This is a genomic window from uncultured Jatrophihabitans sp. (assembly GCF_964244045.1).
Taxonomy (GTDB): Bacteria; Actinomycetota; Actinomycetes; order Mycobacteriales; family Jatrophihabitantaceae; genus Jatrophihabitans.
This window is the reverse complement of sequence record NZ_CAXTHK010000025.1, coordinates 7919-63812: the sequence shown is the minus strand read 5'-3', so window position 1 is coordinate 63812 and position 55894 is coordinate 7919. Positions and strand designations below refer to the sequence as shown.

Sequence of the window (55894 nt, the reverse complement as noted above, 5' to 3'; positions counted from 1 at the left end):
CGTCCGTGGTGCGGAAGTAGAACTGCGGGCGGTAGTTGTTGAAGAACGGCGTGTGCCGGCCACCCTCGTCCTTGGACAGGATGTAGACGTTCGCGTCGAACTTCGTGTGCGGGGTCGTCGTGCCCGGCTTGATGATGACCTGGCCGCGCTCGACGTCCTCGCGCTTGATGCCACGCAGCAGCAGGCCCACGTTCTCGCCGGCCTGGCCCTCGTCGAGCAGCTTGCGGAACATCTCGATGCCGGTGACCGTCGTGGTCTGCTTGTCGGGACGGATACCGACGATGTCGACGGTCTCGTTGACCTTGAGGATGCCGCGCTCGATGCGGCCGGTGACGACCGTGCCGCGACCGGTGATCGTGAAGACGTCCTCGATGGGCATGAGGAAGGGCTTCTCGGTCTCGCGCTCGGGCTGCGGGATGGAATCGTCGACGGCCTGCATCAGCTCGAGAACCGACTCGCCCCACTTGGCGTCACCCTCGAGCGCCTTGAGCGCCGAGACCTTGACGATCGGAGCGTCGTCGCCGTCGAACTCGTACTGGGTCAGCAGCTCGCGGACCTCGAGCTCGACGAGCTCCATGATCTCCTCGTCGTCAACCATGTCGGCCTTGTTCAGCGCGACGACGATGTAGGGGACGCCGACCTGGCGGGCCAGGAGCACGTGCTCCTTGGTCTGCGGCATCGGACCGTCGGTGGCTGCGACCACGAGGATCGCGCCGTCCATCTGGGCCGCGCCGGTGATCATGTTCTTGATGTAGTCGGCGTGCCCGGGGCAATCGACGTGCGCGTAGTGGCGCTGCTCGGTCTGGTACTCGATGTGCGCGATCGAGATCGTGATGCCGCGCTGCCGCTCCTCAGGCGCCTTGTCGATCTGGTCGAACGCCTCGGTGTTCGGGTTCAGCGCCGGGTACTTGTCGTGCAGCACGCGGGAGATGGCAGCGGTCAGCGTCGTCTTGCCATGGTCGATGTGACCGATGGTCCCGATGTTGACGTGCGGCTTCGTCCGCTCGAACTTGGCCTTCGCCACGATGGATCCCTAACCCTTCGGTTGTTGCGGTGAAGCTTGCTTCGCCGCGCTGTGTTTGTTGCCTTCAGTCAATGCATGTGAAATTGGGGGGCGTTGGGGGCGAAGCCCCCAACTGGCTACTCGCCGGTCGCCTTCGCGATGATGTCCTTCGCGACGTTCGCCGGCACCTCGGCGTAGCTGTCGAACTGCATGGAGTAGCTGGCCCGCCCCTGGGTCTTGGACCGCAGGTCGCCGACGTAGCCGAACATCTCCGACAGCGGCACGAGCGCCTTGACGACGCGAGCACCGCCGCGCTCCTCCATGGCCTGGATCTGGCCGCGGCGGGAGTTGATGTCGCCGATGACATCGCCCATGTTGTCCTCGGGCGTGATGACCTCGACGGCCATCATCGGCTCGAGCAGCACCGGTTGCGCCTTGCGGGCAGCGGCCTTGAACACCATCGAGCCGGCGATCTTGAACGCCATCTCGGAGGAGTCGACATCGTGGTAGCCACCGTCGAGCAGCGTGAACTTCACGCCGACCAGCGGGTACCCGGCGAGGATGCCGTACTGCATGGCCTCCTGCGCGCCGGCATCCACCGAGGGGATGAACTCCTTGGGGATGCGGCCACCCGTGACCTTGTTCTCGAACTCGTACGTCGGGCCGTCGGGCGTCATCTCCAGCGGTGCCAGAGCGACCTGGACCTTCGCGTACTGCCCGGAACCACCGGTCTGCTTCTTGTAGGTGAGGTCCTCGCGCTCGACGGTGCGACGGATGGTCTCGCGGTAGGCCACCTGCGGCTTGCCGACGTTGGCCTCGACCTCGAACTCGCGACGCATGCGGTCGACGAGGATCTCGAGGTGCAGCTCGCCCATGCCGGAGATGACGGTCTGGCCGGTCTCCTCGTCGTTCTGGACGCGGAACGTCGGGTCCTCTTCGGCCAGCTTCTGGATCGCGGTGCCCAGCTTGACCTGGTCGGCCTTGGTCTTCGGCTCGATGGCGACGTCGATGACCGGGGCCGGGAACGTCATGGACTCCAGGACGATGGGCTTGGCCGGGTCGCAGAGCGTGTCACCGGTGGTGGTCTGCTTCATGCCTGCAACGGCGATGATGTCGCCCGCTCCGGCGCGCGCCATCTCCTCACGCTTGTTCGCGTGCATCTGATAGATCTTGCCGATCCGCTCCTTGCGGTCCTTCGTCGAGTTCAGGACCTGAGCCCCGTTCTCGACGACGCCGGAGTAGATGCGCACGAAGGTCAGCTTGCCGAGGAACTTGTCGGTGGCGATCTTGAAGGCCAGGCCGGCGAACGGCTCGGACTCGTCGGGCCTGCGATCGGCGGTGGTCTCGCCGTCCTGGAGCAGACCGTGCACCGCGCCGACGTCCAGCGGTGAGGGCAGGTAGTCGATGACCGCATCCAGCATCGGCTGGACGCCCTTGTTCTTGAAGGCCGAGCCGGTCAACACCGGGTTGACGAAGTCGGCCAACGTCGCGCGCCGGATGGCGGCCTTGACCGTGGCGACATCGAGGTCGGCTCCGTCGAGGTAGGCCTCGGCGATGTCGTCGTCGACGTCGGCGAGCTGCTCGATGAGCTTGTCGTGGTACTCCTTCGCCTGGTCGGCGAGATCGGCGGGGATCTCTTCGACGGCGAAGTCCTCGCCCAGCTTCGTCTCGCCGCGCCAGGTCAGCGCGCGCATCTCGACCAGGTCGACGACGCCGATGAAGTCGGCCTCGTTACCGATCGGGAGCTGCAGGACGAGCGCATTGCTGTTGAGGCGGTCGCGCATCATGTCGACGCAACGGAAGAAGTCGGCACCGGTGCGGTCGAGCTTGTTGACGAAGCACATGCGCGGAACGCTGTACTTGTCGGCCTGGCGCCAGACGGTCTCGGTCTGCGGCTCGACGCCGGCGACACCGTCGTACACGGCAACCGCGCCGTCGAGCACGCGCAGCGACCGCTCGACCTCGACCGTGAAGTCGACGTGGCCGGGGGTGTCGATGATGTTGATCGTGTGGTTGTCCCAGGTGCAGGTCGTCGCGGCGGACGTGATCGTGATGCCGCGCTCCTGCTCCTGCTCCATCCAGTCCATCGTGGCCGCGCCGTCGTGGACCTCACCGATCTTGTAGTTGATACCGGTGTAGAAGAGGATGCGCTCGGTCGTCGTGGTCTTGCCCGCGTCGATGTGCGCCATGATCCCGATGTTGCGGGTCGTGGCGAGTTCGGCGTTGTCAGCCATGTGTTCTCGTCTTCCTTACTGCGGGCGGTCGTGCTCGGATGCTTGTCGGGGTCCCCGACAAATTTTCGAGCGAAGCAAGAAAACTTGGTGGGGTTTCTTACCAGCGGTAGTGGGCGAAGGCCTTGTTGGATTCGGCCATCTTGTGGGTGTCTTCGCGACGCTTGACGCTGGCGCCGAGGCCGTTGCTGGCGTCGAGGATCTCGTTCATGAGGCGCTCGGTCATCGTCTTCTCGCGACGCTGACGGGAGTAGCTGACCAACCAACGCAGCGCGAGGGTGGTGCTACGGCCCGGCTTGACCTCGATCGGCACCTGGTAGGTGGCGCCACCGACTCGGCGGCTCTTCACCTCGAGGGTCGGCTTCACGTTGTCCAGCGCGCGCTTGAGGGTGATGACCGGGTCGGCGCCCGTCTTGTCGCGGGTGCCTTCCATGGCGCCGTAGACGATGCTCTCGGCGGTGGACTTCTTGCCGGACAGCAGCACCTTGTTCACCAGCTGGGTGACCAGCGGGGACCCGAAGACCGGGTCGACGACGAGGGGGCGCTTCGGCGCGGGGCCCTTACGAGGCATTAGCTCTTCTCCTTCTTCGCGCCGTACTTGCTGCGGCCCTGCTTGCGGCCGCGCACACCCTGGGTGTCGAGCGAGCCGCGAATGATCTTGTAGCGGACGCCGGGGAGGTCCTTCACCCGGCCGCCGCGCACGAGCACGATCGAGTGCTCCTGCAGGTTGTGCCCCACGCCGGGGATGTAGGCGGTGACCTCGATCTGGCTGGTCAGCCGCACGCGCGCGACCTTGCGCAGCGCGGAGTTCGGCTTCTTCGGGGTTGTCGTGTAAACGCGGGTGCAGACACCACGTCGCTGCGGCGAACTCTTCAGTGCCGGCGTCTTGGTCTTGTCGACCTTGTCCTGCCGGCCCTTACGGACCAACTGCTGGATCGTAGGCATGCGGCCTGCAATCTCCCTCTGCTAGTGACTTTGCGCGATATGTCGGACTTCGAAGCAGTGCACGCCGACGCGGCACACCCCATGAAACCTGCTGTTGTGTTGTCACAGGCCCCGAACTGCGGGCCCTGGATGAGTACTTCCGATCCCCGCGGTCGGGCGTGTCATGCCCGTCCGTGACGATCTGTGTGCCGGCGCAGCACTGCTGCCGTTCCGGCTGTTCCTACCTGGATCTACCCGTCTCATCCGGCGCCAACCGCCGATCGTCAGGCGATCGTCGAGCTGCTGCACCACGGGCACACCATCAGCGCCCGCATGTTTCCGGGCACGATTATCGAGAGTACTCGTGCGTATCCGGAGGTCCAAATCCGCCCCGGGGCCCCTAACCTCGGCGGATGCTGATCCGCGACGCGACGGCCGCTGATGCCGTGAGCTGCGCGGCCGTCTATGCACCCTACGTCCAGGACACCGCCGTCAGCTTCGAGCTCGAGGCACCGTCTGCGGCCCAGATGGCTGAACGGATTGCCGCGGCGCAGCAGGGGCACGCCTGGTTGGTGGTTGCGGACGCGAGGCAGGTGCTGGGCTACGCGTACGGCGGGGAGTTCAAGTCCCGCGCCGCGTACCGATTTGCCTGCGAGGTCAGCGTCTACCTCGCGCCCGGTCTGGGACGTCATGGTCTCGGTCGGGCCCTGTACGACGTCCTGCTTCCCCGCCTGGCACAGCTCGGCTACCACCAGGCCGTGGCCGGCATGACGCTGCCCAACGCCGCCAGCGAGGGCCTGCATCGGGCGTTGGGCTTCGAGCCAGTTGGCGTGTACCGGGCCATCGGGTGGAAGTTCGAGCGCTGGCACGACGTGCTGTTCGTCCAACGCCCCCTGCTCGACTCCCCCGACCCACCCGATCCGCCAGCCCTGCGCTGAGCCCGCACCCCGCCCCTCCCGACTTGTCCGCCCCTCAACCCGGCAGGGCGTGTCAAGAAGCGGACAACTCGAGGTGGCAGCCGGCGTCGGCCGACTTGTCCGCCCGTCAAACCGCTATCGCGTGTCCGCGCGCGGACAACATCGCCAACCGAGACCGCGAGAGGTGATCCACAGGCCGGTTCGTAATCCACAGCTGGCGTTCTCAACCTGACGGAGTCCACCGATACGGGTCACGGTGGCACTCGTGCTTCCCCGCCCACTGTTGCAGCAGCGCCAACCGCGCGCCGAGGAGCTGCTAGCCGTTCCACCGGCGATCAGGTATCTGGCGTGGTCACAGGCGGGCGTGCTTCGGCGCTCGCAGCTGCGCCGCCTCGGGGTCACACCGAGTGAGATCGACGCCGCCGTACACGCCCATCGGTGGCGGGCCATGGGTCGCACGGTTGTCGTGCTGAGCAACGCACCCCTGACGGCGACCCAGCGGCAGTGGGTCGCAATGTTGCTGGTGTCCAAAGCAGTCGCGCTCGCCGGTCCGAGCGCGGCAGCGTCCGCAGGTCTGGCCGGGTTCGAGCCGGACAAGGTCCACATCGTCGTTCCCCATGACACGCATACCGCGTTGCCGTCTTGGGTCAAAGTCCACGAATCGCGGCGGTTCTCGGCACAAGACGTGCGCCGGGGTTCCGGCCCACCGAGGACGTCGACGGCGCGGGCCGTCTTGGACACGGCGTGCTGGTCGACCAGTCCGCGCCGTGCATGTGCGGTCCTCTGCGCGGGGGTGCAGCAGCAACTTCTCACCGCGGGCCATCTCGAGAATGAGCTACGTAAAGCAGGCCGGGTCCGGCACGCCGCCATTATGCGGGCGATCCTCGGCGATATCGGCGGTGGTGGCCACACGCTGGCCGAAATCGAGCTGGGCCCGATCGCACTGCGCGCCGGGCTGCCACGGCCACGTCGTCAGGCGCTGCGACGGGATCCGCACGGCCGATGGCGATACGTCGACGCCGAATTTGATCTGCCGGACGGCGTCGTGCTGGTCGTCGAGGTCGATGGCGCGGTGCATCTACAGCCCCGGTCGTACTGGGACGACCTCGACCGTCAGAATGAGATCGTGATCGACGGCAGTCCGGTTCTGCGCTTCGCGTCGCTCGGAGTCCGGCTGGCGGAGCAGCGGGTCGTCGATCAGCTGCGTCGGATGCGACGTGCGCACACCCCGTGAACCGAACTTGTCCGCCCGTCATCCCGTCGGGGCGTGTCGTAGGGCGGACTACTCCGAGGATGTCCGCAGCGCACCACGAGCTGTCCGCCCCTCAACACGTCGACGCGGGTCGAGGGGCGGACAACTCGGTGGGGGCGGCGCAGGGCGGGCGGGCGGCGCGGGGCGGGCGGCGGGGGGGGGGGGACGGACGGACGGACGGACGGGCGGGCGGACGAAGACGCGAAACGGGCCGGCTCCCCGAAGGGAACCGGCCCGTCTTTGCGAACTACCTACCTGTAGTCGTCGTAGCCGAACTCGTCGAGCGGGACGGCCGGGCCGAGCTGGTTGTTGCCGAACCCGTAGTAGTCGTTCTCGTCGTAGCCGGCCATGCTGAAGGCAGCAGCACGCGCTTCTTCAGTGGGGGCGACGTCGACGTTGCGGTACCGGGCGATGCCGGTGCCGGCCGGGATCAGCTTGCCGATGATCACGTTCTCCTTCAGGCCGACGAGCGAGTCGCTCTTGGCCGAGATGGCCGCGTCGGTGAGGACGCGGGTCGTCTCCTGGAAGGAAGCTGCCGACAGCCACGACTCGGTGGCCAGCGAGGCCTTGGTGATACCCATGAGCACCGGACGGCCCGAAGCCGGCTCGTTGCCCTCGGCCACCACGCGCCGGTTCTCGCTCTCGAACATCGTGCGCTCGACGAGCGAGCCCGGCAGGAACTCGGTGGCACCCGACTCGATCACCGTGATGCGCTTGAGCATCTGGCGGATGATCACCTCGATGTGCTTGTCGTGGATGGCGACACCCTGCGAGCGGTACACCTCCTGGACCTCGCGGACGAGGTGCAGCTGCACCTCGCGCGGGCCCATGATGCGCAGCACGTCGTGCGGGTTGACCGCACCCGAGATCAGCTGCGTACCGGCCTCGACCGAAGCGCCCTCGTTGATCAGCGGACGCGCACGCCGGCTGATCGGGTACTCCTTCTCCTCGTCACCGTCGTCGGGGGTGATGATGATCCGCCTTGAGCTGCCCTTGGAACCGTCGGACTCCTCGATGCGCACCCGACCGCTGGCTTCCGCGATGGGCGACATGCCCTTGGGGACGCGAGCCTCGAACAGCTCGCCCACCCGGGGCAGGCCGTGCGTGATGTCGTCACCGGCAATGCCGCCGGTGTGGAACGTACGCATGGTCAGCTGGGTGCCGGGCTCACCGATCGACTGGGCGGCGATGATGCCGACCGCCTCGCCGACGTCCACGAGCTTGCCGGTGGCCAGCGAGCGGCCGTAACAGCTGGCACAGGTGCCCAGCGAGGACTCGCAGGTGAGGACCGAGCGGACCCGTACCTCACTGATGCCGGCCTCGATCAAGGTGTCGATCAGGACGTCGCCCAGGTCGGTGCCGGCGGCCGCGATGACCGTCTTGCCCTGGCTGATGTCCTCGGCCAGGACGCGGGCGTAGACCGAGGTCTCGACGTGCACGTCCTTCACCAGGGTGCCGTCGGCCAGCTTGTCGGCGATCACCATGGCGAGGCCGCGGTCGGTACCGCAGTCCTCCTCACGGATGATCACGTCCTGGCTGACGTCGACGAGACGACGGGTCAGATACCCAGAGTCGGCCGTACGCAGCGCCGTGTCGGCCAGACCCTTGCGAGCACCGTGGGTAGCGATGAAGTACTCGAGCACCGATAGGCCCTCGCGGAAGTTCGCCTTGATCGGGCGCGGGATGATCTCGCCCTTCGGGTTCGCGACCAGGCCGCGCATACCGGCGATCTGCCGCATCTGCATCATGTTTCCGCGCGCACCGGAGTTGACCATGATATAGACCGGGTTGTTCTTCGGGAAGTTGGCTTCCATCTCCTTGGCGACCTCGCTGGTCGCCTTCGTCCACACCTCGACGAGCTCCTGACGGCGCTCCTCCTCGGTGATGACGCCGCGCTGGTACTGCTTCTCGATCTTTTCGGCATCCTTCTCGTAACGCTCGAGGATCTCGGCCTTGCGCGGCGGCGTGACGACGTCGTCGATGGCGATCGTGATGCCCGACCGGGTCGCCCAGTGGAAGCCGGCGGCCTTGAGGTTGTCCAGCGTGTTGGCAACCTCGACCTTCGGGTACCGCTCGGCCAGGTCGTTGACGATCGGGCCGAGCTCCTTCTTGGTCACCGGATAGTTGACGAACCGGTAGTTCGGCGGCAGTGCCTCGTTGAACAAGCACCGGCCCAGCGTCGTCTGCAGCAGCAGCGGCTGACCCGGCTCCCAGCCCTCCGGGGCAGTCCACTTCTCGTTACCCGCGCCGTTATCGACCGAGGTGACGTTCTTGAGCCGGATCTGCACCGGCGACTGCAGGTGCAGGGACCCGATGTCGCGGGCCATGACCGCTTCGGCCTCAGAGGAGTACACGTGCCCGGCACCGTCACCGTCTGGACGCACCGCAGTCAGGTGGTACAGGCCAAGGATCATGTCCTGGGTCGGCATCGTGACCGGGCGGCCGTCGGCCGGCTTGAGGATGTTGTTCGTCGACAGCATCAGGATCCGCGCCTCGGCCTGGGCCTCGGCCGACAGCGGCAGGTGCACCGCCATCTGGTCACCGTCGAAGTCGGCGTTGAACGCCGTGCAGACGAGCGGGTGGATCTGGATGGCCTTGCCCTCGACCAGCTGCGGCTCGAAGGCCTGGATGCCCAGGCGGTGCAGCGTCGGTGCGCGGTTGAGCAGCACCGGGTGCTCGCGGATGACCTCTTCCAGGACGTCCCACACCACCGGGCGCGCGCGCTCGACCATGCGCTTGGCCGACTTGATGTTCTGCGCGTGCGACAGGTCGACCAGACGCTTCATGACAAACGGCTTGAACAGCTCGAGCGCCATGCCCTTGGGCAGGCCGCACTGGTGCAGCTTGAGCTTCGGGCCGACGATGATGACCGAACGGCCGGAGTAGTCGACTCGCTTGCCGAGCAGGTTCTGACGGAACCGACCCTGCTTGCCCTTGAGCAGGTCCGACAGCGACTTGAGCGGGCGGTTGCCCGGTCCGGTGACCGGACGGCCCCGGCGGCCGTTGTCGAACAGGGCGTCGACGGACTCCTGCAGCATCCGCTTCTCGTTGTTGACGATGATCTCGGGCGCGCCGAGGTCGATCAGTCGCTTGAGGCGGTTGTTGCGGTTGATGACGCGCCGGTACAGGTCGTTGAGGTCGGAGGTCGCGAAGCGCCCACCGTCGAGCTGCACCATCGGACGCAGGTCCGGCGGGATGACCGGGACGCAGTCGAGCACCATGCCCTGCGGACTGTTGGTCGTGGCCAGGAAGGAGGCCACCACCTTCAGACGCTTGAGCGCACGGATCTTCTTCTGGCCCTTGCCCGAACGGATCGTCTCGCGCAGCGACTCGGCCTCGGCGTCGAGGTCGAAGTTCTTGAGCAGCGTCTGGAGCGACTCGGCGCCCATGCCGCCCTCGAAGTAGTCGCCGAAGCGGTCGCGCAGCTCGCGGTAGAGCAGCTCGTCACTGATCAGCTGCTTGACGTCGAGCTTGCGGAACGTGTCCATGACCTCGTCGAGACGGTCGATCTCACGCTGAGCGCGGTCGCGCAGCTGACGCATCTCGCGCTCGCCGCCCTCGCGCACCTTGCGGCGGACGTCACTCTTGGCGCCTTCGGCTTCGAGCGCAGCGAGGTCGGTTTCGAGCTTCTTGGCGCGGGTGTCGATATCGGAGTCGCGCTTCTTCTCGAGCACGCTCTTCTCGGCACTGATCTCGGCCTCGATCGTCGGGAGGTCGCGGTGGCGCTCCTCGTCGTTGACGGCCGTGATCAGGTACGCGGCGAAGTAGATGATCTTCTCGAGATCCTTCGGCGCGAGGTCGAGCAGGTAACCCAGGCGCGACGGGACGCCCTTGAAGTACCAGATGTGCGTGACGGGTGCGGCGAGCTCGATGTGGCCCATGCGCTCACGACGGACCTTGGCCCGGGTGACCTCGACGCCGCAGCGCTCGCAGATGATGCCCTTGAAGCGGACGCGCTTGTACTTGCCGCAGTAGCACTCCCAGTCCCGGGTCGGGCCGAAGATCTTCTCGCAGAAGAGTCCGTCCTTCTCCGGCTTCAGGGTGCGGTAGTTGATGGTTTCGGGCTTCTTCACCTCGCCGTGGCTCCACTGCCGGATGTGATCCGCGGTGGCCAGGCCGATACGCAGCTCGTCGAACACGTTGACGTCGAGCAAGGGTTCCTACCTTCTTGGTGCTGGGTTCGTGCGGGTGACGGACTGGTCCTGCGCCGGCCGGCGGGCCGGTGCAGGACGTCCGATCAGACTTCTTCGACGCTGGACGGCTCGAAGCGCCGGGACAGGTCGATGCCGAGCTCCTCGGCGGCGCGATACACATCGTCATCGGTGTCGAGCATGGTGACCGTGTTGCCGTCGCTGGAGAGCACCTCGACGTTGAGGCAGAGGCTCTGCAGCTCCTTGAGCAGCACCTTGAACGACTCGGGGATGCCGGGTTCGGGGATGTTCTCGCCCTTGACGATCGCCTCGTACACCTTGACGCGGCCGAGGATGTCGTCGGACTTGATCGTCAGCAGCTCCTGCAGTGCGTAGGCCGCACCGTAGGCCTGCATCGCCCAGCACTCCATCTCGCCGAAGCGCTGGCCACCGAACTGCGCCTTACCACCTAGCGGCTGCTGGGTGATCATCGAGTACGGCCCCGTGGAGCGGGCGTGGATCTTGTCGTCGACGAGGTGCAGCAGCTTGAGGATGTAGGTGTAACCCACCGACACCGGCTCGGGGAACGGCTCGCCGGAGCGGCCGTCGAACAGCCGTGCCTTGCCGCTGGACCCGATCAGCTGGTCACCGTCGCGCGTCTGGAACGTGGAGGCGAGCAGACCTGTGATCTCCTCCTCGCGAGCACCGTCGAACACCGGGGTGGCGACGTTGGTGTTCGGCTCGCCCTGACGTGCGGCATCCGGGAGCTTGCTCGCCCACTCGGGGCTGCCCTCGATGTTCCAGCCCGTCTTGGCGACCCACCCGAGGTGGATCTCCAGGATCTGGCCCACGTTCATCCGGCCGGGGACACCGAGCGGGTTAAGCACGATGTCGACGGGCGTGCCGTCCACCAGGAACGGCATGTCCTCGGGCGGCAGGATCTTGGCGATGACGCCCTTGTTGCCGTGGCGTCCGGCGAGCTTGTCACCGTCCTGAATCTTGCGCTTCTGGGCGATGTAGACGCGAACCAGCTCGTTGACGCCGGGCGCCAGCTCGTCGCCGTCCTCACGGCTGAAGACGCGCACGCCGATGACCTTGCCCGCCTCGCCGTGCGGCACCTTCAGCGACGTGTCGCGGACCTCGCGGGCCTTCTCGCCAAAAATGGCGCGCAGCAGGCGCTCCTCCGGGGTCAGCTCGGTCTCGCCCTTGGGCGTGACCTTGCCGACCAGGACGTCACCCGGGACGACGTCCGCGCCGATGCGCACGATGCCGCGCTCGTCGAGGTCGGCAAGGACCTCCTCCGAGACGTTGGGGATGTCGCGGGTGATCTCCTCGGCGCCCAGCTTCGTGTCACGGGCGTCGACCTCGTGCTCCTCGATGTGGATCGAGGTGAGGACGTCGTCCTGGACGATGCGCTGGTTGAGGATGATCGCGTCCTCGTAGTTGTGACCCTCCCACGGCATGTAGGCGACCAGCAGGTTCTTGCCCAGCGCCATCTCACCGGTGTCGGTGGACGGGCCGTCGGCGATGACCTGCCCGACCTCGACGCGGTCACCCTCGTCGACGATCGGCTTCTGGTTGAAGCTCGTGCCCTGGTTGGAGCGGGCGAACTTCTGCAGCCGGTACGTCTGGTGGGTGCCGTCGTCGGCCATGACGGTGATGTAGTCGGCCGACAGCTCCGTCACCACACCCGGCTTCTCGGCGTGCAGGACGTCGCTGGCGTCGGTGGCGGCGCGCAGCTCCATGCCGGTGCCCACGAGCGGGGCCTCGGCACGCAGCAGCGGCACGGCCTGACGCTGCATGTTGGCGCCCATGAGCGCGCGGTTCGCGTCGTCGTGCTCGAGGAACGGGATCATCGCGGACGCGACCGACACCATCTGGCGCGGTGAGACGTCCATGTAGTCGACCTCGTTGCCCTCGAGCAGCTCGACCTCGCCACCCTTGCGCCGGCCCAGCACCTTCTCCGTGAAGACACCCTGGGCATCGATGACGGCGTTGGCCTGCGCGATGACGAAGCGGTCTTCCTCGTCGGCGGACAGGTACGCGATCTCGTCGGTGACCCGACCGTCGTCGACCCGGCGGTACGGCGTCTCGACGAAGCCGAACGCGTTGACCCGGCCGTAGCTGGCGAGCGAGCCGATCAGGCCGATGTTCGGGCCTTCCGGGGTCTCGATCGGGCACATCCGGCCGTAGTGGCTCGGGTGGACGTCACGGACCTCCATGCCCGCACGGTCACGGGACAGGCCGCCCGGGCCCAACGCCGACAGGCGACGCTTGTGGGTCAGGCCGGCCAGCGGGTTCGTCTGGTCCATGAACTGCGAGAGCTGCGACGTGCCGAAGAACTCCTTGATGGAGGCGACGACCGGCCGAATGTTGATCAGCGTCTGCGGCGTGATGGCCTCGACGTCCTGCGTGGTCATGCGCTCGCGGACGACGCGCTCCATGCGGGACAGCCCGACGCGGATCTGGTTCTGGATCAGCTCGCCCACGGTGCGCAGGCGACGGTTGCCGAAGTGGTCGATGTCGTCGGTCTCGTAACCGTCCTCGCCTGCGTGCAGGCGGATCAGGTACTCGATGGTCTTGACGATGTCGTCCTCGGTGAGCGTGCCGTTGAGGATCTCGGTGTCGCCGCCGAGCTTCTTGTTGACCTTGTAGCGGCCGACCTTCGCGAGGTCGTAGCGCTTGCCGTTGAAGAACAGGTTCTCCAGCAGGGCCTGCGCCGACTCGCGCGTCGGCGGCTCGCCCGGGCGCAGCTTGCGGTAGATGTCGAGCAGGGCCTCGTCGGTCGAGCCGATGTGGTCCTTCTCCAGGGTGGCGAGCAACGTCTCGGACCAGCCGAAGTGCTCGCGGATACGGTCCTCGGTCCAGCCGAGGGCCTTGAGCAGCACGGTGACGGGCTGGCGGCGCTTGCGGTCGATGCGAACGCCGACCGTCGAGCGCTTGTCGACATCGAACTCGAGCCACGCGCCGCGGCTGGGGATGACCTTGACGGCGTAGACGTCGACGTCGGAGGTCTTGTCCAGCGAGCGGTCGAAGTAGACGCCCGGCGAGCGGACGAGCTGGCTGACCACGACCCGCTCGGTGCCGTTGATGATGAAGGTGCCCTTGCGGGTCATCATCGGGAAATCGCCCATGAACACCGTCTGCGACTTGATCTCGCCGGTGGTGTTATTGGTGAACTCCGCGGTGACGAACAGCGGCGCCGCGTAGGTCATGTCCTTGTCCTTGCACTCCTCGATGGACGCCTTGACGTCCTCGAAGCGCGGGTTGGAGAAGGACAGACTCATGGAGCCGGAGAAGTCCTCGATCGGGGAGAGCTCGGTGAGGATCTCCTCGAGACCGGACTGGGCGCCGGGGACGGTGTTTCGGGTCTGCCACAGCTCGTTGCCGACCAGCCAGTCAAAGGACTCGGTCTGCAGCGCGAGAAGGTTGGGAACTTCAAGGGGCTCCCGGATCTTCGCGAAGGAGGTCCGGAGCGGTGCTCCCGGAATGCCTGACCTGGTGGAGGTGGAACGTGACTTGCCGGAGCGCGAGACTGCCAAGATGCGTCCTTCCAAGGACCGAGTGCTACCAGAGCCGTACCCGCTGCCGTTGTTGCCACGGTGGCACCGGCCTGGAGACCAGGCCAGGACCCGTCGGAACGGGGCACCACGAAACAGGCCGCTGGATACTCACGTAGTCAGCGGGCCGTCAGGGCATAAGAGGGCAGCGCAAAGAACGACAATAGCCGTTCACGGCGCGCCAAGCAAGCACCGTCAAACCGCCGCGCACGTCGGCCTGCGGCCGGGCGACCCACGACGGCGCTGATGGAACTGTGCGCCGATCGGGTGCGGACGGATCAATTGCTCTTCGCCGTGCCAGCAAAGAGTGCCCCGCCCCGCCCCGGTCGTCAAGCGTTCCGGGGCTAGTTGTGGATCGTGTCGGTCCGTCAGCCGCTGGGGTTGGTGACCAGATCGATCTTGGAAACCAGGTAGCTCGACTTCACCTTGTCCATCCGCACGATGGCGGCGAACTGGTCGATGCGGGGCGTGGCAGCAGCCTGATTGATGGTCAGCTGGCCGTAGACGATGGTCGTCCACTGCTTGCCGTTGTTGGTCACCGACTCCACACCGGCCGAGTTGATCTGCACGGTCTGGCTGGCTTTCAGTTGAGTTGCCGTCGGCTTGACGATTTTCTCGAGCGCCGACTTGTACTGCGCCGTCCAGGCCCCCGTGGTGCACGCCAGCCCACGCTTCTCATCGGCGGCCAGCGTCTTGTAGTTGTACGTATTGGCCACCGCCGTGCAGCGTTTGGCTGCGGCCAGCACCTTGTCGCGCGCGGTCGAGGTCGATGGCTTGGCGTACCAGACGCCGTGGGCCGCGACGGCGATGATCACGATCATGGCAACGGCGCACAGGCTGAGCACTATCGCCGGCACCCACCGCAGCCAGGCCGGCACCTCCGTGACCGTGGCCGACGCGCTGTTCGCCGCCGCCTTCAGGTCACGCGCGGACGTGGTCCGTGGTTGCCGTTTCCGCATCGACACGCTCGTGTCGGACTCGGCGGGATCGGCGGTCTGGGAGGTGTCGGTGGTGACGATCGCTGCCGCCGGCTGCGCCTTCCTGAGCCGGTGACGCAGGCCGACGTCAGCGGGTTTGACAGGTTCGCTGACCTGTTCGACCGGCGCCGGCGCGGCCTTGTGCGTGCCGGTCGCGCCGCCGATGCGACGCGCCCGACTTGCTGCCGAGGCCGCCGGATTGGGCCGGCGGACTGTCGAACCTGTCACGTCCGCCGGGGCGTCCGTACGGGCGTCCGCCTCCTCGGGCGCAGCGCCGGCTGCGTCGGACTCCGTGCTGTCAGCCACTGCGCACCAACCTGTCAACACGGACGGTCATGACACTCCCGGAGTCTGAACGTTGCTGGCCAGCCATCGCGAACCGACCTTGGTCATCGTGACCTGCAGGTTCTGCTGCGTCGGAACGTCAGGCGCGGTCGACTTGTAGCCATTGATGCTGATCAACACGACGATGGTGTTCTTGCCGGATGCACCAACGAGGGCTTGATGGGTCACCCGCGCCGTCAGGTCGAACTTGCCCTTGGTGATCGTGGCGAGCGTGAGTGCCTTCTTGCCCGCGATGTCCTTTCTCAAGGCTCCCGTTGCGCCGTTGACAGCTCGGTTGTAATCGGCGGTGTACGTCGCGCGGTGATAGGTCAGCAGGTTCGCCGTCTCGACCGCTGCGGCGGTCATCGCAGCTGTCTCACGAGCAGAGAACTGCCCGACGGCATCGTCGGCGCGGGCGCTCCTCAGTGGCGCGTAGTAGACGATGATGCCGGCGACGAACACCACGCCCGCGACGACGGCGACCAGCCACGGGGCCCACGAGCGTTCCGCGGCGCGGCCTGAGTCCGACATGCTGTTCCGATCTGTGGTGAGTACAGGACATGTATCCGGCATGCTGGGCACGGCGGAACGCCCACCTGGCTGGTGAAAACGCTACCCCTGCAGGTTGAGAATCAGTGCAGCCCGTCGGTCAGCAGGGTCAGCCAGGACGCATCGCCGAGGGCGTTCGGCTTCTGCAGGGTGTCACCCAATGTGTTGGTCGTCTGGACCCGCGGATAGGCGTACCCGCCGCCAGACACGCTGATCGGGTCGCCGCCGGGTACATGAGCCGAACCGCGCACGTTCGTCCCGCTGCTGAGGGGAGCCGTGCACTGCGCCGACACGTCCGGCGCGATCGGAGTCAGGTCGCTAGGTGGCCGCTTGACGCCGTTGTACCCCTCGCCGGCCTTCGTCGGATCGCCGCAGTCGCGCGGGTTGTTCCCTGGGTCCTGGTTGCCGGTAGGGCCCGGCTTGGTGGACAGGATGAGGCCCAGCTGCGCGGTCCCGGACTTGCGCAGAACCGACGCGCCGCCGGCGGCGAGCGCCGGATACAGCTCGAGGACCTGCTCCACTCCGTCGAGGTGGCGGATGACCTGGCTACCCGTCACCGAGAGGTTGGCGAGCACGATCCCGAGGTCGGTGCGGTTGTCTCGGACGAATGTTTGGACCGTGTTGAGGGCGGCCGGTGACTCGTCGAACAGCCGCCGGATGTCCGGGTCGCTGGTCTTCAACTGGGCGGACAACAGGTTCAGACTGCGCGTCCAGCTCCGCAACGGGTCCTGCTCGTCGAGCTGGGTCTGCAACACGGTGGCCGAGTTCTCGATGAGGGCGATCGTGTTGTCGACGTTCTGCGGTTGGAGTGCGGCGCGCAGCAGGGTGTCGCTGGCGTCGAGCAGCCGGCCGAGGTCGGAACCGCGGTTGTTCACGGCGAGGTCGAGTTCATTGACGGTCGTACGCAGGGCGTCGAGCGGGATCGAGTTGATCAACCGGTCGAGGTTCACCAGCAGGGTCTTCGTGGCCGTCGGGATCGAGTTGCGCGACATCGGCAGCACGACATCGCTGCCGTGCACGAACGGTCCGGCCTGACCCGACCCGCTCGCCGGGATCAGGTTGACGTACTGCTCACCGACCACCGAGCGGTTCGCGACCACAGCCTTCGAGTTGATCGGTACGCGCGGAGCGTTGCAGTCGTCGAGTTGCAGGTCGACCTGCACACCGTTGCGGATAAGGCGCATCGTGCCGACCTTGCCGACCGTCACACCCCGGTAAGTGACCTCCGCGTTGGTGAAGATGCCGCCGGAATCCGGGAAGTTGGCTTTGACCGTGCACCCGTCGTTGCCCAGGATGTTTTTAGCCAACCCCACGTACTCGGCCGACACGTAGGACACGCCGACCAAGGTGATGATCACGAACAGGATCAGCTGGATCTTGGTGGATCGCCTCAGCACCGCCGGCTCACTTCCCCGTACCGATGAGCTGCGGCTGGAGCTTCTTGCTCGAGCTGGAGTTCGCCCCAGCCACCGTCGGGAGCGTCGGGAGCGTTGGCGACTTCGTCGTGCACAGCAACGGCAGCTGGCTACCCAGCGCACCGCAGAGCTGGTCGGTGAGATTCAGGTTCAAGATCGCTGACAGGTTAGCGTAGTCACCCTTGACAAATTCGCGGGAACGCCCGAGCGGAAACGGGAAGGTGCCGGCGATGCGCAGCGCCTTCGGCAGATTCGCACCCGACGCCGTGAGTTGCTTCAACGGTTGGCTCAAGGACTTCAACGCGCTGACGAAGTCGGCCTGGGTGGCCGTGATGACACTGGTGGCAACCGTACCCAGCCGCGACAGGCTGGACAGTAGCGTCGTCAGCTTGCCCCGCTCCTGAGACAGCACTGCGAGCGCCGCCGGGTAGGTGTCGAGCGCATCGGTGAGGACAGTTTGCTGCCTGTTCAACGTGGCAGCCAGCGTATTCACGTCATCGAGTGCGGTGGTGATCTTGTCGCGTTGCCCGTTCAGCGTGCCGACAAACGTGTTCAGCTGCCCGATCAGGCTCCTGATGGCGCTCTCGTTGCCCTTGAGCGCGGTGTTGAGCTCGCGGGCGATGACCTGGATCTGTTCCACGCCGCCCTGGTTCAGCAGCAACGACAGCGCACCGAGCACCTGCTCGACCTCGGGAGCCGACCGCGTCCTGGACAGCGGGATGTCGGCACCGCTTTTAAGTTTGCTGGTCGACGGTGCGCCCAGTGGCTGCTCGAGGGCCACGTACTTCTCACCGAGCAAGGAGGTCTGGTTGACCTCGGCCCGGGCATTCGCCGGTAGGGAGACGCGGGAGTTCACCTGCATGGTGACCTTCGCCTTCCACCCGTCCAGCGAGATCTTGGTGACCTTGCCTTCGGCGATGTCGTTCACCTTCACCGCCGACTGCGGCACGAGGTCGAGGACGTCGTCGAAGTGCGCCACGATTGTGATCGGGTGGTCGCCGAGGTCGGCGCCTCCTGGCAGCGAGGCGGAGTAAAGCCCCTGGAAGCCACAGCCGGACAGCACGAGACTGGCTACGGCCAGCAGCGCAAGAACGCCCGAGCGCGACCGGTGGACTCGCATCATGACCCGGACCCGCCCGTCAACCCGCCGGTGAGGATGCTCAACCCGCCGCCACCGATACCGCCCGTGGTGCCGGTGCCGATAACCCCGCCAAGTCCCGCCGGCAGCGGCAGCGTGCCGCCGAACACCCCTAACAGGGTGCTGAGGTCGAGGCCCTGGCCGGACAGGGCAGCGGTACATACCTTGCCCAGCCCCTTCACGACGTTCGTGACCGCCGAGATCGGTAGGAGTTTGTCAACGATGCTCGTGTTCAACAGCTTGCACAGCTGAACCGGGTTGGTCAGTGACGACAGGTTGCTGCGCGTCGCGATCCCGCCAACCGTGGGCGAGTACGCGTGGGTGATGTTCGCCAGCGCGACCGGGGCGATGGCCAGTGTCTCCTCCAGCGAGCCCTTCTCGGCGACCAGAATTCCGGTCAGCTGCTTCAGTGACGTGATCGATGTGTGCAGCTTGCTCGCATTGTTCTTCACGAAAGTGTCCACGTTGTTGAGCGCCAACCCGAGGTCGCGGAGAGCCGCGCCGAGATCGGTGCGTTCGCCGGCCAGGTCGCCGGCAACCTGCGCCAGCTGGGTGTTGAACAGGCGAACCTGTCCGTCGCTGGTCTCCAGCGCACCGGTGAACGTCCGCAGGTTGGACACCGTTTGGAACAAGTCACCTCGGCTCGAGGACAGCGTGCGGGCAGCCTTGGACAGCTGCGTGATGCTGTTACCCAGCGCGGCGCCGTTACCCTTGAGGTTGGCGGCGGACACCTTGAGCAGGGTTGACAGGGCCCCGCTCTCCTTGCCGCCCTTGTTCGCACCGTTCGGGCCGAGCGCAACGGACAGCTGGTTCAGCGAGGCGTAGATGTCATCGAGCTCGGCCGGACCTGACGTGTTCTTGTTGGCGATCGTGCCGCCGTCGCGCATCACCGCGCCGCTCTTGTAGGCGGGCTGCAGCTGGATGTAGCGGTCCGAGACCAACGAGTTGGCAACCTCGACACCCTGGACGTTGGCGGGCAACTGGTAGCTGGAGTCGTAGGACATCGTCACCTTGACGCCACTGGGCCCCGGCTTGACGCTGTCGACGGTTCCGACGTTCACACCCAGGATCTTGACGGGTGTACCCACATAGATGCCGACGGCCTCGTCGAAGTTGGCTGACACCTTCTTCTCGCCGGAGCCCTTGAAGAACGCGTAGTAGGCGCCGGTGGCCACGATGGCCAGCACCACGACGAGAACGACGATGCGCCCGAGCCCCTTGCTCACCTTTTTCACGTCACTCACCCACCGGCAGGATCTGGCCGAGCACGCCGGCAACGCTGAGGTTCTCGATGTAGTTGTCGAACCAGCGCCCGTTGCCGATGACGTTGTTGAAGACCCGGTAGAACGGCCCGAGCAGAGCCAGGCCCCGGTCGAGGCTGTCCTGGTTGTCGTTGAGCTGCTTGAGCACCTTGTTCACCTGGGTCAGCAGGGGGTCCAGGGTGCGCTGGTTGTCGCTGACCAGTCCGCTGAGCTGGAGGGACAGCGTCTGGGTGTTGATGAGCAACGAGTGGATCGCGTTGCGACGCGCGTTCAGCTCGCCGAGCAGCAGATTGCCGTCGGCCAGCAGGGTCTGCAGATCCGCTGACCGGTCGGCCAGCACGGTGGTGACGGAATTCGTCCGGGACAGCAGGGTTCGCAGCTGCTGGTCGCGCGAGCTGATCGTCAACGACAGCCTCGACAGACCGGTGACCACCGGCTTGACCGACGACGGGGTGTTGGCGAAGTCGGCGGACAGCGTATTGAAGGCACTGGCCAGCTGGTTGGTGTCGATCTTCTGGACCGTGTCCGTGAGCGCGGTGAAGGCCGGGTACACGTCAAACGGCGACTCGGTGCGAGATTTGGGGATCGTCGAGCCGGCCTTCAGCTGCTTGGTGCCCTGCGAGTCGATTTCGACGTACTTGGCGCCGAGCAGGGTGCGCAGCTTGATCCGAGCGAAGCTTTCGTTGCCGACCCATCCGTCCTTCACCAGAAAGGTGACCTTGACGAGGCCGGCCGGCCGGTCGATGGCCACCGTATCGACCTCGCCGACCTTGACACCGGCGATGCGGACGTCGGCGCCCTCCTTGAGGTTCGCCGACGTGGTGAACATGGCCGAGTAGCTGGTGCCACCGCCGATGAGCGGGAGGCTTGCCGCGTTGAACGCTGCCACCAGCAGGACCAGGATGAACACGAGCCCGATCGCCCCGATGGGTGTCGGGTTGCGCGAGGTGAAGGACTTGCCGAGGCGCGGCGCGCGCTTCGTCTTCACGGGCTTCGTGTATTCGCCGTCCATGTCATCGCGGTTTTCGGAACCCATCAGCTGCACCTCCCGGCCGTCGTTGAGCCCTGCAAGCCGCTGACGAGCGGAGCGAGCGGGATGTTGATGCCCGTGGCGCCGGAACCGATCGTGAGGTCACCGGACACCGAGCACAGGTAGAAGTTGAACCAGGACCCGTACTGCGCGGTCCGGATCAGGCCGCCCACCGTGGGGGCCAGGTTGTCGAGCACGTACTGAATAGTCGAGCTGTTCTTGTTCAGGCTCGAGGCCAGTCCGGTGAGGTCGACGATGTCGGAACGCAGCGGCGCGCGGATCTGGGTCAACAGGCCCGCGGTAGACGTCGCCAGATTGTTGATACCGGAGATCGCGTTGCCGATCGTGGTGCGGTCCTTGGCCAGTCCGCTGACGAAGTTCTTCAGCTGGACGATGAGGTTGGACAGTTCCGTGTCACGGGCGCTGACCGCCTTCAGCACCGAGCTGAGGTTGTCGATGACTTCGCCGATGACGCGATCCTTGTCGGCCAGTGCGTTGGTGAGCGTGGCCAGGTTGCTGAGCAGCTTGACCAGTGCACCGCCCTCGCCCTGGAACGTCTGGATGACCTCGTAGGCCAACTGGTTCACCTGGGTCGGGTTCAGTCCCTGCACCAGCGGCTGGAAACCCTGGAACAGAACCGTCAGATCGACCGCCGGACTGGTCTGGGTCAGCGGGATGGTGCTGCCCGGCTTGAGCAGCTTGGCCGACCCGCCAGCGGCAGGTTCGACGTCGAGGTAGCGCTGCCCGACAAGGTTGCGGTACCGCATTGCAGCTGTGATCGACACCGGCAACGACCGGGACTTCTGCACGGTGAACCCGACCTGTGCCACCGACGTGTCATTGGCGCGACGCACGATCTTGATGCTTTCGACCGTGCCGACGCGCACCCCGGCGATGCGCACGTCGTCGCCCTCGTTGAGACCCGTGACGTCAGTGAAGTTGGCCTTGTAGCTGTGCACCGAACCGAATGACTGGTTCGAGATGGTGACGGCCAGCACGTAGGTAACCATGACGGTGATCACCAGGAACACCGTCAGTTTGATCAGCGGAGCCAGTAATCCCCTCATTTGACGACCACCTCGTGCCCGCGCATCAACGGCGCCGCGAGCAAGGTGGTACCACCGGGCACCTTGTTCGGCGTGGTGCCGATGGCCCCGGCGATCAGCGTGTTGACCATCGCCGACTCCGCGGCAGACCCGATGGAGGGGTTGGTGACCGCGGACGTCTGCGTGGCACCGCTGCAGCCTTCGGTCAGCGGGGCACCGTCGTTGAGGCAGCGGTACTTGTCCGGGATCTGGAACTTCCCGTCAACGACGGGTGTCGGGTTGTCCGGCAGGCCGAAACAGTTCGGCCCATAACCTGTCACAAGCTTCGGCTGGTTGCCCGGGACGTACTTGGTCGTGTTGTACCCGTTGTCGATGGTGATCTCGAGGTGGATCTGACTGTTGTAGATCGCCTTGCCCGCACCGTCTGCGAGGTTGCTGATCCCGGACAGCAGACAGGTGAATTCCGGTGAGTACTCATCGAGCAGCGCGAACATCTTGGCCGACTGTCCGGTGACGCTGATGAGCCGCTCGCGGTTGTCGGACAGGAAGCCGGCCACGACGTTAGAGGTGCTGGTTCCGGTCGTCAGCAGGTTGTCGAAGCCCTGTTGCTTCTGCACCACCGTGCGCACCGACGTCTGCAGGTTCTGCAAGGTGGCGAAGATGTCCGGGGCGACCTCGTTGTACTCCAACGCGACCTTGCCCAGCTTCTGCAGGTCGTCGACCAGGGCCTGGGTGTGCGGGTTGAGGATGGTCAGGTATTTGTTCAGGTTGACCAGCGTGCGGCCGAGTTCCTCGCCGCGCCCGTTGAGTGCGGTCGCCAGCGCCGTCAGTGTGCTGTTCAATTCGGCCGGTTGCACCGCGTTCAGCAGGGGCAGCAGGTCGCCGAGGACATCCTGAGCCTCGAGTGCGCCCTCCGAACGGTCTTGGGGGATCACGTCACCGTTCTTGATCGGACGCACCCCTGCCACCGTGCCCGCCGAACTCTTCGGCAGCGTCAACGAGACGTACTGCTCGCCGAACAGGGTCTTGGGCAGGATCTGGGCCTTGACGTTACTCGGGATGTCCTTGACCCGGCTCGGCTCGAGCGCCAGCGTGACACTGGCATTGGCGCCGTCGGCCTTCACAGCCTTGACGGATCCGACGATGATGCCGCGTTCCTTGACGTCGGAATCCAGGATCAACTGGTTGCCGGTGTGGTCGGCCTTCAACGTCACGTCGACCGTCTTCGTGAACGCCTTGTTGTAGATCGCGATCGACAGCGAGATCAGCGCGACCACGAGGGCGATGAACAGCAGGCCGAGCAGGCGTCGCTTGGTCTTGGTGGCGAATGACTCAGCAGGCACGTGTTACCCCGCGATCCGCACGCTGGTGGTCGAACCCCAGATGGCGAAGGACAGGAAGAAGTCCACGACGATGACCGCGACAATGGCCAGCCGGACCGCGCGGCCCACCGCCACACCGACGCCGGCCGGACCGCCCGAGGCGTTGTAGCCGAAGTAGCAGTGCGTCAGGATGATGATCACCGCGAAGACGAGGACCTTGAAGAAGGACCAGATCACGTCCTCGGGTGGCAGGAACAGATGAAAGTAGTGCGAATAGGTGCCGGCCGAGTCCTGGTAGTAGTAGACGACGATCGCGTACGACGCCAGGTAGGACGACAGCAGGCCGATGATGTAGAGCGGGATCACGGCGATGAAGCCGGCGATGATGCGCGTGGTCACCAGGAACGGCAGGCTCGGGACGGCCATGACCTCGAGGGCGTCAATCTCCTCGCTGATGCGCATGGCGCCTAGTTGAGCGGTGAACCCGCAGCCGACGGTCGCCGACAGCGCGATCCCGGCCTGCAGTGGCGCGATCTCGCGGGTGTTGAAGAATGCGGTGATGAAGCCGGAGTACGACGCGACACCCAACTGGTCGAGCGCGGCGTAACCCTGCAGACCGACCTCGGTGCCGGTGAAGAAGCACAGGAAGGCGATAACGCCGACCGTGCCACCGATGACAGCAAGGGCACCGCTGCCGAAGACGACCTCCGCCAGCAGGCGCAACGTCTCCTTCTTGTAGCGGGTGACTGTTCGTGGCGTCCAGGCCAGTGCCTTGCCGTAGAACGACATCTGGTCACCGAAGTCGTCCAGGATGCCGAGCGGCACGCTGACCAGCTTCTTGGCCGAGACCAACACGTCACTGGCCATGTCAGGTGCCCTTCGCCGGGACGACCTGGAAGTACACGGCCGTGATCACGAAGTTGGTGAAGAAGAGCAACAGGAACGTGATGACCACGGACTGGTTTACCGCGTCACCCACGCCCTTCGGGCCCCCGCCGGCGTTGAGGCCCTTGTAAGCGGCAACCACCCCGGCGATGATCCCGAAGATCAAGGCCTTGACCTCACCCGTCCACAGGTCGGGTAGCTGGGCCAGGGCGGAGAAGCTGGCCAGGTACGCACCTGGCGTGCCCCCCTGCAGCACCACGTTGAAGAAGTAGCCACCCATCACGCCGACGACACTGACCAGTCCGTTCAGGGCGACAGCGATCAGCGTGGTTGCCAGGACGCGGGGCACGACGAGCCGTTGCACCGGCGAGATGCCGAGCACCTCCATGGCGTCGATCTCGTCGCGGATCTTGCGGCTGCCGAGGTCGGCGCAGATGGCCGACCCGCCGGCGCCGGCGATCAGCAGCGCCACGACGATCGGGCTGGCTTCGCGGATGATGGCCAGCACGGACGCCGAACCGGTGAATGACTGTGCACCGATCTGCCGGGCCAGCGTGCCCAGTTCGAGAGCGATGACGGCGCCGAACGGGATCGAGACCAGCATCGTCGGGAAGATCGTCACGCTCGCAACGAACCACGACTGCTGGACGAATTCGCGAACCTGGAACGGACGCTTGAACAGCAGGCGGCCGACGTCGAGGAAGAGCGCGAACAGGCTCCCGGCGTTACGTACTCCGGCGACGGGCGACAGGCTGGGCATCAGCCTCGGCCCGCAGGCGTCGCGTAACGGTCGCTGTCGTCGGAGCCGGTATCAGAGCTACCGCCCGCGTCGTTGTTGGACTTGGCGAGCGCGTCGCGGGTCTTCTCGGCGTCGCGGTCCTCGTCCTCCATGAGCCGCTTGATGGCTTCCTGGGCCTGCTCGGGCAGCGTGTGCATCATGTCGCGGACCCGCTGCCGGCGACGGGCAACTGCCTTGCGCTCGGGCATGCCCGGCGAGCACTGCAGCTGGTTCGGCACGCCCTCGACCTCGTCGCCGCCGGCGTTGTGCCCGGCCTCGAACATGGCCCGTTCGGCCGCCATCTGCGCGGCGTCCTTCTCCTCGGACATGCCGATCGGGCCGTCCATCGTGCCGTTGAGGAACTGCTTGATGACCGGCTCCTCGCTGGTCAGCAGAACCTCGCGGGGGCCGAACATGACCAGCTCCTTGCGAAACAGCATGCCCAGGTTGTCGGGCACCGTGCGGGCCATGTTGATGTTGTGCGTGACGATGAGGAACGTGGCGTCGGTGTTGGCGTTGATGTCGAGGAACAGTTGGCTGATGTAGGTGGTGCGCACCGGGTCCAGGCCGGAGTCCGGCTCGTCGACGAGGATGATCTCGGGGTTCAGGACCAGGGCGCGGGCCAGGCCGGCGCGTTTACGCATACCGCCGGAGATCTCACCAGGCAGCTTGCCCTCGGCTCCCGCCAGGCCGACCATGTCCATCTTCTCCATGACGATGGACTTGACCTCCTTCTCGCTCTTCTTGGTGTGCTCGCGAAGGGGGAAGGCGACGTTGTCGAACAGGGTCATCGAGCCGAACAGGGCGCCGTCCTGGAACAGCACACCGAACAGCTTGCGGGTCTCGTAGAGCTTGGACTCGCTGCAGCGGGCGATGTCGACGTCGCGGATGATGATCGAACCCTTGTCGGGCTTGAGCAGGCCGATCAACGACTTGAGGAACACCGACTTGCCGGTACCGGACGGGCCGAGCAGGGCCGACACCTCGCCGGGCGGCAGGGTGAGCGTGACATCGCCCCAGATCGTCTGCCGACCGAAGGACTTCGTCAGCTCGTGGACCGCGACCTCGACACCCACTGCGACGTCCTCCTTCGGCAACCTCCGCGCCGCTATCTGGCACGACCTGCGACCTAGCACACACTGTGACGCAAACAATGTAACCAGCGAGCTACTCGTTGGTAACCGCAGCGGCGGCCTAGCTTCGCATATTTCCCGACGACACGCTCTCGCAAGTTGTCGATCAGATCAGCGCGATCTCAGTGCCTCGGGCCCAGCCGGGTGGCCGCCCGGTGGTCGCCCGGCGTCGACGGTGGGTGCGCTGTGTGACAGACCGTGCCGATAAAGTTCCGGCATGCCCGAACGACCGGCCACCGATCCGAACGCGCGGCTGCGGACGCTGCTCGACGCCAACCCGCCGGCAAGCGTGCTCGGCCTGCCCGTCGAGGCCCGCACCGCCCTGGCCGACCTGCTCGAGGACTCCCGCCGCCGTCAGTCCGAGAGTCTTGAGCAGGCGTTCACCGCCACGCTCAAACACGTCCCGTTCCCGGTGCGGGGCATCGTCCGAAAGGTCTTGCTCGGATGAGCTCGTTGGACGTGCAGGCGGAACTGCGCAAGCTCGCACACACCCTCGACGTCGACGAGTCGGCACTCACCGTCCTCGCGACGGTGCCGGCCGACGACCTGCGCATCCTGCGGGCCCAGATCGGCGAGGCGATGTTCCGGGCCGACAAGCACCACTTCACCCGCGTTGCCGCGCTGTCGAAGACGGTGCCTGCCGCAGTGACCGCCAAGCTCACCGAGGCCGCGTTGCCGCCGCTGCTCGCCGCGCGCACAGCGGAACTGCTCGAGCCCGCGCGGGCGGCCGACATGGTCACCCGCATCGGCGACCGCTACCTGGCCGACGTCTCGGCGGTCATGGACCCGGCCCGAGCGCCGGAGGTGGTCGCCGCGATCCCGCCGGAACGGGTGGCCACCACCGGCCTGGAGTTGGCGCGGCGCGGCGAATGGGTGGCCATGGGCGCCTTCGTCTCCTACATCAGCCCCGAGGCGCTGCGGGTGTCCATCGCGCGCTACGACGGCGAGCAGTTGTTGCGGCTCGGCTTCGTCCTGGACGACAATTCGCGGCTCGAGACCATTGGTGGTCTGCTCACGGACGCCCAGATCGACGACGTGCTCGCGGCGGCCTCCGCCTACCAGCTCTGGGCCGAGCTCGGGGAGCTGGTCGGGCACCTGACCGGCACGCGGCTGACCCGGCTTACCGCCCGCTACGCAGCAGCCTCGGCATTGCATCCCGCCTACGAGGCGGCCGTCGCCTCGGGCGAATTCGAGAAGGCAGCGTTCGCACGGCTCACCGCGTGATGCCGGGGCCTGCGTCGAGCGAGCTACTGGACGTCACCCGGGGTGGCGTGGTCGAGTCCCGGCACCGTGGTTCGCTCGTCCTGCTCGACGCTTCTGGGGACGTCGAGGTCGAGCTCAGCGACGTAACTGTGCCGATCTTCCCGCGCTCGGCCCTCAAGCCCCTGCAGACGGTGGCCATGCTGGCCGCCGGTTTCACCGGGTCGACGCAGACGATCGCCCTGGCGTCAGCGAGCCACCTCGGCGAGCCGGTGCACGTGGCCGGGGCACGCGCGACGCTGGCCGCTGCCGGTTTGGACGAGACCGCGCTGCGCTGCCCGCCGGACCTGCCCGCGCAGCCGGCGGCGCTGCTGGCGTGGATCCGGGACGGCGGAGGGCCGGCCGCCATCTGCCACAACTGCTCGGGCAAGCACGCGGCAATGCTGGCGACCTGCGTCACCGCGGGCTGGGACACCGCGACCTACCTCGACCCGTCCCACCCACTGCAGCAAGTAGTGGTGTCACACGTGGAGCGACTCGGCGGCTCGCCGATCACGGCGACGTCGGTCGACGGGTGCGGTGCGCCGGCGCACACGATCCCATTGCGGGCGCTGGGGCACTCCTTCGCCCGGCTGTCGACGGCGGACGCCGGATCGCCCGAGCGGGTGGCTGCCGATGCGATGCGCGCCGAACCGATGCTGGTCAGCGGCACGGCCACGCCGGTAACCGAGCTGTGCCTCGAGATCCCTGGTCTGTTGGCCAAGAACGGAGCCGAGGGCGTGTGGGCGGCGGCGCTGCCCGACGGGCGGTCGTTCGCGGCCAAGGTCGACGACGGCTCGGCCCGCGCGCTGGGTCCGCTACTCGCCACTGCGCTGCGGTACTGGGGTCACGACGGGCCGGCGGTCCGCCGCTGGGGCGCCGTGCCGGTCCTCGGCGGCGGCCGGCCGGTGGGCGTCGTCACCGCCGCGCCCTCGCTGCTGCAGCGGTTGAGCCTGCCGCCGCTCTGATCGCGGCCCGTCGGCGGCGTGCCGGCCACGGACATCGCGAAGGGCGGCCCGCACAGATGCGGACCGCCCTCGGCGTCGAACGGGTACTGCTGAATTACTTGACGGTCACCGTGGCGCCGGCGCCCTTGAGGGCCTCCGCTGCCTTCTCGGCGGCCTCCTTGTTGACCTTCTCCAGGACCGGCTTCGGCGCGCCGTCGACGAGGTCCTTGGCCTCCTTCAGACCGAGGCTCGTGAGCGTGCGCACCTCCTTGATGACCTGGATCTTCTTGTCGCCGGCAGCCTCGAGGATGACGTCGAACTCGTCCTGCTCGGCCTCGGCCTCGGCCGGGGCGGCGCCGGCCGGACCGGCAGCCGCCGGGGCGGCCGCGACGGCGGCGGTGACGTCGAAGGTGGTCTCGAACTGCTTCACGAACTCGCTGAGCTCCAGGAGAGTCATCTCCTTGAACGACTCGAGCAGCTCGTCGGTGCTGAGCTTCGCCATGATGGCGTCCTTTCTGTCGTGCCGGATGAGCCGGCGTGAGGTGGGTGCGCGCTGGTGGGACCCAGCAGCGCAGTTACTCCGCCGGCTCGGCGGAGGCTTCGGGTGCAGCGTCGGCGTCAACCGCAGCTACGGGGGCGTCAGCCGCAGGAGCAACGTCAGCTGCGGGAGCAGCATCGCCACCATCGGCCGCGGGAGCGGCGTCGGCTGGCTTCTTGTCTTCCAGGGCCTTGGCCAGGCGCGCCATCTGCGACAGCGGAGCCTGGAACAGCCCGGCTGCGCGGGACGGCAGGGCCTTCAGGGCGCCGGCCATCTTGGCGAGCAGGACCTCGCGGGACTCGAGGTCGGCGATCTGCCTGATCTCGCCGGCACTGAGCGCCTTGCCGTCGAGCACGCCGCCCTTGATGATCAGCAGCGGGTTTGCCTTCGCGAAGTCACGCAGGCCCTTCGCGGCCTCGACGGCGTCGCCCTTGACGAACGCGATGGCCGTGGGGCCGGTGAGCAGCGACTCGTCGAGCGGAACTCCCGCGTCGGCGGCCGCCCGCTTGGTCAGGGTGTTCTTGACGACCGCGTAGGTGGTCTCGCGCCCCAGCGAGCGACGAAGGTCGCTGAGCTGCTTGACGGTAAGTCCCCGGTACTCGGTGACGACGGCGGCCGACGAGCTCGAGAAGTGCTCGGTGATCTCGTCGACGGCACTGAATTTCTCGGTACTCGGCATCTGCTGCCTCCTCTCTCATGCATCGAGCCGGTTCCGTGCTGCGCACGGGTTGGCCCCAAATGCAGAAACGCCCCGGCGCAGGGCGCACGGGGCGGCGTGAGAAGCCGAACCGATGCCATCCTGCGCGGGCCGCTCCGACGCTTCGGAGCTTTGATCACGTGTGCGCACGCGACAACCAGCGGTCTTCGGGTGGATCGCGTACGAGTCTACATGGCGCCCAGGCGGCACCGAACCGCTCAGATCCGCGCGAGCACGTCGTCCAGCGCCGCCTGGTTGGCCGCAAAGTCGAACTCCCAGGGCGACTCGACGGCCGCGAATGTCTTTCGGTCGGCCGGGTGGCTGATGTCGGCGCGCGACCAGAAGTAGTGCACCGGCACGCCGAGCCCAGCACCGAACAGGTGTTCGTTACGGGCGGTGTAGGAGTGGTGCGTCAACACCAGCAGGGCTTGCAGGTGGTGCGCGAACAGCACGTTGAACAGCGCCGAACCGGCGTACCCGGCCACCACGTGCGCGCCGGCGAACAGGGTTGCCTGCTGCGCGACGTCGAGATGCTCAGGGTAGACGACCCTGAACCCGCGCTCGACGAAGAAGCGCTGCACGTCGGCGTCGTTACGGCAGACGCGCCGGGCGAAATCGCCGGAGCGACCGATGAAGATGCGCTGGCCCGAGGGTGCAGTGTCGGCGCCGAAACCGTGCGCCAGCCGCCGCCACACGTCACGCAGCTGCGGATGGACGTAGTACGGGGAGCGGTTGTGCCACATGGGCGTGGCGGTGACGAGCGAGTCGACGCGGACGGGGCGCACCGTCCGCACAATGTCGCGGGCCGCGATCCCGTAGGCCTCGGCGAAGCGGAACTTCGGTCGAGCGGTGACGTCCGGCCCGTCCTCGCGCACCCAGAACAACGCCTTCAGATCCGGGATGCGTGCCTTCGCCTCGTCCCAGCCCCACAACCGGCCGACCACCTCGGTGAGGACGTGGCCGTACTCGTCGTAGTTGGGATCGAGCAGGTAGTAGTTCCCGGGCAGCCGTTCCGTGGCGACGCGGGCGTCGGCGACGCGGGCGAATTCCCGCCCGCCGGAGACCGCGAACGGATTGTTGGGATCGGCGGCCAACGGCCAGCTGTAGGAGTCCGGCAGGATCGTGTTCTCGGTGTGCACGAGCATGTGACCGGCGAAGGCGAGATCGCCGGCGTAGTGACGCACCCGCATCGCCGGGTGGTCGATCCGTTCGTCGAGCCAGGTCTGCGGAACGGTCGAACCGTGGTGCGTCACCGGTGTGGTCGGGCGGAAGGACCCCGCCGGCAGGACCTGCAGATCCGTCCACGACAGGTCCCGATCGCGGCGCGGCAGCAGTTCGGGGATCGCCGCTTCGCGCACCTTCCACCAGTGCCGTTGCCGCTGTTGCACCAGCAGTGCGTGCGGCCCGGAGCTGACGCGACCCAGGGAGCCAGCCAGCTCGTTCGCGAGTTCGAGGTCGGGTGACGGGCCGGCCAGCGGCGTCTCGATGCGTTCGGGTGCGCTGCGCCACCAGGCCCGCAGCGTCCGGGCGCCACGGCCGTGTCCCCGACCGGTGCGACCCAAGAGGTACGCGCCGTCGCGTCGCACGTGCAGGAACAGCGCCTCCCAGACCCGGCGGTGGTCGACGCCGGGTCCGGCGAGCAGATCTACCAGCACGTCGACGGGACCCAGCGCGGCGATCGCCAGCGACGTTGCGGCGAGCTCATCGTCGTGACGGATGACGACCGTCCGGTCGTGCCTGAACGAGCGCCGCCAGAGCATCAACGGCACGCGCGTGCCGTCGACGACCAGCACCACCAGACGGTCCGCGCCGGCGGGAAGCCGATCGCCGATGTGCGCCAGCGGCCCGCCGAGCAAGTGCACCCGGCGCCGAACGGCGGCCGGTACGCGAGACATCAGGCGCCGGTGGCGTCCGCCGTCTCGAGCAGGTTGCGGGTGCGGTTGGCGTCGACCGGGATGCCCGGGCCCATCGTGGTGGCGAAGGTGACCTTCTTCAGGTACTTGCCCTTCGACGCCGACGGCTTGGCGCGCAGGATCTCGTCGAGCGCGGCAGCGTAGTTCTCGACCAGCTGCTCGGGCGAGAAGGACGCCTTGCCGATGATCAGGTGCAGGTTGGCCTGCTTGTCGACCCGGAAGCTGATCTTGCCGCCCTTGATGTCGTTGACGGCCTTCGCGACGTCGGGGGTCACCGTGCCCGTCTTCGGGTTGGGCATGAGACCACGCGGGCCCAACACGCGGGCGATGCGGCCCACCTTGGCCATCTGGTCCGGCGTCGCAATCGCGGCGTCGAAGTCGAGGAATCCGTCGGTGATCTTCTGAATGAGATCGTCGCTGCCGACCTCGTCCGCACCGGCCGCGAGGGCCTCGGCGGCTTTGTCGCCGGTGGCGAACACGATGACGCGGGCGGTCTTGCCGGTGCCGTTGGGCAGGCTGACCGTGCCGCGGACCATCTGGTCGGCCTTGCGCGGGTCGACGCCGAGGCGCATGGCAACTTCTACGGTTCCGTCGAACTTGGTGGGTGAGGCCTGCTTGGCGAGATTGGCTGCTTCGAGCGGCGAGTAAAGCTTGCCCTCTTCGAGGAGCTCGGCGGCCTTGCGGTAGGCCTTGCTGCGCTGGGTCATTGCGGTTCTTCCTTCTGCTCAGTGGTCAGGCGGACGCGATGTGCGTCCTCCCACGGTTTCTGGGTGGCTGAAATTCAGCCCTCGACGGTGATGCCCATGCTGCGGGCGGTGCCGGCGATGATCTTCGCGGCCTGGTCGATGTCGTTGGCGTTGAGGTCTTCCATTTTCGACTCGGCGATCTCACGGACCTGCTTCATCGACACCTTGGCGACCTTCTTGGTGTGCGGCTCGCCGCTGCCCTTCTCGACACCGGCTGCGGCGAGCAACAGACGCGCGGCGGGCGGGGTCTTGGTGACGAAGGTGAACGAGCGGTCCTCGTACACCGAGATCTCGACGGGCACGATCTGCCCGCGCTGGGCCTCGGTCGCCGCGTTGTAGGCCTTGCAGAACTCCATGATGTTGACGCCGTGCTGGCCGAGCGCGGGGCCGACCGGGGGCGCCGGGTTGGCGGCGCCCGCCTTGATCTGCAGCTTGATGATCGCGGTGAGCTTCTTCTTGGGTGGCATGACTGTCTTTCTTCTAGAGCTTCGACACTTGACTGAAGGACAGCTCGACGGGTGTCTCGCGTCCGAAGATCGACACCAGGACGTGCAGCTTCTGGTGCATGGCGTCGATCTCGCTGATGGTGGCCGGCAGCGTGGCGAACGGGCCGTCCATGACGGTGACCGACTCGCCGACCGAGAAGTCCACCTGGATTTCCGGCTTGTCGGCCGCGACCGCGCCGCCCTTGCCGGGCTGGGCCAGCTTCTCGGCGCGCTGGGTGGCCGGGGCCAGGATCTTGAGGACCTCTTCCAAGGTCAGCGGCGACGGGCGCGACGTGGCCCCGACGAAGCCGGTGACGCCCGGGGTGTTGCGCACGGCGCCCCAGGACTCGTCGTTGAGGTCCATGCGCACCAGGATGTAACCCGGGAAGACCTTGCGCTGGACCTGCTGACGCTTGCCGTTCTTGATCTCGACGACGTCCTCGGTCGGGACCTCGACCTGGTAGATGTAGTCCTCCATGTCGAGGCTCTGAATGCGGCTCTCGAGGTTGGTCTTCACCTTGTTCTCGTAGCCGGCGTAGGAGTGCACGACGTACCAGTCGCCGAATTGTGTCGACAGTTCGCGGCGCAGGGTCTCGACCGGGTCCTCGTCCTCGTCCTCGGTGACTGCGGTGTCGTCGGTGACTGCAGTGTCGTCGGTGACCGGGGTGTCGTCGGTGTCGGCGGCGCCTTCGGCGCTCTCGGACGCCTCGACGACGTCGGTCGCCAGGCCGCTGGCCAGCGCCGCCTCGTCCGCCGCGGCGTCGACGCTGTCGGCGGTCTCCGCCAAGCCCAGGTCGTCCAGCGCCGGATCATCGGTGCTGGGCGGCAGTTCGCTGAGGTCTAAGTCGACGTCACCGTCGTCGGCGGCGCTCTCGGTCGGCTCGTCGTCATCGGCGCCGAGCATGCGGGCTGCCGCGGACAGGTCGGCGGGGCCGGACTCTGCGGATTCGGCCGCCTCACTCGTGAGCGAGCTGCGGTCGTCGGTGGTGTCAGTCGTCTCGTCGGACGGGGAGGTCACTATGTCTCTTCTCTGCTGCGTGTTGGTCGTAGGGGCGGGCGCGTCCGGGCTAGCCGAACAGCGCCACGACCACCTTCGTGAAGCCGATGTCCAGGCCCGACACGAGCGCGACCATGATCACGACGAAGACGATGACGACGGCGGAGTAGGTGACGAGCTCACTGCGCGACGGCCAGAGGACCTTGCGCATCTCGGACACGCTCTCGCGGACAAATCGAGTCGGCTTGCCGCCGCGGCCGCGTGAGGGGCGGGCGGCGGATGACTCGGTGCGCGTGGCGGTCACGAGCTACCTCCTGCGTTGTGATGACCGGTAGGCCATCGTCGGGGACTGCTGAGCACTGCTGGAACTGCGCACGGGCGGCAGGACTCGAACCTGCAACCGCCGGTTTTGGAGACCGGAGCTCTACCAATTGAGCCACGCCCGTAGAAGGCCAGGGACGCGCGCACCTCGCCCCGGCTGCTCGGCGAGCATGCTGACGCGAGGCCACCTCGGACCCCGACGTGCCAGTCTACGGGTCCGCGCCACACGACTCCAACCCGATAGTGGCCGTGCGATCCCAGCGCCCCTTCGCTGATCAACAGCACTGAAACGTTCTCTGCGGACGTTTCAGTGCTGTTGATCAGTTGGAGGGTGTCCGTCGAGGTGCCGGTTGTCCACAGGACGTCGACCGGCGGAGCATGAAGTCCCAGATTTGATGACCATCTGGTCCATGCTCACGGCCCCAAACGGTTTGCCATTGCCGCGCATCCTGTGCGCTTCGGACACCTCGTCCCTGGGTTTCACGCCGGGCGTCGTGCGCACGGAGCTTCGATTGCAGCGCTGGCAGACGCTCACCCGTGGCATCTACCTGACCCGGCCGGACCCGCCATCGCGGGCGGACTGGATCCGCGCCGGCAGCGCTCTTGCCGGACCAGGGGCGGTAGTGAGCGGCTGGGATGTACTGCACGCCGTCGGGCTCGGCTCGTCCCGTCCACCGATTGACGAGGTCCTGATCCTGTGTCCGGCAGGCCGACACCGCGTCCGCGGCGGCGTGCGCATTCGGCCGTCAGACCGACCGCTCCTGCCCCAGCGCCTCGGTATGGCGCAACTGGGCACGATGTCGGCCGCCCCGATCGCTCGCGCCGTCGCTGACACGGCGTTGACCTATCGCACGCTCGCTCCGGTCCGAGCGCTTGTCACCAGCGCCGCCCAGCAGGGCTTGTGTTCAGTCGACGACCTGCTCGAGGAACTTGAGTCGGGCCCGCGCAACGACAGCGCTTTCTTGCGCCGCGCCCTCGAAGACGTCATCGCCGGGGCCGCATCGATCTCCGAAGCTGCTCTCGCCGAGATCATGACGGCAGCACGCCTGCCGGAGTTCGAGCTCAACGTTCCCCTCATCGACGAGCGCGGTGTTCACGTCGCGACCGCCGACGTGCTCTGGCGTTCACTTCGTGCTGTCCTCGAGGTCGACAGCCAACGGCATCACTTCTACGAGCCGCAGTGGCGCAACACGATGCGGCGGCATAACACGCTCAGTCGTTACGGTCTGACCGTCACTCACTACCCGCCGGTCGACATCCGCGACCGTCCCGACTTCGTCCTGGACGAGGTCGCGGACTGGCTGGCGGGTCGGGCCGCAGAGCTCGCGCTGCCATGGCCACCCGCGGCTCGCTGCAGCCCGAACGGCATGTGCGTTCCGTCCGGGCCGCCTGCGCCGTACTACCTCCGCACCCCCACCACCCTGCGTTGATCAACAGCACCGAAACGTCGCCTCGCGACGTTTCGGTGCTGTTGATCAGCAGGAGGGGGTTACGGCAGGGCGCCGGCTCGCCGCAGCACGGCGACGGCCGACGGGAACGCGCTGATCGCCCGCTGGAAGTCCGCGGGGACGACGATGCGCCAGGCGTTGGCGGCGACGTAGCAACGCAGCGCCTTGTCCCACCGGGTCGTGCCGGCGGCCTGTTCGGCGGCGTGCAGGGCGGCGGCACCCTTGTTGTAAGTGGTGAAGTAGTAGCGCTCGGTGTCGGCGCCGTAGGACTCGACCGAGCTGTCCACCCGCCCCGGGGCGTTGAGGGCGCCATCATTCGGCGCATCGTTGTCGATGCGCTCCTCGGTGTACTGGGCGAACGCCTCGTCCAGCCATGGATGCAGGGATTGGGAGTCGCCGACCATTGCGTAGAAGTACTGGTGCGCCGTCTCGTGCACGGCCACCAGCCGCGAGCCGTCGAGCATCAGGATGGAGCTCGGGTACTCGATGCCGCCCCCGCCCGCGGGCAACCGGGCCACCGACAGCGACGGGAAGGGGAACGGTCCGAGCAGCGTCACCAGCGACCGGATGGCGCGCGCGAATTCGGGCACCAGCGAATCGCGGATGCCGGTCGTGTACGCGCCAAGGCGCAGCTTGACGCCGTCGACGACGGTGTCGGAGACCGCGAACGGGCCCACCGAGACGCTAACGTCGCGGGCCGAGTCCAGGTGCGAGCGCCAGGCGCGGGCCCCGGTGGAGCGCGGCGGGTCGGCCGGGTTCCCCGAAGCGATGACGGTGTCCCGGCCCGGGGCGACGACCGTCAGGTCGACGTCCATGGCCTCGCTGGTGGCGCTCTCGGCCGTGACGTCGATGAGGTCCTCATCGTGCCAGCCGTAACCGCGCTGCCAGGCAAGCAGGGGCTGGGCAGATGCGAACCACGCGTAACCGTCGGTGCGCCCGAAACGGTCGAAGGACTCCTCGCCGAGGGTGACTGTGAACGCGATCGTGGCGTTGACGGTCGTGCCGGCCGGGACGGGCCGCGCGAACGGGAGGTGCAGCAGGCCGCCCTGGGTGGCGGGGTCGGCGTTGGCCGCGGACAGCGTGAACCGGCCGCCGCCGTGATCGGCGGTTGCCGACTGGACGACGATCTTGTTGCCCTGGCGGACGGTCGGCTTGGTGTTCGCGGTCAGCCGGAAGACGAGTTCGGTGATCTGCTTGTCGGGGGTGAAGGCGATCCGCTCGAGACCGGTGACGGTGGTCAGGTCGGTCGAGACGGTGAAGGTCAGTTTCATCCGCGGCCGGTTCGGGTCGGGTGCGGCGTAGCTCGCCGGGCAGGCAGCGGTGGTGCCCGACGACGGCGGCGACGCACTGGGCGTCGCCGACGCCCGAGGCGCAGGCGAGGCCGAAACAGATGCCGACCCGACCGCACCCTGCCCGTCAGTCGTCGACGTGCACGCGCTCAGGCCGCCGAGCGCGACGATCGCCGCGCCGAGCGCGACGGCTCGTCTCAGGCCGCCTCGGCCGACCACGCGGCGCCAGTTCTCTGCTCGGAGTCGATGATGTCGACGATGATCGGCGAGGCGAGCTTCTCGACCTTGCCGCCGACCAGCGGCACCGAGGCCTTGAAGTCCGCGGTGATCCGAATACTCGAGCCGCCCGTGGCGGTGGGCACGACGTCGATCCGCCCCTTCAGCGAGGTCGGCGCACCGTGGAAGTCGACGGCCAACGTGGCCGACCGCGCGCCGACGGAATCCTCCGCCGGCGCCCAGGTGATGAGTTCGGTGGACGTCATGCCCTCGGGCAGCAGCTTTCGCAGCAGCGACGGGAAGCCCACGGTGGGCAGCTTGCGGCGCGTGCTGATCTCGGTGGAGCCGTCGTCGAGCGGCGTCACCCGCACCGACCAGCTGAGCGCGCCGGCGTCCTGGCACTTGCGCTCCTGAAAAGCCGGGTCGCACGACATGGCGACGGCCTCGTCGGGTGGGATGTCGTAGGTCATCGTGCGCTCGATCTTCATGCGGCTCCGTTCGCGACGACGGGCGGCCGGGTGACGACACGGGCCTTGGCCATGACGGTTTGCCCGTCGACGGAGGCCGTCAGGTCGACCTCGACCAGGCCGTCCTCGCGGACCTCGCGCACCGTGGCCTCGACGTGCAGCACGGCGCCGTCGGGGTCCGGGACGGCGACAGGGCGGGTGAAGCGCACGCCGTACTCGACGACGCTGCCCGGGTCGCCGGTCCAGTCCGTGACGACCCGCGCCGCAGTGGCCATGGTGAACATCCCGTGCGCGATAACGTTCGGCAACCCCACCGAGGTCGCAACGCGCTCGTTCCAGTGGATGATGTTGAAATCCCCCGACGCGCCCGCGTAGCGGACGAGGTCGGCGCGGTGGATCGGAAAATCCCGCGCCGGCAGGACATCTCCGCGGGCGACCCCGGACACAGCGGTCATGCTCCCTCCTCCGTCGGTCGCTGACTGCGTGCTGGCCACATTGATGACCTCGCAAGCTCGGTCATGCCCCCGGCCCCCGCACGACGATCGTGGCGTAAGCGGTGCTGACCAGTTCGCCGTCGACGGTGCGCACCTCGGTGTGGTTGGCGATGATCTCGTTGCCGCCGGCGACCCGGATGCCGTCGATCGTCAGCGCCGCGGTGATCTTGTCGCCGGCCACCAGCGGCCGCTCGTGCACGAAGCGCTGGTCGCCGTGCACCACCCGGCTGAAGTCGACCCCGGCCGCCGGGTCGAACAGGAACGCGTTGCCTGCATTCATCGTCAGCACGATCGGGAACGTCGGCGGCGCGACGATGTCGGCGTGGCCGAGCGCGCGGGCCGCGTCGACCGAGCGGTAGGCGGGGTTCGGATCGTTGATCGCATCGGCGAACTCGCGGATCTTTTCGCGATTGACCCGGTAGGGCTCACTCGGTGGGTACGTGCGTCCGACGAAGGACTGATCGACAGGCATGGATCGAGATTACGCAGCGGGCTAGCTCTCGTCGGCGGAAACCCGGTCGAGCACGGCGAACGGCGTCGGGCCGTTGCCCTCGACCCGGGGACGTCCCCACGGGTCGACGTCCGACAGCCTGGTCCGGACGCTCGCGTGCGGGGTGCGCAACACGACCTCCCGGACTCCCCCAGCCAGCAGCGCCGCGACCTCGGGCGACGCGGCTACCCGGCCGTACCAGCTGTAGTGACCGCTGATCGGATCGAAGTGGCCGCCGAGCGTGAGCTCGACGGCGATCACGCCGTCCTGCGTGATCAACTCGCCCGGCCCGCGATAGCCGTCCTCGCCAGCGGGTGCGTCAGACATTTCAGACCTCCACGGTCCCGAGGGTCGGCGCGCCGACCGGCAGCGCCTCGTCGTAGCCGAGCTGGATGCCTGCGTCGCGCGCGGAGCCTTCGAGCATGTGCCAGACCCCGGTGCTGACGATCTCGGTGAACGCCTCACGCGACATCGTGCGGTGCTGGAGCCACCAACCGCCGCTGGCCTCGACGAAGCCGACGATGCCGTGGGCATGGGGTTCGGCGACGCCGCTGGACATGCCGAAGTAGACCATCACGAGCTTGAGCAGGGCAGCGACCGTATCGGCCAATGTTTTTTCGACGGACTCGAGCGACGAGGCGTCGGTGCGATTGCGCAGGAAGTAGTACAGGTTCGGGTGCTCGTCGAGCCAGCGCACAATAACGCTGATTGCGGCGTGGATGATCTCGTGCGGGGTGCTCTGGGGCGTCAGCTGCAGCTTCGGCATGACCCCGTCGAGCACCTGCTGTACTGCGTTCTCGGCGATGGCCTGGCGTAGGTCGTCGCGGTCGCGGAAGTAGCGATAGAGCACAGTCCGGCTGACGCCGGCTTCTTCTGCGATCTGTTCGGCTGAGGCAACGGCGCCATACAGGTCGATGGCGCGAACGCCGGCGTCGACGAACGCTGCTCGCCGTTCGGCGCGGTGCTGCGTCCAGCGCAGACGGCGACCGTCGGTGGGCGTCAGCTCGCGGGTGGGGGAAGTGAGGGAGTTCCTCGTCATGACACGGCTCCTTTCCGACGAGCATTTCGCACCGGCTGCGAAGCTTCGTCGGATATGTGTGACAGGTCCGAGTCTAGACGCGTTCTAACCGTCACATCATGTAACGCGACAAGACAGAACAGGCCCCGCCGTGAATGGGCGGGGCCTGCGTCGGTCAGACGGAGCGCGGTCAGCGCGTCTCGCGGTGCTCGGTGTGCTTGGTGCAGTTCGGGCAAAACTTGTTCATCGCCAGCCGGTCAGGGTCGTTACGACGGTTCTTGACGGTGATGTAGTTGCGGTGCTTGCACACCTGGCACGCCAGGGTGATCTTCGGACGAACGTCGGTGGCTGCCACGGTCGGAGCCCTTCCAGTCAGTGGTGCATTACGTGAGGTGTAGCGAGGGCGGGACTTGAACCCGCGACACAACGATTATGAGCCGTTTGCTCTACCAGCCTGAGCTACCCCGCCCTGGAACTTGCACGTCTGCCCGGGCATTCCCGGGGCCTACGCCGAGCCCCCTTACGGAATCGAACCGTAGACCTTCTCCTTACCATGGAGACGCTCTGCCGACTGAGCTAAGGGGGCCTTCGAGCACGTGCGACGCCCACTCGCAACAGCTCGTGGCGCCAGCGGGTCAATCTACACGACGCACCCACCCGCTCCCGACACCCGGAATCGGGCCAAGCGGCAGCCTGCGGACATGAGTCAGGCCGCCGAACGGGGGGGTCGGCGGCCTGACCAGCTCAGTATGCCTGGCCTGTGCAAACGCGCAACACAGCACCGGCAAGCCCGTTGCGCACGCAATCAGCCAGTCGTAGGTAAAATCGGTCTATGACCCGAACGCGCACTGTGCACGTCAGGCCGTCACAGCTACCAGCTCCAGTTCTGCATCACTGCCACCTCACTCCGCATTCCACTGAGTTTCGCCGAATCCACTGAGCTTTCCGTTGGGAATGCAGCTGAATCGCTGCGATTCAGCTGCATTTATCACCAACTCCAGTTCCGCATGGAGGCTCCTTCCGGTAGCGTTTTGCGACAGGCCGGGCCTCAGGAAGAGGGGCTCGGTGGCACAGATGGCTTTGGGGGGCAAGTAGCTTCATGATTCCCGCTGGCCAGTTCACTCCTCGTGAACCGCTGCGCACGCTGCGTTTCGGCACACGCTGGGTGATCTGGACGCTACGGCCCGCCGGCATCGCCTTCCTGCTTGCAGTCGAAGCGGTAACGCTGCTCGCGTCCGTCGTCGTGGTCGGCCACACCTCGGGCGACCTCGCTGCCTGGGCCCGGCTGGGCCTGCTCGTCGTGCTGTCCGTCATCTACGCCGAGGTCACCGATCGCGTCGAGCGGATGTGGGTGTGGCTGCACACCGAGCGCGGCGCCTGGATCGGGCAGAGTTCCATCCTGCTGTTTGCCGGAGTGCTCCTCCTGCCGACATGGGCCGCACTTGTCCAGTGCCTGCTCATGTATGCCCACATCGGGATACGTAACAAGCGCTACTCCACAGCACCTGCACACCGATGGGTCTGGACGGGCACGACCGTGCTGCTCGCCACCCTCGCGTCCTCGTACACCTTCCACGCTCTCGGTGGCGGCCTCGAACACGTTGACGTTGTCGATCTGCTGGCGATGGTGGTCGGAGCGCTGATCTACAGCGGCGTCAACCTGACGGTCCTGCTCGTCGGGATGTACCTCGCCCTGCGCCCGCCAACGGTGCGCGAGCTGCTACCGGCTCGCAGCGAGGTCTCCTACGAGTCGGCCAAGCTGCTGCTGGCCGTGGTCGCGGCGGCATTGCTGGAGCACACTCCGCTGCTGGCCCCTGTCGTGCTGCTGTTCGCAGCTCTGCTGCACCGCAGCACCCTCGTCGGCGAACTGCGCGCGATGGCCTCGACCGACGCCAAGACCGGGCTCCTCACCTACCGGGCGTGGAGCGAACAGGCAAACGGCTCGCTCACCCGGTGCCAAGACGCGGGCCGACCGGCCGCCTTGGTGTTGCTCGACCTCGACCACTTCAAACAGCTGAATGACACCTACGGGCACGCCGAGGGCGACCGCGCACTGGCCGCGATCGGCGCGATCCTCGCCGAAGAGGTCCGGGCGCAGGACTGCGTCGGGCGCTACGGCGGCGAGGAGTTCGTGATCTTCCTGCCTGGCGTCGGGGAGGAGCGGGCCGTCGAGATCGCGCATCGCCTGCGCGATCGCATCGCCGGCACGACGGGCGGGGCAGCCGTCACCGGCTCGTTCGGCGTGGCAGCACTTGCTCCGGAGCTGGGCACCCTCGAGCAACTCATCGACGACGCCGACACGGCGATGTACCGGGCCAAGGACCGCGGCCGCAATACCGTCTGCGCGGCCTCCGCCGCCTGACCCCTTCCTCGAACAACTCGGGGCCGCAGATGACAACGAGCCCGCCGGGCTGATGCCGGGGGCTCGTCGTCCGGTGGCGGGTGTTGGGTTTGAACCAACGTAGGCTGAGCCGGCGGTTTTACAGACCGCTCCCTTTGACCACTCGGGCAACCCGCCTTTGGTCGTGCGCAGAAGAGACTACCCGAGCCGCGGTACTACCTTGGTGCAGGTACCGCTCGCCCGTTGGAGGTAGTGCAGCATGGCCGATCCGTCGTTCGACGTCGTCAGCAAGATCGACCGCCAGGAGGTCGACAACGCCCTGAACCAGACCGCCAAGGAGCTCACGCAGCGCTTCGACTTCCGCAATATCAACGCCTCGATCGAGTGGGCCGGCGAGCTGGGCGTGACGATCAAGGCCGACACCGAGGACCGCGTCAGGGCCGCCCTCGAGGTGTTCAAAGAGAAGCTGGTCAAGCGCTCGATCTCGATGAAAGCCTTCGACGCCGGCGACCCGCACACGTCCGGCAAGGGCTATGCGATCACCGGCACCCTGCGCCAGGGCATCGACAAGGACAACGCCCGAAAGATCGTCAAGCTCATCAAGGACGAGGGTCCGAAGGGCGTGCAGGCGGCGATCCAGGACGACCAGGTGCGGGTGTCGGCCAAGAAGAAGGACGCGCTGCAGGACGTCCAGGCACTGCTCAAGGGCGCCGACCTCGACTTCCCGGTGCAGTTCGCCAACTACCGCTGAACCATCGCGGCGCGCGCACCCTCTTTCTTGGTGATCAACAGCGCTGAAACGTCGTGAGACGACGTTTCAGCGCTGTTGATCACCGAAGGGGGTTAGGCGGCGACGGAGTCGGCAGACTGCTCGGGCCGGCGCCCGGCACGCTGATGGCGGACGCCGTCGACGCTGAGCACGATGAGGGCAACCCAGACCAGGCAGAACCCGACCAGCTCGGTGCCCGGGACGTCCTCGTGCCGGATGCCGACGCCGACCGCGAACTGCAGCACCGGAGCCAGGTACTGCAGCAGGCCGATCACCGACAGCGGCAGGCGGCGGGTCCCGGCCGCGAAGAAGAGCAGCGGGACCACGGTGATCAGCCCGAGCCCGGCCAGCAGGAACGACGTCGGGGTGCGGGTGCCGAACACGAGGTTGCCGTTAGCAGCGATCGCCGCGATCGCGATCAGGGCCGGGACGATCTGTACGCCCGTCTCGACCGCCATCGACTCGACTGCGCCGGCGTTGGCCTGCTTCTTGCAGAAGCCGTAGAGGCCGAAGGAGAACGCAAGGACGAGCGCGATCCACGGCAGGTGCCCGTAGTCGACGGTGATGATGCCGACGGCCACGACCCCGATCGCGACGGCGACCCACTGCGCCCGTCGCAGCCGTTCACGCAGGAAGATCACGGCCAGCAGGATCGTGATCAGCGGGTTGATGAAGTACCCGAGGCTGGTCTCGACGACGTGACCGGAGTTGACCCCGTAGACGTAAGTGCCCCAGTTGCAGGTGACGAGCCCGGCGGCCAGGGCCAGCAGCACGAGCTGACGGCGGTTGTGCAGGATCTGCCGGACGCCGGTGCTGTGCCCGCCAACCCGGAGCACGACAAGCATTACGATCAACGACCACGCCATCCGCATGGCCAGGATCTCGATCGTCCCCGCCGGCTTCAGCAGCGGGAAGTAGAGCGGGAAGATCCCCCACAGCAGGTAGGCCGACGCGCCGTAGACCAGGCCCTGCCGCTCGTCGTCCACGTTCGTCACCCTACGGAGGCCGACCATCCGGTTGTCGGCGGTCGCGACCCGGGCCAGCAGATCGCTTCGTCCGGATCCGGCTACTTCACGCTGGCAATTTCATGTCAATTCTGTGTTAGGTAGTGACTTAGGTCCCGAGCCGTGTCACTCTTCACTCATGTACTCGACGCGAACTTCCCCCGAGTGGCGCGACGACATTCCCCGGTCGTTCAGCTTGACCACCATGCCGCCCCACTTCCCCACCGTCCAGCACCGCCGCCGACGTCTGACCGCCACCGTCCTGCTCCCCCGCTTGGCCTCGCTCACCGCACGTCGGTAGCGGCTCAGCGCAGGTAGCGCGGGTCCGAACGGGCCATCTCCTCGAGCCGTGCGATGCGCTTGTCCATCGGCGGGTGGGTGGAGAACACCGAGCGCAGGTTGCCGAACGGGTTGGCGATCATCATGTGCGACGCCGTCTGCAGCCGTGGGGTCTTCATCAGCGGCACGGCCGCCGTCCCCACCTCGAGCTTGCGCAACGCCGAGGCCAGCGCCAGCGGGTCGTTGGACAGCTCCGCCCCGGACTGATCGGCCTGATACTCCCGTGAGCGGGAGATCGACAGTTGGATGATCGACGCCGCCAGCGGGCCGAGGAAGATCATCAGCAGCTCGGCGAACGGGTTGCGGTCGCGGTCGCCCCCGCCGAAGAAGATGGCGAAGTTGGCGAGCATCGTGATGCCTGCCGCGAAGGAGCCGGCCACGGACGAGATCAGGATGTCGCGGTTGTAGACGTGGCTGAGCTCGTGGCCCAGCACCGCCCTCAGCTCGCGTTCGGTCAGGATCTGCAGGATCCCGGCGGTGGCACATACCGCCGCGTGCCGTGGGTTGCGTCCGGTGGCGAAGGCGTTCGGTTGGGCAGTCGGTGAGACGTACAGGCGCGGCATCGGCTGGTGGGCGGAGTTGGCCAGTTCACTGACGATGCGATACATCGCCGGCTGCTCGACCTCGCTGACCGGGCGCGCCCCCATCGAGCGCAGCGCAATCTTGTCGGAGTTGAAGTAGCTGTAGGCGTTGACGGCCAGGGCGAGGACCAGTCCGATGATCAGCCCCTGGCTGCCGGCGAGCACTCCGCCCACGACGACGAGCAGGGCGCCGAGTAACCCGAACAGCAGGGCGGTTTTCAGCCCGTTCTGTACTCGGTGCATGTGGATGGAACGTCCAACGGGCCCGTTAGGGTTCCGAGGCATGAGCGCCATCGACCAACTCGTAGCCAACAACCAGCGTTACGTTCAGGTCTTTCCAGGGCCCCGCCCGCTCCACCCGAAGCTGAAGCTCGCGGTTGTCAGCTGCATGGACTCGAGATTGGACTTGTTCGAAGCGCTCGGCCTGGAGATCGGCGACGCGCACCTGCTGCGCAACGCCGGTGGCCTGCCCACCGATGACATGCTGCGTTCGTTGGCCATCAGCCAACGCGCCCTCGGCACCCGAGAGGTCGCGGTCATCCATCACACCAATTGCGGGATGAACGGCTTCGACGACGAGGCGTTCCGCTCAGAGCTGACGATCGAGACCGATCAGCGCCCGCCGTGGAACACGCCCGGCTTCACCGACGTGCACGATCAGGCCCGCCGCTCGCTGGACATCGTCCGCGGCTGTGGCTGGCTGCCGCACCGCGACAACGTGCGCGCGTTCGTGTTCGACGTCGACAAGGGGCTGCTGATCGAGGCGACCTGAGCAGGTCAGGCGACGTTCTCCTGCCAGCGGAACGAGGCCATCAGCCGTTCGACGCGCTGATCCAGCTCGGCCGCGAGGTCGTCCTCAACCACGAATTCGGCCAGCAGTGCTAACCGCTGCTCGCCCGGCGCGGGCATGACGTAGCGCCGCGTACCCGGCTGCGGGTCGAAGTCGAGCAGTTCGCGCGCGGTCGAACCCGGCGCGACGGCCCGGGTGTCGAGGTCGTCCTTGTCTTCGATGATGCCGACGGTGAGCGCACCGGTGGCCTCGCGAATGTCTTCCTCCACGACCATGGTGCTGAGTACCGCGAGCAATGGGGCGCCCTCGGCCTCCTCGGGCATGCCCGCCTCGCTGGGGCTGACCACCAACCAGTCACGGCAGTCCATCTCGAATGCCGGAAGCACCATATCGGCCATGACGGACTCCTGAGGCTCGGGACGTTGATCTCGCTGACTGAACCACGGTGTACCCGGTACCTGCGGTTCGATCACGACGCGGACCAAACGGACACCGGCTCAGACAGCGATGGCAGTGACACGCCACACGGCGCAACCCGACGTTCCTGTACGTAGACTGTCGAGGTTGCGATGCTAGATGTTGCCAGCGTGTTTTCCAGCAGGTGCCGCGACATCGCGAACTCGACGCACGGAGGCAGTGCAGCGCATGGCGAAGAACGTCGAACAGCTCGATCAGGTCGTGATCCGGATCGCCGGCGACTCCGGGGATGGCATGCAGCTGACGGGTGACCGGTTCACCCAGGAGACGGCGGTCTTCGGCAACGACCTCGCTACCTTCCCCAACTTCCCGGCTGAGATCCGCGCACCACAGGGCACGCTTGCCGGTGTCTCGTCCTTCCAGGTGCACTTCGCTGATCACGACATCCTGACCCCGGGCGACCGACCAGACGTTCTTGTCGCTATGAACCCGGCGGCGTTGAAGGCGAACCTGGCCGACATGGGCAAGGGCGGGACCCTGATCGTGGACACCCGCGACTTCACCACCCGCGCGCTGGCCCGGGTGGGTTGGTCGTCCAATCCTCTCGAGGACGGGTCGCTGGACGGGTTCCAGGTGCACGCGGTCGACCTCACCCAGCTGACGCTGGATGCCCTTGAGGGCACTGAGCTGTCCCGAAAGGACGCCGGCCGAAGCAAGAACATGTTCGCGCTGGGCCTGTTGTCGTGGATGTACTCGCGTCCGGTCGAGGGGACGTTGGAGTTCGTGCGGACGAAGTTCGCGAACAAGCCCGACATCGCCGACGCCAACATCGCCGCGTTCAAGGCCGGTTACCACTTCGGGGAGACGACCGAGGCGTTCGGCGTCTCCTACGAGGTCAAGCCGGCCACCGTCGCCCCGGGCACGTACCGCAACATCCCCGGCAACCTCGCCCTGGCCTACGGCCTGGTCGCCGCCGGTCAGCGCTCGGGGCTGCCGGTGTTCCTGGGCGCGTACCCGATCACGCCCGCTAGCGACATCCTGCACGAGCTGTCCAAGCACAAGCGCTTCGGCGTGCGGACGTTCCAGGCCGAGGACGAGATCGCCGGCATCGGCGCCGCGCTCGGGGCGTCCTTCGGAGGGGCGCTGGGCGTCACCACGTCCTCGGGTCCGGGAATCGCGCTCAAGGGCGAGACCATCGGGTTGGCGGTGTCGCTGGAGTTGCCGTTGGTGATCATCGACGTGCAGCGTGGTGGCCCGTCGACCGGCCTGCCGACCAAGACCGAGCAATCCGACCTGCTGCAGGCGATGTTCGGACGCAACGGTGAGGCGCCGGTGCCGATCGTGGCCCCGCAGTCACCGGGTGACTGCTTCGACGCCGCGCTCGAGGCGGCCCGGATCGCGCTGACCTACCGCACGCCGGTGTTCCTGCTGTCCGACGGGTATCTGGCCAACGGTTCCGAGCCGTGGACCGTCCCGTCCGTCGATGCGTTGCCCGACCTGCACGTGGACTTCCAGACCGAGCTCAACGGTGAGCCGACCGCCAACGGCGGGGCGGGCGAGTACCTGCCCTACCTACGCGACCCGGAGACGCTGGCCCGCCCGTGGGCGGTGCCCGGCACGCCGGGTCTGGAGCATCGCATCGGTGGGATCGAGAAGGCCGACCGCACCGGCAACATCTCCTACGACGCCGACAACCATGACTTCATGGTTCGCACCCGGCAGGCCAAGGTCGACGGCATCGCCCGCTCGCTGCCGCCCATGCAGGTCGAGGACCCGTCCCACGACGCACGAGTGCTCGTGCTCGGGTGGGGTTCGACGTACGGACCGATCGGGGCGGCGTGCCGGCAGGTCCGGGCCGCCGGGGCGTCGATCGCGCAGGCCCACCTGCGGCACCTGAACCCGTTCCCGGACGATCTCGGCGACATCCTGGCCCGCTACGACAAGGTCGTCATCCCCGAGATGAACCTGGGCCAGCTCGCCACCCTGATTCGAGCGAAGTACCTCGTCGACGCACTCTCGGTGACGCAGGTGCGCGGCATGCCGTTCAAAGCCGACGAGCTGGCCGAGATGCTGCTCGCCGCGATAGGAGCATGAGATGGCTACCCCGGACCTGGGTCTGAAGGCCAAGGATTTCAAGACCGACCAGGAAGTCCGCTGGTGCCCCGGCTGCGGCGACTACGCGATCCTGGCCGCGGTGCAGGGTTTCATGCCCGAGCTCGGCGTGCCCAAGGAAGACATCGTGTTCATCTCCGGGATCGGCTGCTCAAGCCGGTTCCCGTACTACATGAACACCTACGGCATGCACTCCATCCACGGCCGGGCTCCGGCGATCGCCACCGGCCTGTCAACCTCGCGGCCGGAGCTGTCGGTCTGGGTGGTCACCGGTGACGGCGACGCTTTGTCGATCGGCGGGAACCACCTGATCCATGCGCTGCGCCGCAACGTCAACCTCAAGATCCTGCTGTTCAACAACCGCATCTACGGCCTGACCAAGGGTCAGTACTCCCCTGCGTCCGAACTCGGCAAGATCACGAAATCCTCGCCGATGGGCTCGATCGACGCGCCGTTCAACCCGGTCTCGGTCGCGTTGGGCGCCGAGGCCACGTTCGTGGGGCGGACGTTGGACTCGGACCGCAAGCATCTGCAGGGCGTGCTGCGCGCTGCGGCCGATCACCAGGGCACCGCGCTCGTCGAGATCTACCAGAACTGCAACATCTTCAACGACGGTGCGTTCGACGTCCTCAAGGACTCCGAGACCCGCGACGACTGGACGATCCGCATGGAGCACGGCCAGCCGCTGCGTTTCGGCGCCGACGGATCGAAGGCCGTGGTTCGCGACGAGTACGGCGCGCTGTCCGTGGTGGACGGCGTGGCCGAGGGCGACCCGCGCGTCGTCATTCACGACGCGCACCGCGACGACCCGTCCTACGCCTTCGCCCTGTCCCGGCTTTCTTCGGGCACGCTCGCCGCTCCCGACGGTGGCGCCTACGCGCCGATGGGCGTCTTCCGCGACGTCGCTCGGCCCGTCTACGACACCATGATGGCCGACCAGCTCGACGTCGCTGCCGCGAAGGCGCCGGGCGACGCCGCCGCTTTGCAGCAGCTCATCGCCGGCGCCGACACCTGGACCGTCGACGCCTGAGGCTGTGGAAAAGCCCCGCTGGACGCGACCTGCTGCGGCATACTTCCGATGACCGACGGGGGTGACGCCATGAGTTCGCTGACGTGGTCCGGCGACCTGCTCACGCTCGAGCAGTGGGACGCGCTCGGCGACGATGACGCCTACCGCTGGGCCGAACTGGTCGAGGGGGTGCTGCAGATGAGCCCGACACCCTCTGTGCGGCACCAGAGAGCGATGTTCGTGGTTGCGCAGCAGTTGGAGTCTGCGCTGACCGGCCACCCTGCCGTCACGGTGTGCGACATCGACGTTGTGCTCAGCTCGAGCTTCCCGCCAACCGTGCGCCAGCCGGACGTGGTGGTGGTGTCGGCGACCACGGTAGCCGGCCACCCCAAGCGGCTGTCGGCCCGAGACGTCCTGTTGGCGGTCGAGATCATCTCGCCCGGGTCACGACGGATCGACCGCATCATGAAGCTGGCCGACTATGCCGACGCGGGAATTCCAAACTATTGGATCCTCGACCTCGACGGGCCGGTGGCGCTGGATGCGTTCGCGCTCACCGACGGCCGTTACGAGCCGGTGGCGCAGGCCGCGACCGGCCGGATCGCGCTGAGCAGTCCCGTCCCGATAATTCTGGACCTCGACGCATTGGCGCCCTAGACCCGCGCCGGGAGACGGTCAGCTGCGCTCGTTCAGCAGCTCGGTGATGATCTCGGGCAGGCGCATGGCCTCGTTCTTCGACACGCACGCCGCAATACCGATTCGATTGGCTTGCGCCACGACGCTCTCGTCGAGGTAGGCGCTGAACAGGACGATCACCTGGTGGGGGTGGTCGGCCAGGATGCGGGCGGCGACCTCGAGACCCGTCATACCGGGCATCTGGTTGTCGAGCAGGATCACGGTAGGTATCGGCGGCGGGTCGAGCTGGCTGATGACGCGCAGCGCGTCAGGCCCGTCGACCGCTTCGCCGGCCACGACGATCTCGGAACCTTCGAACACGGCGCCGGCCAGGAAGCGCATGTCCGGCTCGTCGTCGACGATCAGGACGGTGCTGCCCGTTGCGGTAGGGGCCATCACTGGGGGGTCTCGCTCTCGCTAGGTGGTGCTAGAAACTAGTTACACACTGACGGGCTCGTGAGCGTGCTCGTGCTGCGCAATCGGGAGCTCCACGATGAACGCAGTACGCACGCCGGGGTCACTTTCGCACCAAATCCGCCCATGGTGGGCTTCAACCACAGTACGGGCTATGTAAAGACCTAGGCCCGTTCCGGTGACCGCATCATCGCTGCCGCGGGAGAATTTTTCGAAGATCCGCTCCTGCGTGTCGGCGTCCACCCCGGGGCCGTGATCGATCACCGACACCCGCACCCGGCCCGGCTCGTCCGTCCCGGCGTCCAGAACCTCGGTCTGCACGGTGACAGGCTCGCCGGCCGGGCTGTTGTTGCGGGCGTTCTCGAGCAGGTTGCCCAGCACCTGCTGCAGCCGGTCGGGGTCGGCGTCGACCCATACCGGCGCGGTGGCACCGGTGATCACGACCCGGCGGGTCGGGTCGACGTCACCGGCCGCGGCGACCGCAGTGCGGACCTCGGAGCCCAGCTCGATCCGTGCGAAGGAGTAGCCGAAGCGCCCGGACCCGATTGTCTCGGCGTCCAGGACGTCGCGGGCCATGGCCTGCAGCCGCCGCGCGTTGGCGACGGCGCGCTGCACAGTTTCGAGACGGTCGCTGTCGCTGAGCGCCGGCCAGTGGTCGACGGTCGTCTGGAGGAACCCGAGGATGCCGGCGACCGGCGTGCGCAACTCGTGCGAGACGACGGACACGAACTCGGCCTGCGAGCGGTTCAGGGCCCGCAGCCGCTTCTGCTGCTCGCGGGCATCGCGCAGGCGGCGCATCAGGATCGTGAACAGCAGCAGCCCGACACCGAGCAGCAACAGCACCAGGATCAGCCCGACCTGCTGCAACGGACCGGACAGCGCCTTCTCGAACTGCCCGCTGTCCTCGCGGAACACGATCCGCCAGCCGATGCTCGGCACGTCGGCAGACACCACGATCCGTCCGTCGACATGTGCAACGCCCTCAGGGAGCGTGCGGTAACGGTCGTTCTCGACCGGGCGGCCGAGACCACTGGGGCGAGTGTCGGCCACGACCGTGCCGCGGCTGTCGATGAAGTACCAGGCGACGCTCGAGGCGGTGTTGTCGGCCAGCTTGGCGATCTCGGTCTCGAACGCGGACGTCGCGCTGATGGCTTGCTCGAACACCAGGGCGCCGCGCACACCCTTACCGTTGGCGCCGCGGATGGCGACGACGAAGTCGTACTTGGGCAGCTCGGTGGTGAGTCCCGTTCTCGTCGCAGGCAGGACGAACGCGGAGCGCGCGACCAGCCGCTGCTTCACCGACGCCCACCCGCCGACGGGCGAGTAGCTGCTTCCCAGAACGCCGGGGCGCAGCAGCACTCCCGCAGTAACCGAGCCCTGCGCGTTGACCAGGAAGAAGCCGGACTGCGCCGCTGGGTCAACGGCGTAGCTCTTGAGGATCCGGTTGTCACTGGTGCTGTCGGGCGTCAGCTGCCAGGACGCGGTTCCGAGCCCGCTTGCCGACGTGAGCTGCGCGGCCACGCGGGCGTCGAAACTTGAGGCCGTGGTCTGCACCTGTTCCAGCTTCGCGCGGGTCAGCGCGTCGACCCCACGGTTCGCGGCCGTGCGCAGGAGCACCACCACGCTGATGGCGACGGCAACCACGACGGCGGCCGCGATGGCCGGCACCACGCTGTCACGAGAACGCGACATCCATCCTCCCCTCATCGACGTCCGCATCCGCGTCCGCGTCCGCGTCCGAATCGACCGGAGCACGCAGCTCGATGACGGGGAAGGCGACGACGAAGCGTGCTCCCCCGCTCGGCGCATCTTCGACGGCCACGCGGGCGGTCATCGCGGCGGCATACTCGGCAACGATGGCCAGGCCTACGCCGGCCCCACGGGTGCGGGTGACGGCGTCGCCCTTGCCGCGGTAGAAGCGACTGAACACCCGTTCGCGATCGGCCAGCGCCACGCCGGGGCCTTCGTCGTCGACGATCAGGACAGCCTCGTCGGCGTCGACGCGCACCGTCACGGTGATGCGGGTGCCGGCCGGGGAGTACTTGGCCGCGTTGCCCACCAGGTTGATGACGATGCGCTCGAGGGCCGTGCTCGACCCACGCACGACGGCGTCCTCGGTCGCGATAACGAGCTCGAGGGTGTGTTTGGCGGCGATCTCGGTCTGCTCCGCAAGGATGCGGGCGACACCGGCACCGAGCTCGATGGTCTCGTCGCCTATGGTCGGCAGGCCCCGCTCCAGGCGGGAGAAGTCCAGCAGCTGCTCGATCAGCGCGTCGAGGCGGCGGCCGTTGACCATCACCCGCTCGACGAGCGGCTTCGACCGCTCGGTCGGCAGGGTGTCCCACTGCTCGAGCAACAGGCTGGAGAAGCCGACGATCGCGGCCACCGGCGTGCGCAGCTCGTGCGAAGCCGTGGCCAGGAAGACGGTCTTGAGTTCGTCGACCGCGTTCAACCGGGCAAGCAGTTCCTGCTGCCGGGCGAAGGCCTCGGCGTTCGCCAGGGTCGAGCCCAGCAGCTCACCGACGGTGCTGAGCGACGCCAGCTGGTAGGGCCCGAGCGGCGGACCAGCGACGACGCGCAGCATGCCGAACACCCGACCGCCGCGGGCCAGGGCGACGGCGAAGGTCTCCCCCGTCTCGAGCCGTTCCGGACGGACCGGGCTCGGCGCCACGCTGGTGTCCGGCGGCGTGCCCCACCCGAAGACCGCGCGTTCGCCGAATTCGCCGCGCGTCGACAGGCTCAGCCCGGCGAGCTCGAGGCGGTCGACGAGGTGCACGGACACCTCGGGGATGACGTCGCCGATGTCCAGGCTGCGTTGCATCATCGGCGCGAGACCGGTGACGACGGCGCGGTCGAGCTCCAACAGGTGGACCTGCTGCTCCGACCTGGCCACACGCAGCAACAGCCACGTCATCACCCCGCCGAACCCGCCGAACAACGCCAACAGCAGTGCCGCCCACAGCCACGAGGTGCCGGGCACGCCCGGGTTGGGCCGCCACACCTCGACGCTCCACCCCGGCGCCGACCTCATCTGCAGGTCGACGGCGAAGCTGCGGGCGCCGGCCGGGGCCGCCCGCGGGCTCGCGGCGACCAGCCGGTCAGGCCCGGACACGGTGATCCCACCCGAGCTCGGCCGAAGCTTGGACAGCGTCGAGGTCAACTGCACTGGCACGACGCGGTAGGCGACGATCGTTTGCCGACGCGATGCCGTATTGGCCGGTTCGGCGCCGCCCCGGTAAACCGGCACCACGATGCTCACCGGTCGCGCTTCATCGTCCAGGGTCGCGGTGCCGCTGTCACGGGCGTTGACGGCAGCGTCCGGCGAGATCGGGGCCCGAGCGACGTCGGCGGCGGCATACACCCTGCCGCCGGTCGTGGCGGCCGCGGTCCGCTGGTCGACCAGCTCCGTGCGGACGGTATTGGCGTCGGTGGCGACGTCGGAGCGGATGGCAGCGTCGGCCCGGGTGCGCGCGTTGTCGCGCCCGCTGCGCACGACTAGGGCGGCCACGACCAGGCCGATCAGCAGGGATACCGCGACGGCGAGCGCGAGTCGCATTCGCTGGGCGGGGGTCAGCGGCACAGCCGGACAGTAACCCGGTATAGGCGCTACCAACAGTAACCAAACAGCCCGAGTCGCGCCTCACGCCGTAATTGCGGCCCGAAGTGTCCGTAGATTGCCTTTTGGTAGGAATCGAATTTCGTGCTGTGCCGCCTGCCGGACGAGGTCGGCGGACTGGTAGTTGCTGTAGATCACCAACCGCAGGTCTGGACGTTCGGCACGCAGTCTCAGGGCAGTCTCCAGGCCTGTGGGCCCCGGCGGCATGCGGTGATCGAGCACGACGACGTCGGCGGCGAACGAGTCGACCAGCCGGCGGGCTGCGTCGCCCCCGGTCGCGCCGATCACCTCGTGGCCCTCGAGGCGCAGGTCGAGCAGCAGCAAGTCGAGGGCGTCGGGGTCGTTGTCGGCGATGACGATGCGGGCCATTGGCGGTCAGCCACTCACCGGCTGACGTCGAACCAGACGACCTTGCCGCCGTTCGTCGGAACCCAACCCCAGTCCAGGGCCAGGGTCTCGAGAATGGCCATGCCCCGCCCGGACGCCTCGTGGTCCTGGGCGGTGCGTGGCGCCGGGGCCGTCGGGTCGGCGTCGAAGACCTCGACGTGCACCCGGTCGTCGAACAGGCGCACGCCGAGTTCCGGTGCGGTGCTGGTGTGCACGATGACGTTGGTGACCAACTCGCTGACCAGCAATGCGACGGTCTCGAGCACGCTGCGCTCGCCCCAGCTCGACAGCGTGTCGACCGCGAAGCGACGGGCGCGGGCCGGGACGGTGGCGTCGTGCGCGACATCGACCAGACGCGAATAGCGGGTGAGCGAGCCGACCACGGAGTCGAGCAATTCGCCGGCCTGCAACAGGTCGTCGACCAGCGAGCTGGCCGGCGCCCCCTTGCGGACGTAGGCGGCGGCGCCCGCCGCGAAGGCTCGTCGGTGGTGATCAGGCGTGTTGCTGGCCGAGAACATGACCACGCGGGTGTCCGGCGAGACCTCCCGCAACCTGGGCAGCGCACTGATGCCGTCGAGCACCGGCATCTCGACGTCGAGTACCAGCAGGTCGGGCCGCAGGGCCTCGACGAGACGGATGGCGTCCGCGCCGTGCGTGGCCTCGGCGATCAGTTCGATGTCAGCCCGGTTGGCCATGGCCATGGTGAGCAGCAACCGGATGTCGTCGTCGTCGTCGGCGATCACGACGCGAGCCGGTCGGCGCGGCACAGGCGGCACAGGCGGCGCAGGCGGCACAGGCTCGGGCGAAAGGTGCGAATCGGCCGGCGGCAGACCCGACGATGATCCGTCTAACCCATCTGTGTGGTCGGAATGTGTCACGTCGCCTCGTGTCCCCCGGGGGTCGTCGGCGCAGAGCCTACCGTCGCCGCGGCCCGTCGTAACTCACCTCGTTGCGCGACCAGATGCGTGGACCGTCAGACGGGGGTGACGCGCCCGTCGTCGTCGAGGTAGCTGTCCAGGTTCGGGGGTCGGTAGTGCTGGTCGCGTTCACGACGCAGGACGCCGGTGGAGGACGCGGACTCCGACACCGTTGACGTCGCGCCGATCGGCCGACGCCACGGTCGGGTGAGCCGGTAGAAGCTGGTGTAGGAGTTGCCGGCCGGAGCAAGCGGGTCGGGTTGGGTGGGGTCACCTGCGAAGCGTTCGTCCCACCGTCCCTGCTTGAGGGTCTCGGCGTCGACGGCCAGGCCGTGCTCGACGGCTTTGCCCACCAGCCACTCCAGCGGGATGTCCGACAGCCCGTGATGAGCGTTGCCGCCGCCGACGTCGCAGTGCACGCCGGCAAACCAGACCTGCTCGACAACCTGCGTGTCGGACGTAGGCGGCAACCACACCGCAGGCCGGAACGGGCGACGTCGCTCGTCGATGGCCAGGGCCTGGTAGGCGGCGTCGACGGTCGAACTCAGCGCAACGTCGTGGAACTGGTTGCGCCGGTTGAGGATGCGCAACCCGTTGACGGGGATGCCGAGCGCGCCGACCGTGTCCCAGACGCCGATGAATTTGATCCGCGTCTCGTAGGAGTAGGTCCGACGGAACAACGTGGCTTCGGTGCTGACCGGATGCGCGCCGCGGCTGCGGTACAGGGCGTACGCGTCCGACAGCCGATCCGCGTGCTCGGGCCGCAGGATGCCGGCGTTACGGACGAACCCCGCGGCGCTGCGGGCGGTGAACGCGCCGCGGCTGAACCCGAAGAAGTACAGCTCGTCGCCGGGTTCGTAGCAGTTGACCAGGAAGCGGTAGGCGTCGCGCACGTTGGCGGCCAAACCCAGCCCGAACGCCCCGCCGCGGAGGCGCTCGCGGCGGGTCGTCCCGACGCCGCGGTGGTAATAGGTGCACTGCTGCACACCGTCGCCGTCCTGCGGGCTCACCGCCAGCGCCAGCTTGGCGACGTTCGTCGGAGCCGGGAGTTCCATGCGCACGCCACCCGTCGACGCAGGCGCCCGCGTCACCTGGTCCGGCCGGTTCCACGTGCCGTCGCAGCACACCACAAGTCGTTTCGGCATCACGACCTCCTTGGGCCGAGATCCTGCCGTTGAGAACGCCTGCGCGGTGCAACCCGGCACCGAGTGGCGGGTTTGCAGCCGAGTGGCGGCATTGCACGTCGTGATCAGTCGGAGACGGGGCAGCTTCCTGCGCCACCCGGATATGTGAGATCTGTGTTAGGAGGACCAAGGTCCCGGGGATACCAGGACCATCGCCG

52 protein-coding genes and 4 tRNA genes are annotated in these 55894 nt (G+C 67.3%); 12 read left to right on the top strand and 44 right to left on the bottom strand.

From position 1 onward, the window contains the following. The 4 genes from tuf to rpsL all read right to left on the bottom strand — a co-directional run. On the bottom strand, positions 1-1024 hold a 1024-nt coding region (tuf, locus tag ACFFC4_RS16905; RefSeq protein ID WP_375502983.1), incomplete at its 3' end, for an elongation factor Tu. A 116-nt stretch (positions 1025-1140) separates the two neighbouring features. Then, positions 1141-3237, bottom strand: a complete 2097-nt coding sequence (gene fusA / locus ACFFC4_RS16900; RefSeq protein ID WP_375502981.1) for an elongation factor G — start codon at positions 3235-3237, stop codon at positions 1141-1143. 97 nt (positions 3238-3334) lie between these two features. Next, positions 3335-3805 (bottom strand): 30S ribosomal protein S7, encoded by a 471-nt coding sequence (gene rpsG, locus ACFFC4_RS16895; protein ID WP_375502979.1) that lies wholly within the window; start codon positions 3803-3805, stop codon positions 3335-3337. Next, positions 3805-4179 carry a 30S ribosomal protein S12 gene (rpsL, locus tag ACFFC4_RS16890; protein ID WP_375502977.1) on the bottom strand — a complete coding sequence of 125 codons (375 nt, stop codon included), beginning with the start codon at positions 4177-4179 and terminating at the stop codon, positions 3805-3807. The genes rpsG and rpsL overlap by 1 nt, the downstream gene beginning before the upstream one ends. A 392-nt stretch (positions 4180-4571) precedes the next feature. Here rpsL and ACFFC4_RS16885 point away from each other — a divergent pair, with 392 nt between their 5' ends. Beyond that, positions 4572-5096, top strand: a complete 525-nt coding sequence (locus ACFFC4_RS16885; RefSeq protein ID WP_375502975.1) for a GNAT family N-acetyltransferase — start codon at positions 4572-4574, stop codon at positions 5094-5096. A 712-nt stretch (positions 5097-5808) separates the two neighbouring features. Further along, positions 5809-6309, top strand: coding sequence for a hypothetical protein (locus ACFFC4_RS16880; protein ID WP_375502973.1), 501 nt, complete (start codon positions 5809-5811; stop codon positions 6307-6309). A gap of 269 nt (positions 6310-6578) precedes the next feature. Here ACFFC4_RS16880 and ACFFC4_RS16875 read toward each other — a convergent pair whose 3' ends face one another. From ACFFC4_RS16875 to ACFFC4_RS16815, 13 genes are all read right to left on the bottom strand, one after another. Beyond that, positions 6579-10481, bottom strand: coding sequence for a DNA-directed RNA polymerase subunit beta' (locus ACFFC4_RS16875; protein WP_375502971.1), 3903 nt, complete (start codon positions 10479-10481; stop codon positions 6579-6581). Between the two features lie 83 nt (positions 10482-10564). Further along, complete coding sequence (rpoB, locus tag ACFFC4_RS16870) at positions 10565-13999, bottom strand: DNA-directed RNA polymerase subunit beta (protein WP_375502969.1); 3435 nt, start codon at positions 13997-13999, stop codon at positions 10565-10567. A gap of 386 nt (positions 14000-14385) precedes the next feature. Next, positions 14386-15300, bottom strand: coding sequence for a hypothetical protein (locus ACFFC4_RS16865; RefSeq protein WP_375502967.1), 915 nt, complete (start codon positions 15298-15300; stop codon positions 14386-14388). Between the two features lie 27 nt (positions 15301-15327). Further along, positions 15328-15849, bottom strand: a complete 522-nt coding sequence (locus tag ACFFC4_RS16860) for a hypothetical protein (protein WP_375502965.1) — start codon at positions 15847-15849, stop codon at positions 15328-15330. 101 nt (positions 15850-15950) lie between these two features. Continuing rightward, positions 15951-17264 (bottom strand): MCE family protein, encoded by a 1314-nt coding sequence (locus ACFFC4_RS16855; protein ID WP_375502963.1) that lies wholly within the window; start codon positions 17262-17264, stop codon positions 15951-15953. A 7-nt stretch (positions 17265-17271) separates the two neighbouring features. Further along, positions 17272-18405 carry an MCE family protein gene (locus tag ACFFC4_RS16850; protein ID WP_375502961.1) on the bottom strand — a complete coding sequence of 378 codons (1134 nt, stop codon included), beginning with the start codon at positions 18403-18405 and terminating at the stop codon, positions 17272-17274. Beyond that, entirely contained in the window at positions 18402-19664 is a 1263-nt protein-coding gene (locus ACFFC4_RS16845; RefSeq protein WP_375502959.1) for an MCE family protein, read from the bottom strand. Before ACFFC4_RS16845 ends, ACFFC4_RS16850 begins: the two co-directional genes overlap by 4 nt. Next, positions 19657-20718: an MlaD family protein gene (locus ACFFC4_RS16840; protein WP_375502957.1), complete on the bottom strand. Its 1062-nt coding sequence runs from the start codon at positions 20716-20718 to the stop codon at positions 19657-19659. The genes ACFFC4_RS16845 and ACFFC4_RS16840 overlap by 8 nt, the downstream gene beginning before the upstream one ends. Beyond that, complete coding sequence (locus ACFFC4_RS16835) at positions 20718-21779, bottom strand: MCE family protein (RefSeq protein WP_375502955.1); 1062 nt, start codon at positions 21777-21779, stop codon at positions 20718-20720. The genes ACFFC4_RS16840 and ACFFC4_RS16835 overlap by 1 nt, the downstream gene beginning before the upstream one ends. Beyond that, on the bottom strand, positions 21776-23101 hold the full coding sequence (locus tag ACFFC4_RS16830; RefSeq protein ID WP_375502953.1) for an MCE family protein: 1326 nt from the start codon (positions 23099-23101) through the stop codon (positions 21776-21778). The genes ACFFC4_RS16835 and ACFFC4_RS16830 overlap by 4 nt, the downstream gene beginning before the upstream one ends. Before the next feature lie 3 nt (positions 23102-23104). Next, positions 23105-23947 (bottom strand): MlaE family ABC transporter permease, encoded by an 843-nt coding sequence (locus ACFFC4_RS16825; protein WP_375502951.1) that lies wholly within the window; start codon positions 23945-23947, stop codon positions 23105-23107. Position 23948: 1 nt separating this feature from the next. Beyond that, positions 23949-24725: an MlaE family ABC transporter permease gene (locus ACFFC4_RS16820; protein WP_375502949.1), complete on the bottom strand. Its 777-nt coding sequence runs from the start codon at positions 24723-24725 to the stop codon at positions 23949-23951. Further along, positions 24725-25819, bottom strand: a complete 1095-nt coding sequence (locus ACFFC4_RS16815) for an ABC transporter ATP-binding protein (RefSeq protein ID WP_375502947.1) — start codon at positions 25817-25819, stop codon at positions 24725-24727. The genes ACFFC4_RS16820 and ACFFC4_RS16815 overlap by 1 nt, the downstream gene beginning before the upstream one ends. 274 nt (positions 25820-26093) lie before the next feature. On the opposite strand from ACFFC4_RS16815, the gene ACFFC4_RS16810 reads away from it, so the two are divergent. From ACFFC4_RS16810 to ACFFC4_RS16800, 3 genes are read left to right on the top strand one after another with little or no spacing between them, the layout of a single operon-like run. Next, positions 26094-26324, top strand: a complete 231-nt coding sequence (locus ACFFC4_RS16810) for a hypothetical protein (RefSeq protein ID WP_375502945.1) — start codon at positions 26094-26096, stop codon at positions 26322-26324. Then, positions 26321-27100, top strand: coding sequence for a hypothetical protein (locus tag ACFFC4_RS16805; RefSeq protein WP_375502943.1), 780 nt, complete (start codon positions 26321-26323; stop codon positions 27098-27100). Before ACFFC4_RS16810 ends, ACFFC4_RS16805 begins: the two co-directional genes overlap by 4 nt. Then, positions 27100-28083 (top strand): asparaginase, encoded by a 984-nt coding sequence (locus ACFFC4_RS16800; protein WP_375502985.1) that lies wholly within the window; start codon positions 27100-27102, stop codon positions 28081-28083. The genes ACFFC4_RS16805 and ACFFC4_RS16800 overlap by 1 nt, the downstream gene beginning before the upstream one ends. Before the next feature lie 94 nt (positions 28084-28177). Here the strand turns inward: ACFFC4_RS16800 and rplL are convergent, their stop codons facing one another. The 8 genes from rplL to ACFFC4_RS16760 form a co-directional block, all read right to left on the bottom strand. Continuing rightward, entirely contained in the window at positions 28178-28564 is a 387-nt protein-coding gene (rplL, locus tag ACFFC4_RS16795; RefSeq protein WP_375502941.1) for a 50S ribosomal protein L7/L12, read from the bottom strand. Positions 28565-28637: 73 nt separating this feature from the next. Next, positions 28638-29279 (bottom strand): 50S ribosomal protein L10, encoded by a 642-nt coding sequence (rplJ, locus tag ACFFC4_RS16790; RefSeq protein ID WP_375502939.1) that lies wholly within the window; start codon positions 29277-29279, stop codon positions 28638-28640. A 236-nt stretch (positions 29280-29515) separates the two neighbouring features. Beyond that, positions 29516-31192 carry a glycosyltransferase 61 family protein gene (locus ACFFC4_RS16785; protein ID WP_375502937.1) on the bottom strand — a complete coding sequence of 559 codons (1677 nt, stop codon included), beginning with the start codon at positions 31190-31192 and terminating at the stop codon, positions 29516-29518. Then, a complete protein-coding gene (gene rplA / locus ACFFC4_RS16780) occupies positions 31192-31917 on the bottom strand; it encodes a 50S ribosomal protein L1 (protein WP_375502935.1) in 726 nt (241 codons plus the stop codon). The genes ACFFC4_RS16785 and rplA overlap by 1 nt, the downstream gene beginning before the upstream one ends. A 74-nt stretch (positions 31918-31991) precedes the next feature. After that, complete coding sequence (gene rplK, locus ACFFC4_RS16775) at positions 31992-32423, bottom strand: 50S ribosomal protein L11 (protein ID WP_375502933.1); 432 nt, start codon at positions 32421-32423, stop codon at positions 31992-31994. A 13-nt stretch (positions 32424-32436) separates the two neighbouring features. Beyond that, entirely contained in the window at positions 32437-33459 is a 1023-nt protein-coding gene (gene nusG / locus ACFFC4_RS16770; protein WP_375502931.1) for a transcription termination/antitermination protein NusG, read from the bottom strand. A 49-nt stretch (positions 33460-33508) separates the two neighbouring features. After that, positions 33509-33742 (bottom strand): preprotein translocase subunit SecE, encoded by a 234-nt coding sequence (gene secE / locus ACFFC4_RS16765; protein WP_375502929.1) that lies wholly within the window; start codon positions 33740-33742, stop codon positions 33509-33511. Between the two features lie 69 nt (positions 33743-33811). Further along, positions 33812-33884, bottom strand: a tRNA-Trp gene (locus ACFFC4_RS16760). A gap of 285 nt (positions 33885-34169) precedes the next feature. Between ACFFC4_RS16760 and ACFFC4_RS16755 the strand changes: the two genes are divergently transcribed. Beyond that, positions 34170-35189, top strand: coding sequence for a hypothetical protein (locus tag ACFFC4_RS16755; protein ID WP_375502927.1), 1020 nt, complete (start codon positions 34170-34172; stop codon positions 35187-35189). A gap of 59 nt (positions 35190-35248) precedes the next feature. Here the strand turns inward: ACFFC4_RS16755 and ACFFC4_RS16750 are convergent, their stop codons facing one another. From ACFFC4_RS16750 to ACFFC4_RS16710, 9 genes are all read right to left on the bottom strand, one after another. Further along, a complete protein-coding gene (locus ACFFC4_RS16750) occupies positions 35249-36715 on the bottom strand; it encodes a peptidase M1 (RefSeq protein ID WP_375502925.1) in 1467 nt (488 codons plus the stop codon). Next, on the bottom strand, positions 36694-37200 hold the full coding sequence (locus tag ACFFC4_RS16745) for a DUF2505 domain-containing protein (RefSeq protein WP_375502923.1): 507 nt from the start codon (positions 37198-37200) through the stop codon (positions 36694-36696). Before ACFFC4_RS16745 ends, ACFFC4_RS16750 begins: the two co-directional genes overlap by 22 nt. Beyond that, positions 37197-37634 (bottom strand): MaoC/PaaZ C-terminal domain-containing protein, encoded by a 438-nt coding sequence (locus tag ACFFC4_RS16740; protein ID WP_375502921.1) that lies wholly within the window; start codon positions 37632-37634, stop codon positions 37197-37199. The genes ACFFC4_RS16745 and ACFFC4_RS16740 overlap by 4 nt, the downstream gene beginning before the upstream one ends. A gap of 61 nt (positions 37635-37695) precedes the next feature. Further along, entirely contained in the window at positions 37696-38145 is a 450-nt protein-coding gene (locus ACFFC4_RS16735) for a MaoC family dehydratase N-terminal domain-containing protein (RefSeq protein ID WP_375502919.1), read from the bottom strand. A 21-nt stretch (positions 38146-38166) separates the two neighbouring features. After that, positions 38167-38490: a DUF4873 domain-containing protein gene (locus ACFFC4_RS16730; protein ID WP_375502917.1), complete on the bottom strand. Its 324-nt coding sequence runs from the start codon at positions 38488-38490 to the stop codon at positions 38167-38169. A gap of 1 nt (position 38491) precedes the next feature. After that, positions 38492-39202 (bottom strand): TetR family transcriptional regulator, encoded by a 711-nt coding sequence (locus ACFFC4_RS16725; protein ID WP_375502915.1) that lies wholly within the window; start codon positions 39200-39202, stop codon positions 38492-38494. A gap of 169 nt (positions 39203-39371) precedes the next feature. Further along, entirely contained in the window at positions 39372-39536 is a 165-nt protein-coding gene (gene rpmG, locus ACFFC4_RS16720) for a 50S ribosomal protein L33 (RefSeq protein WP_375502913.1), read from the bottom strand. Between the two features lie 40 nt (positions 39537-39576). After that, positions 39577-39650 (bottom strand) — tRNA-Met (locus ACFFC4_RS16715). Between the two features lie 44 nt (positions 39651-39694). Continuing rightward, positions 39695-39767 (bottom strand) — tRNA-Thr (locus ACFFC4_RS16710). 513 nt (positions 39768-40280) lie between these two features. Here ACFFC4_RS16710 and ACFFC4_RS16705 point away from each other — a divergent pair. Beyond that, complete coding sequence (locus tag ACFFC4_RS16705; protein WP_375502911.1) at positions 40281-41543, top strand: GGDEF domain-containing protein; 1263 nt, start codon at positions 40281-40283, stop codon at positions 41541-41543. 74 nt (positions 41544-41617) lie between these two features. On the opposite strand, the gene ACFFC4_RS16700 is transcribed toward ACFFC4_RS16705, so the two are convergent. After that, positions 41618-41699 (bottom strand) — tRNA-Tyr (locus ACFFC4_RS16700). Between the two features lie 82 nt (positions 41700-41781). Between ACFFC4_RS16700 and ACFFC4_RS16695 the strand changes: the two genes are divergently transcribed. Next, positions 41782-42273: a YajQ family cyclic di-GMP-binding protein gene (locus tag ACFFC4_RS16695; RefSeq protein ID WP_375502909.1), complete on the top strand. Its 492-nt coding sequence runs from the start codon at positions 41782-41784 to the stop codon at positions 42271-42273. 92 nt (positions 42274-42365) lie between these two features. Here ACFFC4_RS16695 and rarD read toward each other — a convergent pair whose 3' ends face one another. Then, positions 42366-43277, bottom strand: a complete 912-nt coding sequence (gene rarD / locus ACFFC4_RS16690) for an EamA family transporter RarD (protein WP_375502907.1) — start codon at positions 43275-43277, stop codon at positions 42366-42368. Between the two features lie 323 nt (positions 43278-43600). Beyond that, complete coding sequence (htpX, locus tag ACFFC4_RS16685) at positions 43601-44458, bottom strand: zinc metalloprotease HtpX (RefSeq protein WP_375502905.1); 858 nt, start codon at positions 44456-44458, stop codon at positions 43601-43603. A gap of 40 nt (positions 44459-44498) precedes the next feature. On the opposite strand from htpX, the gene ACFFC4_RS16680 reads away from it, so the two are divergent. Next, positions 44499-44987, top strand: a complete 489-nt coding sequence (locus tag ACFFC4_RS16680) for a beta-class carbonic anhydrase (RefSeq protein ID WP_375502903.1) — start codon at positions 44499-44501, stop codon at positions 44985-44987. Between the two features lie 5 nt (positions 44988-44992). Here ACFFC4_RS16680 and ACFFC4_RS16675 read toward each other — a convergent pair whose 3' ends face one another. Then, a complete protein-coding gene (locus ACFFC4_RS16675) occupies positions 44993-45403 on the bottom strand; it encodes a hypothetical protein (RefSeq protein WP_375502901.1) in 411 nt (136 codons plus the stop codon). 247 nt (positions 45404-45650) lie between these two features. On the opposite strand from ACFFC4_RS16675, the gene ACFFC4_RS16670 reads away from it, so the two are divergent. From ACFFC4_RS16670 to ACFFC4_RS16660, 3 genes are all read left to right on the top strand, one after another. Then, a complete protein-coding gene (locus tag ACFFC4_RS16670; protein WP_375502899.1) occupies positions 45651-47516 on the top strand; it encodes a 2-oxoacid:acceptor oxidoreductase subunit alpha in 1866 nt (621 codons plus the stop codon). Position 47517: 1 nt separating this feature from the next. Continuing rightward, complete coding sequence (locus ACFFC4_RS16665) at positions 47518-48564, top strand: 2-oxoacid:ferredoxin oxidoreductase subunit beta (protein WP_375502897.1); 1047 nt, start codon at positions 47518-47520, stop codon at positions 48562-48564. 69 nt (positions 48565-48633) lie between these two features. Beyond that, positions 48634-49200, top strand: a complete 567-nt coding sequence (locus tag ACFFC4_RS16660; RefSeq protein ID WP_375502895.1) for a Uma2 family endonuclease — start codon at positions 48634-48636, stop codon at positions 49198-49200. An 18-nt stretch (positions 49201-49218) separates the two neighbouring features. Here ACFFC4_RS16660 and ACFFC4_RS16655 read toward each other — a convergent pair whose 3' ends face one another. The 6 genes from ACFFC4_RS16655 to ACFFC4_RS16630 all read right to left on the bottom strand — a co-directional run bounded on the left by ACFFC4_RS16655 (position 49219) and on the right by ACFFC4_RS16630 (position 55697). Then, positions 49219-49614 carry a response regulator transcription factor gene (locus ACFFC4_RS16655; RefSeq protein WP_375502893.1) on the bottom strand — a complete coding sequence of 132 codons (396 nt, stop codon included), beginning with the start codon at positions 49612-49614 and terminating at the stop codon, positions 49219-49221. 42 nt (positions 49615-49656) lie between these two features. Then, complete coding sequence (locus ACFFC4_RS16650) at positions 49657-51324, bottom strand: ATP-binding protein (protein ID WP_375502891.1); 1668 nt, start codon at positions 51322-51324, stop codon at positions 49657-49659. Continuing rightward, the gene (locus tag ACFFC4_RS16645) at positions 51308-53212 is read right to left on the bottom strand and encodes an ATP-binding protein (protein ID WP_375502889.1); all 1905 of its coding nucleotides are present in this window, start codon (positions 53210-53212) and stop codon (positions 51308-51310) included. Before ACFFC4_RS16645 ends, ACFFC4_RS16650 begins: the two co-directional genes overlap by 17 nt. Positions 53213-53272: 60 nt before the next feature. Beyond that, on the bottom strand, positions 53273-53617 hold the full coding sequence (locus tag ACFFC4_RS16640; protein WP_375502887.1) for a response regulator: 345 nt from the start codon (positions 53615-53617) through the stop codon (positions 53273-53275). Positions 53618-53631: 14 nt separating this feature from the next. Then, complete coding sequence (locus ACFFC4_RS16635; protein ID WP_375502885.1) at positions 53632-54378, bottom strand: response regulator; 747 nt, start codon at positions 54376-54378, stop codon at positions 53632-53634. Positions 54379-54608: 230 nt separating this feature from the next. Next, complete coding sequence (locus tag ACFFC4_RS16630) at positions 54609-55697, bottom strand: DUF2235 domain-containing protein (protein WP_375502883.1); 1089 nt, start codon at positions 55695-55697, stop codon at positions 54609-54611. Between the last annotated feature and the right edge of the window lie 197 nt (positions 55698-55894).

Excerpts from the sequence above, each read along its gene's own strand:
- rplL (WP_375502941.1), bottom strand. The coding sequence starts at position 28,564 with ATGGCGAAGCTCAGCACCGACGAGCTGCTCGAGTCGTTCAAGGAGATG.
- rplJ (WP_375502939.1), bottom strand. The coding sequence starts at position 29,279 with ATGCCGAGTACCGAGAAATTCAGTGCCGTCGACGAGATCACCGAGCAC.
- ACFFC4_RS16680 (WP_375502903.1), top strand. The coding sequence starts at position 44,499 with ATGAGCGCCATCGACCAACTCGTAGCCAACAACCAGCGTTACGTTCAG.
- ACFFC4_RS16825 (WP_375502951.1), bottom strand. The coding sequence starts at position 23,947 with ATGGCCAGTGACGTGTTGGTCTCGGCCAAGAAGCTGGTCAGCGTGCCG.
- ACFFC4_RS16650 (WP_375502891.1), bottom strand. The coding sequence starts at position 51,324 with ATGTCGCGTTCTCGTGACAGCGTGGTGCCGGCCATCGCGGCCGCCGTC.
- ACFFC4_RS16695 (WP_375502909.1), top strand. The coding sequence starts at position 41,782 with ATGGCCGATCCGTCGTTCGACGTCGTCAGCAAGATCGACCGCCAGGAG.
- ACFFC4_RS16850 (WP_375502961.1), bottom strand. The coding sequence starts at position 18,405 with ATGATGCGAGTCCACCGGTCGCGCTCGGGCGTTCTTGCGCTGCTGGCC.
- ACFFC4_RS16660 (WP_375502895.1), top strand. The coding sequence starts at position 48,634 with ATGAGTTCGCTGACGTGGTCCGGCGACCTGCTCACGCTCGAGCAGTGG.
- ACFFC4_RS16785 (WP_375502937.1), bottom strand. The coding sequence starts at position 31,192 with ATGTCTCGCGTACCGGCCGCCGTTCGGCGCCGGGTGCACTTGCTCGGC.
- ACFFC4_RS16805 (WP_375502943.1), top strand. The coding sequence starts at position 26,321 with ATGAGCTCGTTGGACGTGCAGGCGGAACTGCGCAAGCTCGCACACACC.
- rplA (WP_375502935.1), bottom strand. The coding sequence starts at position 31,917 with ATGACCCAGCGCAGCAAGGCCTACCGCAAGGCCGCCGAGCTCCTCGAA.
- ACFFC4_RS16705 (WP_375502911.1), top strand. The coding sequence starts at position 40,281 with ATGATTCCCGCTGGCCAGTTCACTCCTCGTGAACCGCTGCGCACGCTG.
- ACFFC4_RS16745 (WP_375502923.1), bottom strand. The coding sequence starts at position 37,200 with ATGAAGATCGAGCGCACGATGACCTACGACATCCCACCCGACGAGGCC.
- ACFFC4_RS16735 (WP_375502919.1), bottom strand. The coding sequence starts at position 38,145 with ATGCCTGTCGATCAGTCCTTCGTCGGACGCACGTACCCACCGAGTGAG.
- ACFFC4_RS16800 (WP_375502985.1), top strand. The coding sequence starts at position 27,100 with ATGCCGGGGCCTGCGTCGAGCGAGCTACTGGACGTCACCCGGGGTGGC.
- ACFFC4_RS16630 (WP_375502883.1), bottom strand. The coding sequence starts at position 55,697 with ATGCCGAAACGACTTGTGGTGTGCTGCGACGGCACGTGGAACCGGCCG.
- ACFFC4_RS16840 (WP_375502957.1), bottom strand. The coding sequence starts at position 20,718 with ATGGGTTCCGAAAACCGCGATGACATGGACGGCGAATACACGAAGCCC.
- htpX (WP_375502905.1), bottom strand. The coding sequence starts at position 44,458 with ATGCACCGAGTACAGAACGGGCTGAAAACCGCCCTGCTGTTCGGGTTA.
- ACFFC4_RS16810 (WP_375502945.1), top strand. The coding sequence starts at position 26,094 with ATGCCCGAACGACCGGCCACCGATCCGAACGCGCGGCTGCGGACGCTG.
- ACFFC4_RS16665 (WP_375502897.1), top strand. The coding sequence starts at position 47,518 with ATGGCTACCCCGGACCTGGGTCTGAAGGCCAAGGATTTCAAGACCGAC.
- ACFFC4_RS16885 (WP_375502975.1), top strand. The coding sequence starts at position 4,572 with ATGCTGATCCGCGACGCGACGGCCGCTGATGCCGTGAGCTGCGCGGCC.
- ACFFC4_RS16755 (WP_375502927.1), top strand. The coding sequence starts at position 34,170 with ATGCTCACGGCCCCAAACGGTTTGCCATTGCCGCGCATCCTGTGCGCT.
- rplK (WP_375502933.1), bottom strand. The coding sequence starts at position 32,423 with ATGCCACCCAAGAAGAAGCTCACCGCGATCATCAAGCTGCAGATCAAG.
- ACFFC4_RS16740 (WP_375502921.1), bottom strand. The coding sequence starts at position 37,634 with ATGACCGCTGTGTCCGGGGTCGCCCGCGGAGATGTCCTGCCGGCGCGG.
- ACFFC4_RS16820 (WP_375502949.1), bottom strand. The coding sequence starts at position 24,725 with ATGCCCAGCCTGTCGCCCGTCGCCGGAGTACGTAACGCCGGGAGCCTG.
- ACFFC4_RS16675 (WP_375502901.1), bottom strand. The coding sequence starts at position 45,403 with ATGGCCGATATGGTGCTTCCGGCATTCGAGATGGACTGCCGTGACTGG.
- ACFFC4_RS16725 (WP_375502915.1), bottom strand. The coding sequence starts at position 39,202 with ATGACGAGGAACTCCCTCACTTCCCCCACCCGCGAGCTGACGCCCACC.
- ACFFC4_RS16860 (WP_375502965.1), bottom strand. The coding sequence starts at position 15,849 with ATGTCGGACTCAGGCCGCGCCGCGGAACGCTCGTGGGCCCCGTGGCTG.
- rpsL (WP_375502977.1), bottom strand. The coding sequence starts at position 4,179 with ATGCCTACGATCCAGCAGTTGGTCCGTAAGGGCCGGCAGGACAAGGTC.
- ACFFC4_RS16655 (WP_375502893.1), bottom strand. The coding sequence starts at position 49,614 with ATGGCCCCTACCGCAACGGGCAGCACCGTCCTGATCGTCGACGACGAG.
- ACFFC4_RS16640 (WP_375502887.1), bottom strand. The coding sequence starts at position 53,617 with ATGGCCCGCATCGTCATCGCCGACAACGACCCCGACGCCCTCGACTTG.
- ACFFC4_RS16730 (WP_375502917.1), bottom strand. The coding sequence starts at position 38,490 with ATGTCTGACGCACCCGCTGGCGAGGACGGCTATCGCGGGCCGGGCGAG.
- rpsG (WP_375502979.1), bottom strand. The coding sequence starts at position 3,805 with ATGCCTCGTAAGGGCCCCGCGCCGAAGCGCCCCCTCGTCGTCGACCCG.
- fusA (WP_375502981.1), bottom strand. The coding sequence starts at position 3,237 with ATGGCTGACAACGCCGAACTCGCCACGACCCGCAACATCGGGATCATG.
- ACFFC4_RS16670 (WP_375502899.1), top strand. The coding sequence starts at position 45,651 with ATGGCGAAGAACGTCGAACAGCTCGATCAGGTCGTGATCCGGATCGCC.
- ACFFC4_RS16835 (WP_375502955.1), bottom strand. The coding sequence starts at position 21,779 with ATGAGGGGATTACTGGCTCCGCTGATCAAACTGACGGTGTTCCTGGTG.